Genomic DNA, 57,671 nt, shown 5'->3' on the forward strand with positions numbered 1-57,671 from the left:
AGCCAATACTGATGCTCATCAGCGCTAAAAACCCTACAAATGGCTGCCACCCCACCTGGGCTGACTTTCCAGCCATATCTGCAATGCTTAATGGGCCGCTCAGCTGCTTCAGCGCAGTATCTCCAGTAAATAAACCAATCATCAATCTTAGGGAAACCTTGGTAATTAAATAGACCCTTTCACCAGCAAAAGCAATCGCATCTATAGGGCCTAATTTGAGCTCAATCCAGCCCGATGAAGGCACAATCTGAGGCATAACCCCAAGTGCTTTCAGTGGGTCTGCTTCTGGGTGAATGCGCGGCAAATCCTCACTGTTAAAAACCTTGGTAAACCGATTCCCTTGAGGACTCTCCATCTCGAGAGCAAATCCCCGCTCACCCGTGATGGCATCCAATAAAAGCCAACGTAAGGCATTCCAACTCGGGACAGCATCAAACTCATTCAAGCTTGGGGGACGATTTTCAGAAAGAGATTGCCAGCCAATGACTCGATCACCCTCAAGCACCCCCATTTTTGCAGCGATCGATTGCTCTGGTGGAGCCTGTAAGCGCGCAGGCAATTGCGGCACACCGCTGACATAAATTACCGTAAACAAAACAATCGCCAACAAAAAGTTAGCAAATGGTCCTGCTGCCACGATGGCTGAACGCTGCCATAGTGGCTTGACATCAAAAGAGGCCAAGCGATCTTCTGCGTTGATCGATTGCTGGCTATCTCGGCCATCTAATAATTTGACATATCCGCCCAGCGGAATAGCGGCGAGTACCCACTCGGTGCCATTTTTTGCATGATAGGTAAAGATAGGCTTACCAAACCCCAAAGCAAAACGCAGTACTTTAACGCGACATAAACGAGCCACTAGAAAATGGCCGTACTCATGAAAACTCACTAGTACACCAATCGTGACTAAAAATGCTGCGAGTGTCATCAAGGCTTGCATCGCTAGCGCAATCTAAGGCTTCGTATCGCGAATGATCTTATTGGCGATTTGGCGTGCTTGCTCATCCACCTGCAAAATCAGCTCTAAGGAATTTGCTGGAACAGGCGCTAAGGTATTTAAGGTGCGCTCCACCACGGTAGCGATCTCTAAATAAGGAAGCCCTTCATCTAAGAATGCCGCTACAGCTACCTCGTTGGCTGCGTTCAAAATTGTTGGCGCAGTCCCTCCTGCACGTGCTGCAGAAAATGCTAAATTTAAGCAAGGATATTGAGAGAAATTCGGCTCAAAGAAACTTAAGTTTGCTAATTGGATCAAGCTGAGTGGCGCAACGCCTGCATGGATGCGCTCGGGCCAAGCCAGCCCATAAGCAATAGGCGTCCGCATATCGGGCTGACCCAATTGCGCTAGTACTGAACCATCACGGTAGCGCACCATCGAATGCACTACGCTTTGCGGATGAATCAATACTTTAATTTTTTCCAAGGGCAAGCCAAACAGCCAAAAGGCCTCTATTACCTCAAGACCTTTATTCATCATCGTCGCTGAGTCTACAGAGATCTTTCGGCCCATTACCCAGTTAGGATGCGCGCATGCTTGCTCAGGCGTGATTGTGGATAGTTCTGTAAGTGCCTTATTTCTGAATGGCCCACCTGAAGCAGTCAACCAAAACTCTTCAACGCCCAAGGGCTCTATTTGATCTGGAGATGATTTGGTAAATTGATTGGGTAGACATTGGAAGATGGCATTGTGCTCACTATCTATGGGCAGTAGTTCACCGCCCCCTTCTTTCATAGCCTGCATAAATAAATTGCCCGACATGACGAGCGCCTCTTTATTTGCCAGCAAGACCCGTTTACCCGCTTTCGCTGCAGCCATCGTAGGTACCAAACCAGCTGCTCCTACAATCGCCGCCATCACCGTGTCACAAGCGGAATCAGTCACAGCGGTGACTAAAGCATCAGGACCATACAGCACCTGCGTCTTAATATTGCGTGTGTACAGTAACTGGGTCAAACGACTGGCGCCCTCTGCTGTGGCTACTACCGCAAGCGCAGGCTTGAATTCAACGCATTGCTCTGCCAGGCGCTCAATTTGCTTTCCGGCAGTAAGGGCCACTACTTGAAAACGATCTGGGTGGGCACGAATGACATCGAGTGTATTCATACCAATGGATCCCGTGGATCCTAAGATGGCTATCTTTCTCACTGACATCACACCAATCCAGCTAGTAAGGCAGCAATCGGCATGGTTGGCAGTAAGGCATCGACACGATCTAACACTCCGCCATGACCGGGCAATAAATGGCTACTATCTTTAACACCGGCCAAACGCTTTAGTTGTGACTCAAATAGGTCGCCAAAGACACTCAATGCCACTAAGACTGTCACCATCAAGAACATCGGGACCCAACCAAATCGAATCGCCCACGCACCAAATAAGGTGTCTCCTAGCGGTAAATACAGTACGCACAAAAGTGCATAGAGGTAGCACAATACCAGTCCTCCGAGCGCGCCCTCAATCGATTTCCCAGGGCTAATATTTACTGCAAGCTTGTGCTTTCCAAAAGCCTTACCAATAAAGTAAGCGCCAATATCTGCAACCCACACCAAGGTAATACTGCTCAATAAGAAGATTAGCCCCAGCTCGCGCAAGAAAACTAAAGCAAACCAAGTCGCCGGAAGAATGATGAGGCCTATGATGCTGTAAAAAGGTTTCCATTTTTCAAATGGAAGATTCATCCCTTTTGCCAAAATGAATGGCGCCACAAATAACCAAAAGAGCGCCGCCATCATCAGTACAGAGAATTGCCATGAGACCGCTTTCATACCCAATAAAAATAGAATAATCACTAAGCAAAAAACAGCATAGAGCCAAGCAGCCCATTTAGCCCCTGGAGCAATCATCCGACTCCATTCCCATGAAGCGATGATCATCGCCACCAAAAAGAAGGCGCCTAAATAGAATGTTGGCAATAAGAATAGTGTTGGCAATAGCACCGCCAAGAGGAGTAAAGCCGTTATGACTCGGGTTTTCAGCATATATAAATACTATGCTTCTTATTAAACTGCATCACTCATAGGCTCCGCAGTTACGCCGGCTGCCAATTGGGCACTCGTACGGCCAAAACGGCGTTCACGTTGACCAAACCAATCAAAAGCTTTGCGTAATTCCACTTCATCGAAATCAGGCCAGAGCGTATCTGTGAAATACAACTCGGTATAAGCCAATTGCCACAATAGAAAATTACTGACACGCTGTTCGCCACCAGTACGAATAAAAAGATCAGGCTCTGGGGCATAAGCCATAGATAAATGAGGCTGCAAGAGCGCCTCTGAAACTTGCTCGGGCTTTAGATTGGGATGAAGCGCTACGCACTTTTGCATCGCCTGTAAAATATCCCAACGACCACCGTAATTAGCAGCCACTGTCAACGTTAAGCGCTGACCTCCCGCAGTTTTTTCTTCAGAAAATTTCACCAACTCCTGAATCGCTGGATCAAACCGACTTAAATCCCCAATCATTCGCAAGGTAATCTTATTTTCCGCTAGGGTAGATACTTCACCGCTCAATGATTTCAAAAAGAGCTTCATCAGAAAACCCACTTCTTCTGGTGGACGACGCCAGTTCTCAGAGCTAAATGCAAAAATAGTGAGGTATTCCACTCCTTGTGTGACGCACTCCTGAACCACCTTACGCACAGCACGTAGGCCTTCTGCATGCCCTGCCACACGCGGCATAAAACGCTTACTGGCCCACCGACCATTACCGTCCATGATGATGGCTACATGACGAGGGATAGCGCTAATCTCTGGAACAGTCAGAGTAGAGCTGGTGTGTTTAGTCATGGCTAAGAATCAAAAGCGTCATCATGAGGTCTAAACCGTCATGATCTCTTTTTCTTTTTCTGAAACAATCTTATCAACATCCACAACTGCACGATCTGTCATCTTCTGGATTTCATCGGTAGCACGACGCTCTTCATCTTCAGAGATTTCTTTGTCTTTAGTTAGGCGCTTTAAATGCTCGTTAGCATCACGACGTAAATTGCGTACTGCAATTTTGGTATCTTCACCCTCGTTTTTAACAACCTTGGTTAAATCCCGACGGCGCTCTTCTGTCAGCGCTGGCATAGGCACACGAATTACCGTGCCCTGTGATGCAGGGTTCAAGCCAAGGTCAGAATCACGAATCGCCTTTTCAATAGCAGCAACCATTGTTTTTTCGAAAGGCTGCACATTTATCGTTCTTGCATCAGCCAAACCCAAACTAGCCACCTGGCTCAATGGGGTGGGGTTACCGTAGTAATCGACCTGAATGTGTTCCAAAATTCCGGGGTTGGCACGACCAGAACGAATTTTTGCCAAGTTAGTTTTCAGAGCCTCAAGAGACTTCTGCATCTTTTGATCAGTAGTAGTTTTTATTTCTGTTGCGGACATCAAGCCTCCTATTAAACGTGTACTAAAGTACCTTCAGACTCACCCTGTACAACACGCATCAATGCGCCTGGCTTAAGTATGGAAAATACTTTGATTGGTAATTTACGATCCCGGCATAAGGCAAAAGCCGTGGCATCCATCACTTGCAGATTTTTAATGATAGCTTCGTCAAACGTAATGGTTTTGTATAAAGTAGCGCTAGGCTCTTTGACCGGATCAGCGGTATAAATGCCATCCACCTTAGTAGCTTTCAACATAATCTCCACGCCCATCTCGGCGCCACGCAAAGCCGCTGCAGTATCTGTTGTAAAGAAAGGGTTACCTGTGCCTGCGGCAAAGATCACGACCTTGCCTTCACTTAATGCACGAATTGCTCGTGGACGAATGTAAGGCTCCACCACTTGGTCCATTCTCAAAGCAGATTGAACCCGTGCCTCCACCCCTTTTTGACGCAAGGCATCTTGCAGAGCTAAAGAATTCATCATGGTGGCAAGCATTCCCATGTAATCTGCTGTGGCACGGTCCATGCCAGCAGCACCGCCTGCAACGCCACGAAAAATATTACCGCCGCCGATGACGATGGCTAACTCCACTCCACTATTAACCACCTCAGCAATTTCTTTCACCATCGAATCGATCGTGATCGGGTTGATACCGAAAGCATCGTCGCCCATAAGGGCTTCACCAGAGAGTTTTAAGAGAACGCGTTTGTAGGCTGGCATTGTTTTATTTTCCGTAATTTGCCAAGTAATTTACTTACTTAGCTTATTGATCTTTAAGTACTTTTTAATATTATGCTCAAATTATAAAGGGCTTGGCAGAGATCAAACAAAAGGGCATAGAAACCGAGGTTTCTATGCCCTTTTGAGGATTACTGTCTTCCCAGGTGTATCAGGAAGTCATTGCCATCAGGCGCCCTTAAGCACCCTTTGCAGCAGCCACCTGAGCAGCTACTTCAGCAGCAAAGTCATCTTGACGCTTCTCAATGCCCTCACCTACAACAAACATAGTGAAGCCTTTGATAGTCGTGTTGGCAGCCTTGAGCATTTGCTCTACTGTTTGCTTGTCATTTTTCACAAACGTTTGGTTCAACAGGGAAACTTCTTTCAAGTACTTCTGAATAGAACCTTCCACCATCTTCTCAACGATCTCAGCAGGCTTGCCAGATTCAGCAGCTTTTTGAACAGCAACACTACGCTCAATCGCAATAGATTCAGCAGGCACATCAGCCATCGACAAAGCCACTGGCTTCATCGCAGCAATGTGCATTGCCACATCTTTAGCGGCAGTCTCATCACCCTCATACTCCACCATGACACCAATGCGAGTACCGTGAAGATAAGACACGAGCTTATTAGCGCCAGTAAAGCGCTTGAAGCGACGTGGCATGATGTTCTCGCCGATCTTACCGATCAGTGCGCTGCGTACAGTATCTACCGTTGAATCATTCATAGGCAACGCTAATAGAGCAGCAACATCAGCTGGATTATTTTGCGCAATCAACTTCACACAATTTGCTGTGAATGCCAAGAAGTCATCATTCTTAGAAACGAAATCGGTTTCGCAGTTCACTTCAAGCAAGGCACCGGTAGTTCCGTCGATGAAAGACACAACAATTCCTTCAGCAGTTACTCGGGAAGCGGCTTTACCAGCCTTACTTCCCAGCTTAACGCGCAAAATTTCTTCTGCTCTAGCCATGTCGCCATCAGCCTCAGTCAAGGCCTTTTTACATTCCATCATCGGGGCATCAGTTTTGGCGCGTAACTCGCCAACCATTGCAGCGGTAATAGCAGCCATTATTCAGCTTTCCCTTCTTCTACAAACTCTTCTTCACCTTCTTTAACCGCAATCAAAATTTCTTGAACAGAGTTTGCTTTACCTTCTAGGATGGCATCTGCAATGCCGCGCGTGTAGAGTAATACTGCTTTGCTGGAGTCATCGTTACCTGGGATGATGTAATCCACACCTTCTGGTGAGTGGTTGGTATCTACCACTGCGATCACTGGAATACCGAGCTTGTTTGCTTCAGTAATAGCAATCTTGTGATAGCCAACGTCCACAACGAAAATTGCATCAGGAACACCGTTCAGATCTTGAATACCGCCGAGGGCTTTTTGCAATTTGTCGAGATCACGGTCATTAGTCAAAGCTTCTTTCTTAGAAAGCTTGTCCCAATCACCTGCTTCTTTAGCAACAGCCATATCCTTCAAACGCTTGAGGGAGCCTTTCACTGTTTTGAAATTGGTGAGCGTACCGCCCAACCAGCGACTGTCGATATAAGGCATACCAGCACGCGCAGCTTCTTCAGCAATGATTTCACGTGACTGACGCTTAGTGCCAACGAATAAGATCGTTCCACGGTTTGCAGCAATTTGTTTGACAAATTTCAGGGAGTCCTGAAACATTGGCAATGTTTTTTCCAAATTGATAATGTGGATTTTATTGCGATGGCCGAAAATATAAGGGGCCATTCTTGGTGACCAGAAACGGGTTTGATGACCAAAATGGCAACCGGCTTCTAGCATTTCACGCATAGTGACTGACATAACTTCTCCTAAGGGTTGTGTTCTAAGATTGAGTCCTAGCTGCGCTAAAAAACGCCACCCTGGAAGGCTCAACCCGCGATTTCAAATCAAAAATTGACCTGATACATAAATTATAGCTTAAATATCAATCACCTAGCGATCAGATCGCTATCCAAGAATCAGTAAAGCCTGCTGAAAATAGGCTGTAATGCCCCTACTGCCCATTATTTAGGCAGGAAAGATCTGTCAAAAACTGCCAAGTCGTTGATAATCAAGGCATGAATAGTGTATTTACCGCCGAAAAAGACATCCAAGGGATGCGCGAAGCTGGCCGCTTAGCCAGTGAAGTGCTTGACCACGTAGCGCCTCATGTCAAAGCAGGTGTTAGCACCGCCGAGCTCGATCGTATTTGTCACGCTTACATGCGCGATGTCCAAAAGACGATTCCTGCTCCATTGAACTATCAGCCCCCAGGCTACCCCCCTTTTCCAGCATCTATTTGTACCTCTGTAAATGATGTGATTTGTCATGGCATTCCCGGTGAGAAGATTTTAAAAACAGGAGATGTCGTTAATTTAGATATCACTGTGATTACGCCTCAAGGCTACTATGGTGACACCAGCCGAATGTTTATGGTGGGCGAAGTATCGGTACTCGCCAAGCGCCTCACCCAAATTACGTTTGAATGCATGTGGCTCGGCATTGCCCAGGTCAAACCCGGAGCATCCTTAGGGGACATTGGTCATGTGATTCAAACGCATGCTGAAAAAGCAGGTTACTCGGTAGTGCGTGAGTATTGCGGTCATGGCATTGGTAAAGTGTTTCATCAAGACCCGCAAATTCTTCACTATGGTCGACCTGGCACAGGTGAAAAGTTAGTAGTAGGTATGACATTCACGATTGAGCCCATGATTAATGCTGGTCGTCGTGAGATTCGAACGATGCCAGATCAATGGACTGTCAAAACAAAAGATCGTAGCCTGTCAGCGCAATGGGAGCATACGCTCTTAGTCACCAACACTGGAGTAGAGGTACTCACTTGGTCAGAGGGCAGCAACGCCATACCTGATTGCGTCAAAGGTCTATCCTTTAGACCGCAGCTTGCAAGCGCTTAATTCATAAATGCTTCAAGCGATGATGTATTCGATGGTGCGTTTATAGCAATCAGCCCATGATGAATGTCGCTAACTTAAAAGCAGCTCGAGAATTAGCTTACGCCCAATTTCGTGAACATCAGGAAGTTGGCAAACTCACCAAACAACTGAGTAAGCTCAGTGATGAACTTCTCACTAGTCTCTGGAATCAATGTGGCCTCAAATCTGATGCTGCATTAGTTGCCGTAGGTGGTTTTGGTAGAGGATCACTCTTTCCTTATTCTGATATTGATATTTTAATTTTGCTGCCTGCAGATAAGCAATACTTCGAAACAGTATTGGCAAGCAAGATTGAAGCATTTGTAGCCCAGTGTTGGGATACCGGCTTAGAAATTGGTAGCTCCGTGAGAACTGTCGCGGAATGCATCTCAGAATCAGAGCAAGACATTACGGTACGCACTTCATTATTAGAGTCTCGACTCATTTGTGGCAAGAAGACACTCTTTCACGAATTTGAAACTGTCTACGAAAATGCTTTAGATCCGAAAACTTTTTTTCAAGCAAAACTAGCAGAGCAAATTCAGCGGCATTACAAATACCAAGACACACCCTATTCGCTTGAGCCCAATTGCAAAGAAAGTCCTGGTGGCCTACGTGATCTCCAAGTGATTTCTTGGGTGAGTAAAGCAGCGCACCTAGGTAATACTTTTAAAGATTTGTATCTTGCGGGTCTACTGACTAATCGCGAACTTACTGAGCTGAAACGTAATCAACGCTTTTTAGAAACTCTGCGAGCTAACCTACACTTACTGGCAGGTCGAAGACAAGATGTATTGGCATTCGATTTTCAGGCGTCACTCGCAGCCTCTATGGGGCACTCGGAAGAGTCTCTTCGATTGGCCAGCGAAGCGATTATGCGTCGCTACTATTGGGCTGCTAAGGCGGTCAATCAATTAAATGATGTACTGCTCCAAAATATTGAGGCCCTACTCTTTCCTCAAGAATCTAAGACTACTCACACCATCGCTGGCGAAGGCAATGAGGGGTTTATAGAACGTCAGGGTGTACTTGATATTGTCGATCCCCAGCTCTTTCAGAAGCATCCGGAGCAAATTCTACGAACCTTTCTCGTCTTTGCTCAAACTGCTAACGTCAAAAGCTTATCAGCAACCATTTTTAGAGCGCTCTATAACGCTCGGCAAAAGATGAATGCTCAATGGCGCAAGGATCCAGTAAATCGCGCGCTGTTTATGCAACTACTGCAACAGCCCGATGGAGTCAGTCGCGCTTTTCAACTCATGAATCGCACGAGTGTGCTGGGCCGCTACCTCCCTGCCTTCAGAAACATTGTTGGCCAAATGCAGCATGACTTATTTCATGTATATACCGTTGATCAACATATTTTGATGGTCTTACGTAATGTGCGACGCTTCATGGTGCTCGAAAACACCCATGAGTTTCCGTTCTGTAGCAGCCTCATTGCTCGTTTTGAAAAGCCTTGGCTCCTCATCATTGCAGCACTCTTCCATGACATTGCCAAAGGCCGTGGAGGTGATCACTCTGAGCTTGGTAAAGCCGATGTACGTAGTTTTGCCAAAGATCATGGCTTGGATAAAACAGATACAGAGCTTTTAGTCTGGTTGGTTGCAGAACACCTCAACATGAGCCAAGTAGCGCAGAAACAAGATATCACTGACCCTGATGTCGTCAAAGCTTTTGCCGGCAAAATGGGGGATGAGAGACACCTCACTGCCCTATATCTCCTCACAGTTGCAGATGTACGTGGTACTAGCCCTAAAGTCTGGAATGCGTGGAAAGGCAAGTTACTCGAGGATCTCTATCGCGCTACCCTGCGTGTTCTAGGTGGAGCAAAACCTGATGCTTCTTCTGAGCTTGCTCAACAACAAGAAGAGTCACGTTCGAATCTACGTCTTAATGGTATTGAGGATTCTGCCTATGAAAATCTCTGGCAAAAATTAGATGTCGCTTTTTTCTTACGTCAAGATGCAGGCGATATTGCCTGGCTGACACGACATCTGTTTAATAAAGTAGATAGCCAAATACCTATTGTCCGAGCGCGCCTCTCTCCTGTAGGTGAAGGCTTACAAATTGCGGTGTATGTCAGAGACCAAGAAGATTTATTTTCCAGGATTTGCGCCTATTTTGAACGTCATGGTTTCTCAATCTGGGATGCCCGCATTCACACCACCAGACATGGCTATGCTTTAGATACTTTCCAAATCTCAGGCAGTAATTTAGTGGATGAGGGAGGGAGCTACCGAGATTTGATTCAGCTAGTTGAGTATGAGCTCTCGGCGGCCCTACAAAGCCATGATCCCTTGCCTAACCCCAGTATGGGACGCCTCTCTCGGCAATCCAGAACCTTCCCGATACAGCCGCGGGTACGCGTCACACCCGATGAACGGGGTCACTACTATGCGCTATCTCTGTCAGCGAGTGATCGCACCGGACTTCTATATGTTATCTCTAGGGTACTAGCTAAGCATCAGGTATCTTTGCACACTGCGCGCATCAATACCCTAGGCGAAAGAGTAGAGGATATATTTCTGCTGGATGCGGCTAGACTCAGTAAAAATCCAAAGCTGCAGATTTTGTTAGAGACAGAGTTATTAGAAGCGCTAGGGGCTTAAAGTTTCATTATTGAGTTTTTTAAGCGCTCGCTGGATACGTAAATTAGAAATATCACAACAAGAAATCCAAGCTTTCTGAATGTTTTCACTTGATTCTCGCTCCTCTACTGCCCTGAGTAAAAACAATAAATCAATATGCACATGATCACCCTCACCCTTTTGGGGGTTTGATGGAATCTGATGTATATCAATATCCAATGGTTCGTCATCATTAGCATAGGGATCGCAAACAACTCCCGTCTCTTCAAAAACCTCACGAATGGCAGCATCCATAGGTGTTTCGCCCTCATCAATGTGGCCTCCAGGCTGCAACCATTGCTGAATATGGGGATGAAAAATCAAAAGTACTTTCTCATCTTTTATCATTAGACCACTAGCAGTGATGTGGCCCTCTTTGTTATATCGAGAGTAAGGGTTAGTAGAAGTTAATACTTGAACGGCAGCATCTTTCAATGAAGAAAATTCTGCCGCCTGTAGGATGAGATGGAGATGACTCATAAATAAATTTTAATGATGAAGCTAAATATCTTATGCGGAGAATTGCTACAGACCAAGCTAATCTGAGTGTAAGAAAGATCCTACTTTAATAACTCAAGCATCCCTACCTCATCAATGACTGCCACGCCCAATTCTTCAGCCTTAGTGAGTTTGCTGCCAGCATCTGTACCAGCAACAACGTAGTCAGTTTTTTTGGAGACCGAGCCAGCGACTTTAGCGCCTGCTTTTTCAAGCAAGTCTTTTGCCTCATCACGTGTTAGCGTGGGGAATGTGCCTGTGAGCACAAAGGTTTTTCCTGCTACTGCTGCACTCATCACTTTTTCTTCTACGGAGAGCTGCATGCCTGAAGCAAGTAATTGTTCAATCACTTCTCGATTATGGGCTTCTTGCATAAAGCTGGTAATGGAATCTGCAACTACTGGACCTACATCTTTGACTGTCAAAAGATCTTCAACGTCCGCATCCATTAGGGCATACATGGATCGGTAGTGATTAGCTAAATCCTTAGCCGTTGTCTCGCCCACATGCCGAATACCAAGAGCAAAGATAAAACGGGCTAAGCTAGTATTGCGAGATTGCGCAATGGCTTTTATCAGATTATCGGCAGACTTCTCGCCCATACGTTCTAGGTTAGCCAAAGCAGAAAAACCTAAACGATAGAGATCTGCAGGGGTTCTCACAAGATTGTGATCGACTAATTGATCAACGATCTTCTCACCTAAACCTTCGATATCTAAGGCGCGACGATGGGCAAAGTGAATAAGTGCCTGCTTACGCTGTGCCTGACAAAATAAACCCCCACTACAGCGAGCTATCGCTTCGCCTACTAAGCGCTCAATATGCGAGTCGCATACAGGACATTGGGTTGGCATTACAAACTGTTGTGCATCAGATGGCCTACGCTCTTTAATGACGGATACCACTTCAGGAATCACATCACCAGCACGTCGCACAGAAACCGTATCACCAATACGAACGTCTTTACGCTTCACCTCATCTTCGTTATGCAAAGTGGCATTAGTGACTATGACACCACTTACCTCTACAGGGGATAAGCGCGCAACAGGAGTAATGGCGCCAGTTCTTCCTACCTGCACATCAATCCCCAGTACAGTAGTGAGCGCTTCTTGGGCTGGGAACTTATGAGCTAGCGCAAAACGCGGTGCTCTAGACACAAATCCTAATTTAGCTTGCTCTGTAAAAGAGTTCACCTTATAGACGACACCATCGATATCATAAGGTAACGCCTCTCTTTTGCTGCCAATCTCGTTATAAAAGGAGAGTATGGCTTCCACAGAATGAAGTACCCTTCGCTCGGAGCAGACTGGTAAACCTAATTGCACATACACATTGAGTAAGGCCTCATGGGTAGTAGGCAACCAAGAAGTCGGCTCCAAAGCTCCTAGACCGTAGGCAAAGAACGATAATGGTCGCTTGGCAGTGATCTTTGAATCTAATTGCCGCAAACTACCAGCGGCAGCATTGCGTGGATTGGCAAACTCTTTTTCTCCAGCTTGGGCGGCTAGCGCGTTCATCTTCTGAAAGTCTTCGAGATACATAAATACTTCGCCACGCACCTCAAGCACTGCTGGAATATTAGCGCCAGTTAGCTTTAATGGAATGGCGCGTATGGTTTTAATATTCGCTGTGACATCTTCGCCGCTTGCTCCATCACCACGTGTAGCGGCCCTTACCAGACTGCCATGTTCATAGCGTAATGAAATCGCTAAACCATCAAACTTGAGCTCTCCCGCGTACTCCACCTGATTGAGATGAAGTCCCTCTCGGCAACGTCGATCAAAGGCAATCAGCTCTGCATCTTCAAAAGCGTTATTCAAAGAAAGCATGGGCATTACATGCGTAACAGAATCAAACGCTTTGAGCGCTGCACCCCCTACCCTCTGAGAGAGGGAATCTGCAGTAATCCATTGAGGATGAGCCAATTCAATATCCAGTAACTCACGATATAAGCGATCGTACTCACTATCTGGCACCAAAGGATTATCCAGCACATAGTAAGCATGCTCTAGGCGTGCGAGTTCAGATTGCAAGAATGCATAGCGATCCGCTAGATTTGTCGGATGAGAAGACGACAAAGTAATTCCTTAACTAAAGAGTCTGCTAGCGGTCGAGGAGCCTGCTGGAATGCTACTTTTCTCAAGATTGGCATAAAGACCATCAAGATGCTGACGAATACTTACTACAGCAGCCTCAGTGAGATTGATGCCATTGTCATCGACTAAACGTCCATGCGCCAATTGCCCTATCTCAACACCCTCACCCAACATACGCTCAAATGCGCGCTCATCTTGCTCAACCAGGGGCACCTCAAGCAATAAGGTAATTTGCTTTATAGCTTGATTTGGATTCAGATCAGCGCTATTAAAAATCCGCTTCTGATTACTAAAGAATTCAAAACTTAAGCCATTACGAGAAAGCTTAAATCCACGTTGGTGCATCAAGGACTCAATATTCGCCCAAGAATAAGCATCGTCAAACAGTATGTTGATACTTAGCTGAATATCACTTTCTGCAGCCATAGCATCTAATTCTTTTGCGCTTTCCAGCATCGTATTAACACTAGGCATATCAATTTGCGCGCCCAACACTTCCGCGAGAGCTTGCGCCCGAGAGCAAAAATCTGATAATTCTAAAATGCTAATAGGGCCGCGACGGCTTGCCAGCTGAATCGCCAGCTGAAGTTCGGAATATGTCGCTTCTGCTCGCAATGACTCCCAATCTTCTGCTGCGTCCACATCTGCATTAAGGCCTTCACAGATCCAATGTGCTGCTGGGCTTACTTGACTCTCATGCCAAGAATGTAATTCTGCAAGAATTTCTACACCACTGATGGCTTGGTCAAAGCGCAAAGTAATTACACAGTCAATTCTTGGATCAATCGTAAAGTTTTTTATCTCTGGAATATCTAGGTTAGATTCACCAAAAGTAGGCTCTGCTCTTTCTTCAGACTGAGCATCTGCGAAACCTCCTGCAAAAGAGGGTTCTCGAGTAGATCGATCAGCAGAGGAAAAGTCACTGCCTAATTTGGCCTGACGACGAGCACGGGCATTTTTAAAATTAAATATAGCCACTAATATCAAAATCAGTAGACCAATAACAGCCAAAGCAAATTGCAAGTCAGACAAACCCAGTGCTGTCATGATTTGCTCTAAATCCACTTAAGCCGCCTCTACCATCGATACTGCAGAGGAGATATCCACTGCCACAATCCGCGATACACCCTGCTCTTGCATCGTCACACCAATCAGTTGGTGCGCAATTTCCATGGTGATCTTATTGTGAGAAATGAAGACAAACTGTGTTTTGTCGGACATTTTGGCAACCATCTTGGCATAGCGCAAGGTATTGGCATCATCTAATGGTGCATCTACCTCATCGAGCAAGCAGAATGGGGCTGGATTAAGCAAGAAGAGTGAGAACACCAAGGCAATCGCCGTCAGGGCTTTTTCACCGCCAGACAATAAATAAATCGAGCTCAGCTTTTTGCCAGGTGGCTGGGCCATCACTTGAACGCCCGCATCGAGAATTTCTTCACCTGTCATCACCAGCTCTGCTTGACCACCACCGAACAGTTCTGGGAAGAGCTTACCGAAATGCTGGTTCACCTGATCAAACGTACCTTGTAGTAGATCACGGGTTTCTGCATCTATCTTCGCAATCGCATCTGTCAAAGTCTGCATCGCTTCATTCAAGTCGACAGTTTGTGCATCCAAGAATTGCTTGCGCTCACGGGAGCTAGATAGCTCATCTAAAGCAGCCATGTTGACTGGGCCCAAGGACTGAATTTCAGTATTCAGGCGCGTGACATTTGTTTGCAGAGCACCTACCTTAAGGTCAGAACTAAAGCTAGCTTCAAGCGCAATTAAATCGGCTTCTGCATCAGCAAGGAGTGTTGCAAATTGCTCAAAGTTCAAACGCGCAGCTTGCTCACGCAACTGCAGATCCATGACCTTGTCACGCATCGGCTGAAGGCTACGCTCAATTTGCATACGCACCTCATCAGCTTCACGCAATTGATGTAATAAAGCATCTTGCTCGGTACGGGCATTAGCTAATGCTGCCTCGCGTGCACTGCGGGCTAGTAATAGTCCTTGTAATTTATCTTGCGCCTCTTCATCACTTAAGGTTTCAAGCTCTTGCTCAGATGCCGCCTGCTTATCCTGAATTTCCATGATCTGTACACGCGCAGTACTCTGATCACGCTGTAAATCAGCAATCCGTTGCTGTAATGAGCGTGTTGCAAAAGCTGCTTCTTGGGCAGACATCTCAGAGGAACGTAAAGATTCACGAAGAAGATCACGCTCTTGAGTAGCTAATGCTAATTTTTCTTGGGCACCTAACAAGCCATCTTGCAGGCCTAGCTTAGACTCTTCAGACTGAGCCAGCTCAACAGAAGACTGTTCTTGAGTCATTGCTAGCTGCTCAATGTGCTGACGCAACTCACTCAACTCACCCTGAATTTGTCCGGCACGTTGGCTGTATTTCTCTTCAGCTTGGGTAAGCTGCATTCTTTCCACTTCAAAACCATGAACTTCTTGCACCGCTTGCTCTGCATAAATACGGGTTTGCTCTGCAGCTTGGTGAGCAGCTTGGTAGTTCGCAACACACTGATCTAGCTCGCTTTGCAACTCGCTCTGAATTAACCGCTGCGCCCGTAATTGCTTTTCAAGACTTTCCATCTCTTGAGCACGAGCCAACATGCCAGCTTGCTCAGAATCTGCAGCATACAACTGGACGCTTACTCGGCTTACTAAATGGCCTTGCTGTGTTACGAACGCGCCACCTGCAGGCAACTTCTCGCGACGCTGCAATGCATCTTCAAGACTATCTGCAATATAAATATTGTCCAACCACTCTTGCAATACAGCAGTAAGGCGTGGCGCACCTGCACTCTGAACACGCGTTAATAGAGGAACAAATCCAGCTGGCACGCTAGTGCTCGCTGGAGTAATGTCTTCAGTCAATAAGATAGCCAAACGACTTGGCGGCGCATCATTGGCTAAGACCAAAGTTTCTTGAACGCTTTTTGCGGTTACTGCAGCTAAACGCTCACGTAAAACAGATTCCAGTGCAGCTTCCCAGCCACTCTGTACTTTGAGCTCTTGCCACAGGCGCTTACTTTCTTTTAATCCCTTACTCTCAAGCCAGGGACCAATCTTGCCTTGCGCCTGAACGCTAGCCTGCAAAGCTGTCAAGGCTGTCAATTTAGCTTCAGTTTGTGCTAATTCTTGATTAGCAGCCTGCATCTGTTGTTGGGCGGTATTACGTGCCTCATCTGTAGCAGGCACGCGTTGCTGAGCATCGCCTGCTTTTTGCTTTGCTTCATCTACCTTACGCTGCGCCATAGCATGGCGATCTATTGCCATTTGTAAGGCTTCGGCATCTGGCCTACGCATACCCGCAAGCTCAGACTCAAGGCGAACATCGCGCCCCTTCAACTCCTCTAATTGAGTAACTGTCGCTTTAAGGCGCTCACCCAAACTGGCTAAGCGCTGTTCAATAGCAGCTAGTTGTTCACGCGCATCATCTACATCACGAGCACCGACTTGATATACCTCATCACGACTGGGCATCTGCGTTTGTAAGCCCTCTAAGTCGGCCAATAAAGACTGTTCTTTTTCTGCTGCTAAGCCAAGCTCTTGCTCAGCACTACGTTGTGCTTGGGCAGCATCTGTTTCTTGGACAGTCCAACGTTGCAGTTGCGCTTGCAAATCTTGAGTTTGTTGCTGTAAACGCTGACGCGCTTCTTGCACATAACGAATCTGGGACTCCACTTGACTTACATCGGAGTTTGTTTGATATAAATCACCTTGTGCTTGAGATACCTTATCTTGTAATGCATATTGCTCAGTACGCATCGTCTCGAGCTCAGTCTCAGCATGTCGCATTTTTGCGGTCTGCTCTTCCAGACTCACTTGTGTATCCCGAATACCGCTGGCATGTCGCTCTTGCTCTTTACCTGCTTCGGTCTGGCGTACAAACCAAAGTAACTGCTGTTGCGACTTCATCTCAGTAGAAAGTTCCGCATGGCGTTCAGCTACGGTAGCCTGCTTTTCAAGACGTGTCAGTTGCTGATCAAGCTCACGCACGATATCTCCAACACGCACTAAATTCTCTTTGGTGTCTTCTAAGCGTGATGCTGTTTCTTTGCGACGCTCTTTGTATTTAGAAACCCCTGCAGCCTCTTCTAAGAAAACGCGCAACTCTTCAGGCTTGGCTTCTAAAATACGGTTGATGGTGCCTTGGCCAATGATGGCATAGCCTCTTGGTCCCATACCAGTACCCAAGAAAATATCTTGGATATCTTTGCGACGCACGATCTGGTTATTCACGTAATAACTAGAGTTACCATCACGTGTTAATACGCGCTTCACTGCTAAATCTGTAAATGCACTCCACTGACCATGAGCGCGCCCATCCGCGTTATCAAACAGCAGCTCAACACTGGCACGACCCGAAGGCTTACGTAAACCAGAGCCATTAAAGATCACGTCTTGCATCGATTCACCACGCAATTCACTTGCACGAGATTCACCCAAAACCCAACGCACGGCGTCAATAATGTTCGACTTTCCGCAACCATTAGGACCCACGACACCGATTAATTGACCTGGCATTTCAAAATGGGTTGGATCAACAAATGACTTAAAGCCGGAAAGTTTGATAGATTTCAGTTGCACGGCGTACTTTTTAGGGAGAAAACGGGTTTAAATGGGCGGGTAAAAAATTAATACAAATGTGTCAAGATGATAGCAAGCTTAGGCGTCCTCGCACGGGTTTTTGCCCCACCGATATAATAGAGAATTCATATCCAGGGCCAAAATCCCTTAACAATCTGATAGTTAACTTAAAAGCATGAGCCAAACACCACAAAGTATCATCGAACAAGCCTGGGAAAACCGCGCAAACCTGTCTCCAGAGGCTGTTTCTGGGGAAATCCGCAATGCCGTAAATGCGGTCCTTGAAGGCCTCAATACAGGCAGTATTCGTGTGGCTGAGCGACAAAGCGTCGGTAAATGGGAAGTAAACCAGTGGGTTAAGAAGGCGGTCTTACTCTCTTTCCGCCTGGAAGATAACAAACCGATGAGTGCTGGTGGCTACACCCAGTTCTACGACAAGGTACCTAGTAAGTTCGAACACTACACTGCAGAAGACTTTGCGAATGGCGGTTTTAGAGTTGTGCCTCCTGCCATGGCGCGCAGAGGCTCTTTTATTGGTAAAAATGCCATTTTGATGCCTTCCTACGTCAACATTGGCGCTTATGTGGGCGAAGGCACGATGGTAGATACCTGGGCCACCGTGGGTTCTTGTGCCCAAATCGGTAAGAATGTTCACCTTTCTGGTGGCGTTGGCATTGGTGGTGTTTTAGAGCCCATACAAGCCGGTCCGGTCATTATTGAAGATAACTGCTTTATTGGCGCACGCTCTGAGGTTGTTGAAGGCGTAGTGGTTGAAGAGAATGCGGTGCTCTCCATGGGCGTATACATTGGCCAAAGCACCAAGATTTATGATCGTGAAACTGGTGAAGTCCATTACGGCCGCGTTCCTGCCGGCTCAGTAGTGGTTCCAGGATCTCTTCCTTCCGCTTGCGGAAAATACAGCCTCTATGCGGCCATCATTGTGAAAAAAGTCGATGCGCAAACTAGGGCAAAAACAGCCATTAATGATTTGCTGCGTGATTAATTTGGATTAAAGCGAGATGAGTGCCACCTTAGAACTGACCCAAGATCTTATTGCCTGCCGTTCAGTAACGCCAGCAGATGGTGGCTGCCAAGATCTGATTGCCAAACGTCTTCAAGAAGTTGGCTTTCATACGGAGAGTGTCATCAGTGGCCCGGATAATTTCCAGGTCACTAATCTCTGGGCAATTAAAAAAGGTACCGCTGGGGACAAAGGCGAAGTGCTGATGTTTGCCGGTCACACGGATGTAGTTCCTACTGGCCCTCTTGAAAAATGGACGAGCGATCCATTTACGCCCACTATTCGTGATGGCCTGCTATATGGCCGCGGTGCCGCTGACATGAAAACCTCTCTGGCAAGTTTTGTTGTTGCTGCAGAAGAGTTTGTGATTACCCATCCCAATCACAAAGGCTCGATTGCTTTTTTAATCACCAGCGATGAAGAGGGTCCCGCTCATGATGGCACTGTCATTATGTGCGAGCGCTTACTAAAGCAAGGACAACGTTTAGATTACTGCGTGATTGGCGAACCCACCTCAGTCAATCAGCTGGGTGACATGATTAAGAATGGCCGTCGCGGGTCTCTCTCCGGAAAATTACATGTCAAAGGCATTCAGGCCCACATTGCTTACCCACATTTAGGCAAAAATCCGATCCACGTTTCAGCGCCTGCGATTCAGGCATTAGTTGAAACCGAGTGGGATCAGGGTAATCAGTATTTCCAGCCAACCAGTTTTCAGATTTCTAATATCCACGCTGGTACTGGCGCCAACAATGTCATTCCTGGTGAATTAACGATTGATTTCAACTTCCGCTTCTCCACGGAGAGTAAGCCTGAAGAGTTACGTAGCCGTCTTGAAAAGATTTTAAGCGCTGCTGGTCTTGATTTTGAGGTCGACTGGGTACTAGGTGGTAGCCCATTTATTACCAGCGATGGCGCTCTTGCTGGGGCACTACGAAAAGCTATTCGAGATGAAGTGAATGTAGAGACCGAGCTTTCCACTACAGGTGGTACCAGCGATGGTCGCTTTATCGCAAAGATCTGCAAAGAGGTAGTGGAGTTTGGCCCTATTAATGCTACTAGTCACAAAATTGATGAGTGCGTTAATGTAGATGATGTCCTGCCGCTCAAAAATATCTTCCGCAAGACGCTTGAACAACTCATTGCTTAAGCTGATTTAAATATCCGTCATGGAAGCAGAGCCCGCGCAATCTCTTACGCTTGATCAATTCATTGATCACATAGCCCAACAATTAGAAACTGCTGACTTACATTATGGTCATGGCGCGATAGATGCTCGCAGTGAAGCGCTGTGGATTATAAGTAAGCAATTAGATCTCAGCCCTACCGAAGCACTAGATCATTTAGATCAAATCCTGAGTGCAGAGCAAATAAACAATGCGCTGACGGTGGTTAAAACCCGAATTGAGACTCGCAAGCCACTGGCTTACATCTTGGGTGAAGCCTGGTTAATGGGCGTCCCTTTTTTCTCTAGTGACCAAAGTATTGTTCCCCGCTCCTGGATTGCGGAGTTAATTGTGGATGGCTCACTAGAGCCTTGGCTGCCTGCAGATGGCAAAGCCTTAGACCTCTGCACTGGTAATGGCTCGCTAGCGATCTTATTGGCTCTTGCATGTCCTGACATCCATGTCAGTGCTTGCGATATTAGCCTGCCAGCATTAGCAGTCGCAGCACGTAATCTTGATCGCCATAGCCTTGGTACACAGGTGGAGTTATTTAATGGCGATCTATGGGATGCATTACCCGAGCCCCATGACGACAATCGCTTTGATCTGATTATTTGCAATCCACCTTACGTAAATGCGAGTTCCATGAATGCGCTTCCTGCTGAGTACCATGCAGAACCTGCACTCGCTTTAGCCGGAGGTGATGATGGCATGGATCTCATTCGTAAAATTATTGCGAACGCTCCAGACTATTTGTCAGAACGTGGTGCTATTGTGATTGAAATTGGCAATGAGTATGAGCACTTCAAGAATGCTTTTCCGCAAATCCCCGTGATTTGGATGGAAGTATCTGCAGGCGATGAGCAGGTGCTACTCATACAAGCGGAAGATCTACGCTAAAAATTATCAAAATATTTACATAGAGTAATTAAAGCAATGAAAATATTCTTACTGTTATTTTGTTCGATGATTTCACTTACTCTTTTTGCAAAAGAGCCAGTAGATTCATTTGTAAATACTGCACATTATGATGACGGAGATAAAATTCCTTACATTCTTACCTCGGTCAACTTAAGCTCCCCAAAATATATATTGATTATGATGCCTGGTGGTAATGGCATGATGAGTATTCAAAAGAATATAGATGGGACGATTTACTTTCAAAGTGGTGGTAATTTTTTAATTCGATCAAGGGCAATTTTTACTGATGATGAATTTTCTACTATCAGCATTGATGGAGATCGAAGCATTAAAAGAATGCGTATAGTCGTAAGAGATTTGAAATCTAAATTCCCAAATGCTCAAATTTATATTGTGGGAACAAGTCGCAGCACTCTTGCAACGATCTATCAATCAGAAAATATGGATGGTGAAGTTACCGGATTTATTCACACGGCTTCCATGAGTGCAATTGGTGGACTCGACACACGTAAAAGTAAAAGTAGGCATTTGATTGTTGCTCATAAATATGATGAATGTAGACTTACTCCTCCATCATCCTCTCTTGAAAATAATAGGAGATATGGAACAGATCTTATCCTTATGGAAGGCGGAGTTACTGAGGGTGATCCCTGTCAGGCACTGGGTTACCATGGATTTAATGGTATTGAGACAGAGACTATACCAAAAAATTAAGAATTGGGTAAAAAAATAAGTTAGTAGAGTTTCAGAATTAATCTTCTCAAATTAACTCAACTCTGCAGCTGCTGCTATGGCCTGATCAATTCGCTCAACCGGAATCACGCGCAATCCAGCGATCTTGGTCTTGGGCATATTGGCTTTAGGAATGATTGCTACGGTAAATCCTAGCTTAGCTGCTTCCTTCAAACGCTCTTGACCTCTTGGGCAAGGACGAATCTCTCCCGCTAACCCAACCTCACCAAAAACAATCAGTTCTTTCGGTAATGCTTTATTGCGAATCGATGATTGAATCGCTAACAAGACTGCCAAGTCAGCTGCTGGCTCTGAAATCTTCACGCCACCTACCGCATTTAAGAAAACATCTTGATCAAAACAGGCTACACCCGCATGTCGATGGAGTACTGCCAAGAGCATCGCTAAACGGGCTTGCTCTAATCCCACGGCCAATCGTCGAGGATTGGGAATATGCGCGGTATCTACCAGTGCCTGAATTTCAACTAAGAGCGGACGACTACCCTCTTGGGTCACTAATACACAGGCACCCGGCACCATCTCTGCATGTTGTGACAAGAAAATAGCTGAAGGGTTAGCAACCCCACGTAGACCTTTTTCAGTCATAGCAAAAACGCCCAACTCATTGACAGCGCCAAAGCGGTTTTTAATGGAGCGCACCAATCTAAATGATGAATGCGTATCGCCCTCAAAATACAAAACGGTATCGACAATATGCTCAAGCACTCGGGGACCGGCTAAATGGCCATCTTTAGTGACATGGCCTACCATCAACACACAGATACCACTTGATTTAGCTGCTCTCGTTAATTGCGCAGCGCACTCGCGCACTTGAGCTACCGAACCAGGGGCTGAACTTAATGCATCTGAATATAGCGTCTGAATAGAATCCACCACCAACACTTGTGGCTTGACCGTATCCATAATCGATAACAGCTTTTCTAATTGAATTTCTGCAAGCACTTCTAATTGAGGCGCAACCAGTGCAATCCGTTTTGCACGCAGGGCAATTTGTGCAGCAGATTCTTCACCACTGCTATAGAGCACATTCATACCCGCTGAACTCATTTCAGCTAATGCTTGCAATAGCAAGGTGGACTTCCCAATACCAGGATCACCGCCTAATAGGACTACGCCACCGGGAACTAAACCCCCACCCAGAACGCGATCAAACTCCTCTACGCCAGTACTAAAACGGGGAAGATCTTCTGCACTAATAGCGGATAGCTTTTGCCGCGGGAGTGATGGTGCTAAACCTTGAAAACGGGTATTTGAGCTTACTTCAGGCAAGCCTTCCTCAAGGGTATTCCAAGCTTGGCATGAAGGGCACTGCCCTTGCCATTTTGCAGAGTTTGCGCCACAGGACTGGCAGATGTAGATAGATTTAATTTTGGCCACGGATTTAGTCGAGCTGAGTGCCCGCTTTATTTTCTTGAGCGCGTTTAGGTGCATCTTTACGACGCTGTTCTAAGTCTGCTGCGCGAGCAGCTGCTGCTTTTTGTTTTTCTTCAAACTCTTTTTGATTAGCTGTACGCTCCGCCGCTTTTTCAGCAGAAGCTCGTTCAGCAATTTTCTTTGCATCACGCTGATCTTTAATACTAGAACGTAAGGAACGCTGTACTTCATGCAATTCCACTTCTTGCACCCGAATAGGATCAATTTCCTTACGATACTGAGCCCGTGAATCTCTCAAACAAGAATTGACCCAGTACTTTTGATAACACTCAGAGCTTGTTTTTTCCCAGCGATATTTAGCCCAGTCGCGCTGCAACTCTAAATCTCGCTCAATCTTATCGAGCTGCTCCAGTTGCGCTTCTTCGGCAGGAGTAGCTATTGCGCTAGTACCCACAGAGCCAGCTAATACAAAAATAGCGAGCGCAATAAATGAAGATAAAGAAATGACCTTTCTCAAATCTCTACCTTTGCGCCCAGCTCAACCAAGCGGTTTGCAGGAATCTTAAAGAAATCAGACTGACGACCTGCATTTTGATACATCCAGCAGAATAAGCGCTCGCGCCACAAGGCCATACCAGGAATCGCAGACGGCACAATCGTATCGCGCGACAAGAAGAATGAAGTGTCCATCATCTCGAACTTCATATCAAAGCCCTTCTCAATCAAGCCAATGATGGAGCCCATATCTGGGGTCTCTTTAAAACCAAAAATAGCACGCACAACATAAATATTGCCACCTAAGTCTTTCATGGTGATGCGCTCAGCATCATTTACATAAGGTACATCCCAAATGCTGACTTTTAAGAAAAAGACTCTTTCGTGTAAGACATGGTTATGCTTCAAATTATGTAAGAAAGAAATCGGCAAGTAATCGACGTGTGCCGTTAAAAACACGGCCGTGCCTTCAACACGATGTGGCGGATGCTTGAGCAAGGATTCAATAAAGCTACCCAACTGAATGCCGCCATCCATCGCCAATTTACGTAAAATTTGACGACCACGAAACCAGGTAATTAAACAGGTAAAGCATACCAAGCCTAAGGCTAATGGATACCAACCACCATCTTTAATCTTAATTAAAGTAGCCGTCCAAAAAGCAAAGTCAATGATGAAGAAAGCTACTGCCATCGCACTGACTACGGCGATGTTCATTTTCCACTCACGGAACATGACAACAGCCAATAAGATCGTGGTGATTAACATGGTCGACGTCACTGAAATACCATAGGCCGCCGCTAAATTTACAGACTCTCTAAATTCAATAATGGTGACCACCACCATAAAGAGTAAAGCCCAATTCACCATCGGAATATAAATTTGGCCCTGCTCAGAATCAGATGTATGACGAATATTCATCCGTGGCATAAAGCCAAGCAAGATGGCTTGACTCACTAAAGAGAAGGCGCCGGAGATAACTGCTTGCGAAGCAATCACCGTAGCTGCCGTTGCTAGGCCAACCATAGGCCACAACGCCCAGTCAGGCACCATTAAATAAAAGGGATTCCGAATTGCTTCTGGGTCTGAGAGGACTAAGGCGCCTTGACCTAAATAGTTGATCAATAAACTAGGCAGCACAATCAGCACCCAAGCCAAGCGAATAGGCTTAGGACCAAAATGGCCCATATCGAGATACAGCGCTTCTACGCCAGTAACAACCAACACCACTGCACCCATCACGATATAGGCGGCTACGGGATGATCGATGACAAAATTCAACGCATACAGAGGGCTAAAAGCACCAATGATTTGCGGGGCACTGCCGATGTTGATTGCCCCTAAAACAGCAAGTGCAATAAACCATGCAAAGGTGATGGGGCCAAATAACTTACCTACGGTTGCTGTTCCGTATTTCTGAATCAGAAACAAAGCCACCAGAATTGCTAATGAAATCGGAATAATAAATTTACGCATACCAGGTGCGGCAATTTCAATACCCTCAACTGCTGACAAAACTGAAATGGCTGGAGTAATGACCGACTCGCCCAATAACATGCAAGCGCCTAGCATGCCAATGATCATTAAGAAGTAGTAGCCTTTGGATTGGCTATCAAAAGAACGTAGTGCCAAAGCCATGAGAGAAAGCACGCCGCCCTCGCCCTTATTATCTGCACGCATCACAAAGAGGACATACTTCACCGTTACTACCAGTATCAGTGCCCAGATCATCATCGAGATCACACCAAATAGCGCTTCGGGTGAATAGGTGATGCCATGCACTGGATCAAAGCATTCTTTGAGGGCATACAGTGGACTCGTACCAATGTCGCCAAACACCACGCCAATGGCTGCAAGCATCATCACCCCCAGCCCTTTTTTATGCTCGCCCTCGGGTCCATGAACCTCGACGGGATTTAGCAGAGTTGAACTAGAAAATTCTGGATTACTAATAGACATCTCAAAACCTTAATGTGATGTTGCACGGCAATATGTTACTCCTTATGCTGCATGCCTTTGGGCTCATATTGAGCTATGAAACCCTCTTATTCAAGCTTTATTTGCTGGAATACCTCGACAGAGACCCTCAGAAAATGGTAGAATCTTAGCTTCAGACGCGGGGTGGAGCAGTCTGGCAGCTCGTCGGGCTCATAACCCGAAGGTCGTAGGTTCAAATCCTGCCCCCGCAACCAGTATATATAAGGCTTCTAGGTCAATCGGCTTAGAAGTCTTTTTACTTTATAAATCAAAAATCGTGGCTATATCGTGATGCTAGATCTATATATATCAATTTTGCCCCCTCATCGGTGGCACAAACCAAAAGCTAGATCGCGCCCATCAAAGGCCGGAGATCTTTTTCTGCAATTCAGCCTTCGCCTGGTCAATCTTTTCGGGGTTTGTTTTGGAGGAAAGGTCTGATCTTTGTTTTTTGCCTAAAAAATAAGCAATTCTTTCAGCGTTTGCGCCTGAGGGATGGGGTATGCCATCAAATACACGCGATACATCTATTAGGCCCTGTGAACCTAGCCAACTCATTGCCTCTGAAACTGTTGGGCCGAGCGGTATAAATATCGCATCTCCAAGCATTTTTACCTCTTGAACAAAGTATTCCTTAAGCATTTTTTGAAGCATTGGATGCTTTGTCATATTTGGCGTGCCGTTGTAATTGGCATCATTAATAAAAACTGGAAAGCGCAGTACCGAGGTCGTCTGAACGAGATGACTTGCATTTGCGAATAACTCGTCACAAGTGCTTACCCCTAACCATTGATTGAGTTTTAAATAATCAAGCATCGCCACAAGGTTTGGGCGCAACGATCCAGAGAATGCGCCTACCTGTTTTGCGGCCATGAGAGCGGCGCCGTGAGATTCTCCAGCCTTTAATCCATTTCGCGCCGCTATGAGAGCATTGCGAGCTTGAGTAAAGCCAGGTGTGACCCCAACCAAAACAATCTTGGCCCGGGTATTTACATAATCAAATGGAGGGTAGTAAGCCGTTAGACTCGCATCCCTATCTATTTGAAGGCTAATCGGCAACGAATTAACGTCAACAAGATCGCCCTCTTTTAAATCCCTAATAATGGACGCGTATCGATCAAACAGCTCTGTTGTCATATCTTTCGTTTTCGGCCTAAATTTTGACCGCCATAGATTATTATGATATCTATCATAACCATTAGGGACGACTCAAGTGTGATGAAGCAAACTTCAAAAGCAAAAGGAATGGCGTGAAACAAAATCTAGGTAACTTACTCAAAATTAGTCTTCGCGAAGCATGGAAAAATGAAACAACTGACTTCACACCCTGGCTTGCAGAACAAGAGAATCTTAACTCTCTGGCTGATACGCTGGGATTGGGTGAGCTGGAGCTAGTCCAACGTGAATATCCTATTGGTGATTTTTCCTTAGACATCCTTTGTACAGATGATCAAGGTGAAGTGATTATCGAAAACCAGCTTGAGAAAACCGATCACACCCATCTTGGCCAAATCATTACTTATGCATCTGGGGTTGGTGCCAAGAAAATTATATGGATTGCCGAGTCATTTAGACGAGAACACATCTCCGCCCTAGAGTTTTTAAATCAAAACACAACAGAGGATTTAAACTTTTTTGGTGTCGAGATTGAATTGTGGCAAATCGGTGATTCACCCATGGCACCCAGTTTTAATGTTGTTGTTAAACCGAACGGATGGGCAAAAGCTGGGCGCGAACAAGCTAGAGCCGTATCATCAGCTACACCACTTAAATTACTTCAACTTAAATTCTGGACTGAGTTAGTTGCCTATATTGATCAACACAATATTGATCTTCGGACCTCTGAGCCAAAGCCCAGACATTGGTTTGATAATCGACTTGGTAAAAGTGGATACACCCTATCATTTACAGCAAATTCAAGAGCGAGCCGTTTAGGTGTTGAGCTTTACGTCAACCCCGAAGATTCAAAACAGAAGTTTGCTGCGCTAGAGGCACGAAAAACAGAGATTGAGACTGCTTTAGGACTCGAGGTTGATTGGCAGCCATTACCTGATAGTTACGCATGCCGCATTGCCCTATTTAAGCCAGATTTTGAGCTCGAAGACGAGGCACAATGGCCAAGCTACTTTGAATGGCTTACAAAGAATGGCATCAAATTCCAAGATGTCTTCAAGCCGATCATTAGAACAATTTAACGTTTTGATGGCCTCGCTTCTTGCATATTGAAATCCCAGTGTTTACTGAGGCCTAAAGATTTACTTGGTTTTTTTTAAAGTTTTCAGCCTGCTCGAAGATCTCTACATAGACCTCATCCCTCTCGACCGGCGGATAGCCATACTCATCCAATAAAAGGATCAGACTTACCTTCAGAGCGGACTTAATATCATCTCGCTTATTCCAATCAGGAAATTTGGCTTGTTCCTCGACAAGCTTTTTAACGGCTTTTGCCAATTCAACCAACTTATCTTCAGGATATTTGAAGTCATACTTGCGGCAAAGTTCTTTGAGAATGTCATAAAAGGCTTTCTCAATAAAATCGATGCCTAAACTTTCTCCCGCTGAGAATTCTTGGTGCACTTTCCAAATTAAGTTAGTAAGGCTTTCAGCCATCTCTTCGTAAACTTCACTACGCAAGACATCAGCCTCATCTCGCTCGTTGTATCGATCAACCAGAGCCTGCATCTTTTTAGAGAAATCGACACCTTTTACCTTATTGACCTTCTTAATTTCACCAATAGCCTTAGCTAAAAGCTGTTGGAGCAACTTAATTCGAGTATTTGGAAGCTTTATTTTGTTGATCTTATTTAAATAATCCTCATCAAAAAGGTCTTGATGACTATCTTGATCATTACCAAGCTTGAAGATCTCTTGAACGCCATCGCTTAGGAGAGCCTCCTTAATCATTTGACGAACACGGGCATTCATTTGCTCGGTATCCGGCGCATCACCTTTGGTAAGCTTGAAAATAATAGATCTAACTGCTAAGTAGAAGTGGGTGTGGTCCCGCTCTTCTTGGGTGAGCTTTTCGCTACCGGCGCAAATATCGTAAGCAGCTTTAAGGCGCTTTACTATGTCCATGAACCTAGTTTCAAGCTCTTTGGTCTGTTGGACAAACTCTGCAGACATATTCAAAGTGTTCAATTGATCGATAGTTCCACCATTAAAGTACTTTGAAGTATCAAACTTGTGAAATAGCTTAGCCAATAGATCCAAATGATTTCTGACCACCACTAGTGATGCAGCGATATCCTCAAAATTAGTCTCGTCGCCTTTTCCGTATTGAGCCAAAGCAAGGTTCATCTGCTTCTTGATGCCAATGTAATCAATAACTAAACCCTTATTTTTCCCTTCAAACTTACGATTAACTCGTGAAATAGTTTGGATAAGATTGTGTTGCTTAATTGGCTTATCGATATAAATGCTATCTAGAAATGGGACATCAAATCCTGTAAGCCACATATCAACAACGATTGCGATTTTGAAATTAGACTTTTCATTCTTAAATTCAGCATCTAAAGTCTTACGATAGTCAGAAGTGCCCAATAGGTTATAAAGCGTTTCATCATCATCCTTTCCCCGGGTCATGATCATCTTGATCCGTTCCATCGGCTTAATTTTCTTACGCTCTTCCTCGCTTACTTCTGCACCACCTGCGACGGCTTTAATTTCATTCCATTCTGGACGCAAGGCAATGACATTTTTAAAGAACTGATAGGCCATTTCTCGGCTACTGCAAACAAACATAGCCTTACCCGTGACTGTAGCGCCTTCAGAAACACGGCTCTCATAGTGCTCCACAAAATCTTTGGCAAGAGCAGCGAGGCGTTTTGGATCTCCCAGAATCATATTCATGCTCGATGATTCCTGCTTACTTTTTTCTATCTGATACTCATTGGCACCTTCTGTAGCAACATCTTCGTAATATTTCTCAATTTTCTCTAGCTCTGAATTATTTAAAGCAACTTTAGCGGCACGGCCTTCATAGACAATTCGAACGGTGATCTCATCTTTAACAGACTCAGTCATTGTGTAAGCATCCACTACCTTGCCAAATACATCCAAGGTTGCATCAATTGGAGTGCCAGTAAAGCCAACAAAAGTTGCATTAGGCAGAGAGTCATGCAAGTACTTGGCAAAGCCGTAGCTCTTTGTAACGCCTTCATCAGAAATCTTGATTTTTTGATCTAAATTGATTTGGCTGCGATGTGCTTCATCAGAAATACAAATTACATTAGTTCTATCGGTAAGAAGCTGCGTATCTTCGGTGAATTTATGGATAGTAGTTAAGAAAACGCCGCCACTTTGTCGCCCTTGAAGAAGCTCACGAAGTTCAGACCTGCTTTCTACACTAACAACTGTATTGTCGCCAATAAATTTCTTGGCATTAGTAAATTCACCTGAAAGCTGGTCATCTAGATCAGTGCGGTCAGTAATCAAGACAATAGTAGGGCTTTCAAAATGCTTGCTCTTCATCAGCAATCTAGTGAGATAGAGCATAGTAAAACTCTTACCGCATCCCGTAGCGCCAAAATAAGTGCCACCCTTACCGTCACCATGAGGCTTTTGAACTAGTTTGATATTGTCATATAGACGGTTTGCAGCGTAATACTGTGGATACCTGCAAACGATCTTTTCATTCCTTCTAGAGGTATCAGGTATGTAGATAAAGTTGCGAATTATGTCACGCAATCGATTTCGATTAAGCATACCTTGAACCAAGGTAAACATACTATCAATACCATCCACGTCTTTAGCAAGACCCTCAACCCTACGCCAAGCATAAAAGAAATCATATGGCGCAAAAAATGACCCAGCTTTATTGTTAACACCATCACTAATTACACAAAATGCATTGTATTTAAATAGCTCTGGGATATCTCTGCGATAGCGAATAGTCAATTGGTTATATGCATCGTGTACGGTAGCATCCTCACGAATTGCACTTTTGAATTCAAAGACAACCAAAGGTAGGCCATTTATATATAGAATGCCGTCTGGAATTCTTTTTTCAGAGCCAACAATTTCTAACTGGTTAACGAATTTATAAATATTGCAGTCATCGCTTGAAGAATCCCCAATACCATCAAAGTCAATTAATTCGATCAAAATATCTTTTTGACTTCGATCCTCACGCTTCAACAAAAAGCCATCACTTAACCACCGCATGATGGTTTTATTGCTTTCATATAGATCACTGGCCGGAAGACTTTTAAGCATTAAGATAATCGATTTAGCTTCGGTAAGTGCAAGCTGGTTGCCTTGATACTTAGTCATCAAGTAATCAATTAGATCTTGATCAATAAGAACTTCATCGGGTAAGCGAGGGATGGCATTACCCAGGAAATGTGGGTAGCCCTCAGCATCCAATAATTCTATAAAAGCATTTTCTAGTTTTTCTTCGGTGAATTTGGTCATATCAATTATTGGCAGTTTTTCTGGCAATATCACCACTAACGCCTTTGACTAATATAGGGCAAATTTTATTAATTTGTTCTTTTAAGGTGATATTTAATATTTTTCTGGCCTCTAAAGCGTGAAAAATTTCAACTATCGCCTTTTGCTCTGTCATTGCAGGGATTGGAATATTGATTTCCATAAAGCGATTCCATTCCAAGCTTGCTCGAACGCTGCTATCACTTATGAACCAACCGTACCTATTGAATTCTGGCCTGTAAAACCACAGCATTAGGAATTCGGGGAGTAGTATGGACTCATCTACCACCTTAAAGACGGAGTAGGCTGGCGATATTATTGCGGGATCATTATCTGAGTAAAGAACCACTCGAACAGTTTCATCTCGTCCGACCTGCATAGGACTGAACGCAAACTCTCCTTTTTGAACTATCTTATATTTTGATAAATCAGTTTCATCAACATTTGCCTTTGATGGCATAAATGTCTTATCTACATTGATCCCTCGAAGTTTTGTAACACTTAATAAAGTATTTCTTCGATCAACTAATAGTCTATCCATGTATCCCATATTAGCTGTAAATCGCCAAGACTATTTTTATAAATGGATTGATTTTTTAGTAATTCTTTATATATCGAGACATATTTAATTTGTTGATTAATTTCCGGTACGGAATTTCAATTTCACAAAAACGAGACCATTCAAGGCCGCCACGAATACTTGAGTCACAGTAATACCATGTAAGTCTATCAAACTCCGGCCTAATAAATTGGAGCATTAAGTATTCGGGAAGTAATTCAGATTCATCCACCACTTCAAAGGTAAAGTACGCAGGCGAAACAATTGCGGGCTCATCAGCCAGGTAAAGGCTTATGGGCAATCTCTCATCTCTACCAACGTGCATTACATTTGTTGCAAACTGATTCTTTAATTTTTTTGTATTTTGATAAATCTACCCCATTGGTATTAGCAACAGATGGCATAAAATTTTTTGAAATATTTATGCCCAATAAATTTGTCACCGCTAAATCGGAATTTCTATCATCAATCAACCTAATAAAATCGCCAATTCTTCTATAGCTCATAGCCCAAACCTTTAAATGCTTCTTGCAAGGCTGCTTGAGATTTTTTTCTTCAGAAATCAATTTTTTAAAAGTCGATTGAACCCTCTTCATTTCAACCTCAAAATCTATTTCACTATCTTTATCAACAAATGGAATGTATTTGCTTGGAACTAAAGAAAAGTCGTTTTTTACAATTTCTTCGTAGTTGGCAGAGTAACAGTATTCAGGAATATCTTTGTAATCGTCTTTAAAAGACTCTTGTTGCCAATTGTGATAATTTTCAGTGATTTTGGAGATATCTTCAGGAAGGATTTCTATAAATTGCTTATCGTATTCGGTACCCTGTCTACGTAAATCCATAAACAAAATTTCGCGCTCTCTATTACGATATTTTTTCTCCCTCCCATTCACCTTTACGTTTCGTGACTTTTTATTCTTATTTAATATCCAAAGTGTTACGCTAATGTCGGTTGTATAAAAAGTATCTCTTGGAATAATCAAGATGGCCTCAACCAAATCGTTTTCAATCAGCTTTCGTCTAATCTTGTACTCCTCACCACCTCCACTAAGAGCTCCGTTCGCCAAAATAAATCCTGCAACGCCGTTCTCTGATAGCTTTGAAACTATGTTCAATATCCAGCCGTAGTTAGCATTACTTTTAGGGGGAACATCGTACCCACGCCAACGCGGATCATTCAATAATTCATTCTCACCACGCCAATCCTTTTGATTAAAAGGCGGGTTAGCCATAATGTAATCAGCTTTGAGGTCTTTGTGCTGATCATCCGCAAAAGTATCGGCCGCTTTTTCACCTAATGCGGCATTAATACCTCTAATCGCCAAATTCATCTTAGCTAGCTTATAGGTAGTATTTGTATATTCCTGGCCGTAAATCGAAACCTCTTTTTTATTGCCGTGGTGACTCTCAATAAATTTAATTGATTGCACAAACATACCGCCTGAGCCGCACGCTGGATCATAAATAATGCCCTTGTAAGGCTCAATCATCTCCGCTATTAAATTGACAATTGTTTTTGGCGTATAAAACTCACCCTTGCCCTTACCTTCCGCAATTGCAAATTTTTTAAGAAAGTACTCATACACTCGACCTACAATATCTCGCTCCCTATCTTCTAAGGTATTAATTTCATTAATCGTGTCTAATAAAGAGGCTAATTTTGTAAGATCTAGGCCTAAGCGTGAAAAATAGTTGTCTGGTAAGGCGCCCTTTAAGGCTTTATTAGCTTTCTCGATATTATGTAATGCGGTATCAATTTTCAAAGCAATGTCGTTTTGCTTGGCATTCTTGATTATGTAGCTCCAGCGACTCGCCTCATTTAAGAAAAACACATTATTTTGGTTATAAAACTCGGGCATTTCTATGTATTTTTCCTGGCCCTTAGCGATAAGAGCCTTGCGATGCTCCTCAAACTTATCGCTCGCAAATTTTAAAAATATCAGTCCAAGAACTACATGCTTGTATTCAGCAGACTCAACACTACCCCTTAACTTGTTCGCCGAATCCCAAAGGGTCTCTTCGATACTCTTTACTTTCTTTTCTTTTGCCATTTTTCACTCATTTTTGGTATTTCCTTAGTTTATACTCCCAGCAATAGCCTATTTGATACTTATCAGGATAAGATTAAAGTTATAAAAACTATAGACAGGCCAAAGTCCCATGAAATATCTAATTGCCTTATTGTTAATCGCCCAACTTGGGTTTGTGGGCGCTCAGGCTATTTACGATGCCAATGGCCAGTACAAAGGCTACCAGCAGACTAGTCCCAGCGGCGTAACGAATACCTACAATGCCCAAGGGCAGAACATTGGGTCATCGCAGGTAGACCAGGGACAAACAAGCTTCTATAGCCCTGCGGGCGCTTATCAAGGCACTAATACAGCCACACCAGCTCCAATCCAGCCAAACACAACTATTAATACGCCGAGACAAGTGCCCCAAGCACCATCGGTCAAGGGCTGGTAATTAAACTCAAGTTGTCTCGCAATTAATTCATGAATACGAAATCTGACTTCAGCAGACTTTATGAACAGGTAGTTGAATTAATAGACTCTTGTGAATTTGAAGAGGCACTGGCTATCACCAAGAGAGAGGCGAAACTTGGAAATGATTATTTTGAATATCTTCTGGCTGCCATGTACGCAAATGGTCAAGGAACCGAAAAAAACTTACCACTGGCAAGATTTTGGCTTGAAAAATCAGCAATCAAAGGGTTGGTAGATTCCCAACTTCAATTAGGAATCCTTCTTATAAATGGAGTAGATGGAAAAGTTGAATTTAAAGAGGGGCTCTCCTGGCTATTAAAAGCGGTCGAGCAAAAAAATGTTCAGGCTTACATTAGATTGGCAGAACTATATCTAGAAGGTGCCAGTGATCTCCCTCAGGACTATAAGATTGCAGCGCATTACTTTCAGCTAGCATCAGATTTAGGTGATGCACACGCAAAACAAAGACTTGCATACCAATACTCAAATGGGCTAGGGGTTGATAAAAACGAGGAGAAGTCTTTTCAACTAAATTTAGAGTCAGCTCAAGAAGGTGATCAATTCGCGGCCTATAACCTAGGTGTCGATTATCAATACGGACGAGGTACTGAAATAAATTTCACACAGGCTCATAAGTGGTACCTGGTAAGCTCAAAGGCGGGAGCACCTGCTGCGCAGCATAATTTAGCGGCAGCTTATGCCGAAGGCAGAGGATGTAAACAAGATTTAATTGAGGCGCACTACTGGTACCTCAAGGCAGCCGAACAGGGCAGTCCTCTATCCATGCTAAATATTGGGAAAATGTATGAGCACGACCACGGAGTGGGGACAGATCTAGTTGCAGCATTCTCTTGGTATGTGCTGGCTTCCGAATTTGGAAATGAAGAAGAAAAAACCAAAAGCCTAGAATTACTTCCCAAACTTAATGATGAAGAACTGTCGCAGGCTCTTAAATTAGCAGCTCTCAATAAAAGAAAAATAAATAAAGTTCACTCCAATTTTGAAGAGCTGAAAACAATATCTACAAAAGCATTGGAGATTCAAGATGAAGAGATGCGAGAGAAATTACTCAATCTTCATAAAGAGGCTTTACAAGGATCGGCAGAAGCTCAATTTTCACTAGGCATACACTTCATATCAGGGGAGTTTTTAGAACCCGATTACCCAGCTGCTTTCATTTTACTATCTCAATCTGCCAGTCAATTATTCCCGCCGGCTTTAACCAGCCTTGGAATGCTCTATTACAACGGTCACGGATGCGAAAAGAACGATGAAATTGCAATGAGTCTTTGGGAAGAAGCTGCAAACAAAGGCGATGCTCAAGCCATATTTAACCTGGGCTGGTCATACCAATACGGTGCCGGGACTGAACAAAACATTGATAAAGCCCTTTTCTACTTTGAGAGTGCAGCCGCCCAGAATCATCCCGGCTCTCAGAGAGAGCTAGGTATGCGCTATGAAAGCGGGCAAGGGGTCGAGAAGGATTTGAAAAAGGCGACTGATTTATACATACTGGCCGCAGAAAGTGGTGATACTGTGGGCGAATACAATGCCGGCTGCATGTATCTTCATGGAAACGGAATAGATCAAAACTTTGCTATAGCGGGGCATTATTTTGATAGAGCAGCAGGTAAAGGGCATGTTTCAGCGGCGTTTAACCTAGGAAATGTTTTCCTTCAAGGCATTAATGGTGAGCCAGATTACAAGGCTGCAAATCATTGGTTTTCGATCGCTGCTAGCGATGGTCATCTTCATGCCTCTGCAAATCAAGGACTTTTGTATTTGCAAGGCCTTGGTGTATCCAAGGACGAAAAAAAGGCTGCCGAATTAATGGAAAAGGCAGCCGCTGCTGGCGATGTAATAGCCCAATGCAACCTAGCTAGGATTTATAGGGATTCGGAAGGCGAACTTCAAAATTTTGAGATGTCAGCAAAATGGATGAAGCTTGCATCTGATGCTGGCCTTCCAGAGGCGCAGGCTGACTATGCAATAGCCCTAGTGACTGGCAAAGGTGTAGCTGCTGATTTTAAAGAAGCGTTAAGACTAGCTTCGCTCGCTGAAGAATCCGGCCTTCAGAGAGCTGGCAAAGTACGTGAAATGATAGAACTGCAAATTAAGTAATAAATAATTTGTTAGCCGGGCATGTAATCGCCTATTCTTCAAATAGTCTTTTTTGCGCTCGTAAGAGTCTATGCATTTCCTTGATGAAATTTCTTAACTCGACACTTGCTCCGGTTTTAACGGCGTTTTTTGAGGACCTAGCCTTACCTTTAGGTGTCCTTGCCCCCGTTGATAACTCCCATGGCCTCCACCGCTTGATCAGCTCTCTTTGACGTGCCCTGCGTTCCTCCGTCCATCCGTTCATTTAAATTCTCCAAAAGTTCGTTTTGTGGGATTGCATTTATTTCGTGCAAATTATTGACTTGCTGATGACCCCCAGAAATATTGGCCTGTTTGATGAATTGGGTTGGGCAAGGCTGCTTTAGCTGTATCAGACTGTCGATTGTTGCTCTACTTTGGTTCTGGGCCTTAAGACTTAGATTCATTAGCATCTGAAGGGATGTTCTGTCTGTCTGCCTGGTAGCTCTATTTGCCAAGCTGCTAAAAGCAATATTTAAGGCGATGACCTGCCCAACAAGCATCTGCTCCAGCATAGATAAATCTCCATCCTTTATTTGCTTAAACGATGATTCCAGCATTTCTTTGGCATATTCAGCTGATATTTCGCTATTGGGTATTGATCCGCCAAAGTTCATCACCCTGGCTGTGGCGGCACCAATTGTTGATGGGGATAGAAAGTAGTCAGTCTTAGTCTTCAAATCATCTTGCCCATAAATACGTTTGACGATTAATTTGTTGGGATCAGAAATCTTTTGCTTGGACCTAATCTTGATTGCAGCGCTTTTGATTAAGTCTTTCTTTAGGTCTTTCATCACCCCCCCCCAATCTTTTTGTGAGAGGCATCCATTACCGCCACTGGCCCAGCAGTTTTTGAGCGCATTTAGACAATCTATCGTTAGCTGCGGGGCTGCTAACCAATCATCACGCCATGCTTGGTAATCTAGATAATCCCACCCTTGAAGGGGAGCCAACACCGCATACAAGGACTCAAACTCTGGGGCTTCTAACCCGGTTATAGCCCTAGCCTTGGTTAGCCACCTCATAATTTATTTCCCCCCGCTATGCCAGTGACAAAAGTGCCAAAAGAACTACGCACTCCCTCTCTTGATACTTTTGTCACTTTTGGCACCGAGTGCCTTAGGCCTTTAGCAATTTTCATATCTGCTAAACCATCTTTGGATTGATAAAGTACTGCTCCGAGGATCTGCCGCCAGTAGAAATACCTTGGTACCTTAAATAGTTATGCTCTACGAGCAGATTGAGCGCTTTTTTAACTACTTCCAAGTCATTCAATCCAGACCAATTTTTCCGCGAAAGCTCTCTGGTAGAGAAGCCATCCAGCAACTCCTTGGATTTAATTTTTCTAATAATTGCTTTCGCACTACTGGTCTCTGGAACACTTGCGGACTGATAAATCCGTTCGGCATGGCTCCTTAAATATTCACACCAATCTAAGGCCCTACCAAGTTCGATCGCCCCAACCAGACAGCCCTCACTTGGTGCATCAATAAGCGCAAATATCAAAGCCAGCGCCGGAATTAACTTTCTGTACTTGGATAGATGAGACTCTAGCGCAGGGTGATTATCACCAGCCATTAATTCTTGGCTAAAGGGTATGTACCACTCCAAAAATAAAGATTGGGCTTCTGGGGTGAACTTATAGATGATGGGTTCATCCGCAAATCCTTGGAGCTGAGATAGTCGTATATATATTGCATGCGCCTTATCCTTAGCCTCTGAATCTGGGTTTTTATCAACGTAGCGGAAATGGTCTATAGAGTCTGGATGCACCATCAACCCAAATCTTTGGAGGAGTCCATCGTCACCAGATCCACCCTGAACAGCTCCACGGATATATTCATCCAATCGTGATGGCTGAATGGTTCCCAGCATCGACAAGCAAGCCCTTGAAATTACAACATCATCGCGCCCTATCCTATCAGTTGAGTAAGCCTGATTTCCGTCATAGCTAGTCAGGTAAAACGCTCTTGCGCCCTCCTGGCCTTGCTTATCCATGGACTTTAATAATCCATATATCTCATCTCGAAAGCAAAGTACTCCCCAAGGATTTTGAGACATGATGACCTGCAGACTCTCAACCGAGGAATCATTAACGATATAGCGGCTACAGATAGGCTTGTCCATTTCTTCTGGCTCACCCATAATTGCCCTTGCACCAGTTTTATCCCCTTTATCAAAAAGCTTTTGGGCCTGTTTCTTTTTACTGGTTTTAGTTAACTCGGCAAGCTCTAAATCCATTTTCCAATCATTAAGCTTTGACTCATACTCTTGGCGGCTTGACTTCTCAAGCTCCGATATAGCCCCCATCACCTCCTTAACAGGGGGAGATTTCATAACACCGGCGCGACCAATTATCATCCCCCATAAATTAGGAATCACTTGCCATTTTGTGTCTTTATCTTTAGGTTGAATAGCTGCTTTAGCGCCTATTAGGCTGGATGCGCAGATAATCGCAGCAATAGCCGGGAAGTCTGGCGAACATTGCATCCTATTGGAGATATCTTCAATCCAAGGCCTAAATGCTTCCGGCAATAACGCATAGTCAAATCCTTGCACAGGAAGCTGTGCGGGCAGATCTATAGGGTCGCCCCATAGATCTCTGGCTTCCTTTATTAAGACTGCATCAATCGCCTCCTTAACAGCATTTAAACCGCTTACACGAGCCATGTCATTAAAGTCGGTGTCTTTGTCCATACGCTGACCTTCAAAGATAGGGATAGTTAAATATGCACCGATTGATTTAGCACAGGCCTTCGCCTTAGTTAACCCAACATTACCCTCGGATTTCCAATCATCATCTGCACATACAACTATTCTCAGGGTCGGGAATTTACCTCTAAGGTATTGGCCTACTGGCTCAAGATTTCCAGCATCAAAAGCTACGATAACTGGATAACCAGTAGCCTGATGTATTGATGCCCCCGTAGAAAATCCTTCACATAAACACACAATATCGTCAGTGCCAAAAGTGCCAAAAGAATAAAAGCAACCCTTCTTTTTTCCATCTTTCAGAAATTTCTTCCCTCCATCTGGTTTGATGAACTGAATTGAGCAAATAATCTCATCATCAAATAAAGGAATAATCAAATCACCATTATTTTGACGAGCGCCACAAGGAGGAATTTCCTTTCTGGTGAGATAAGGATGGTCAGTCGCAACTGCAGACTCATTCCATATAGCTTGAGCTCTTGACTGAGCCTCGCGCTGGGACTTGATCCTCTCGATTTCAAAATCTCTTTTTGCCTGCTCAGTGCGCTCTCGGATTCTCTGGACCTCATCACGAGAATATTCGCGCCCTATATTAGCCTTCCAGTTAGATTGAAAGCCTGTACTCCAGTCACCAAAAGACCCGGCGGAGAAATCATTAGTATTGAAAACATACCAGCCATTTTTATTGGAACGTTTTCCATTAACTGAGAAACGGTGAAACTTGCCATCATCAATAATTTGATCTGGTGGGTTGAGGCCCGATTGGACAATAGCTTCTTTGAACTTATATACATCATTGTTCATAAGGATTTCTCCTTAGGTTCTTTTGAAAAAAATAATGCAAATACTTTTAATACCGAAGCTTCTGTATTAAAATTAAGCTTAGAAGTTAGTTTTACTGAGCCAACCTTGTCCGTTGGCTTTTTTATTAGGATTGTCATAATTCACCCTCCCAATAATTTTTGCAAGTCACTTATTTTCCAGGCCAATCGCCCATTTATGCGAATTGGGCGAATACCGTTAGGTGCAGAATCTAGACAAGCCCACTTGCGTAATGTTTGTGGTGAGCGATTTATATAAATTGATGCCTTATCTGTCGATAAGACGATGGGCAAATCATTTTCATTTGGCTGAATCTTCATCATCATTCCTTTTTATAGTTAAGTACTACTAGGAATGGATTCTGAATTCTATCTACCTATTTGAAGGTAGAAAAAATGAAGATAATCTCTGAGGTTTTTCTACCCTTTAAATTTTTTGTAGGACGGCTGAACATCCTCCTTTGAGATGACTTCATTTGCTATCACGCTTGCAAGAGCCGCAACCACACTATGTTTTGGGGCTCCATAGATCGAATCCGTAAATCTATATAAAAGCCATAAAAGATGCTGTCTTGGTTGAGCATAGAATGCCTTATAAGCATGCTCATTTAAACCGTTCCTATACACTTCCAATTGCTCATATAAGCCTGGATTGTCTGCACTAAAGGTATGCCGCATATAAGATTGAAGTTCATTAATATGCTTACGCATGGCCCGTATATCAGCAGCATGCTTGCTTGGGCTATCCAAATCTTTAGTTTGCCAATAAAAAATAGCAGCTGTTTTAAGCTTTGGAACAACATCATCAGGCGTTGGTAAATTCAACCAAATATCCTTCATACACGCCTCATTCCCAAGTCGTAATAGTGCCTGCTGCACGATTGGATCCTGCTCGTCATCGTAAGCCTTAATCAAGGCCATAGGCGCCCATTTAGCGAAGGTCATAATCTAATGCCCTCATGTTCACAACCCCTACTTTAGGTTGGCGGATGCCGGCTTCATTAAGAATAAATTCCTCAATCTTGCTATGCCATTGACGCAGTAAATCAATCGGCCTTCTTCTATAGTGCTTTTCAGCAATTGCCGAAGGCTTATGTCCCATGATCTGCGCTGATATTCCTGCGGGACACTCCACCCATTCGGCCAATGTCCCAAAAGATCTTCTTAGTCCGTGAATAGACATATCAGGCAGATTTGTCTCCTCAAGCGCCTGATTATGCGCAATTCTAGGCTCAGTAATCCTTCCACTCTTAGCTGTTGGGCTTGGGAAAACATATTCATTTACTCTTGGAATCTCAGCGAGAAGCTGCCCGACATAAGGCGTTATTGGTATCTGACGTGTACCTTCAACTTTATCGCGAATAATGGCGGTATTCCATACTAAGTCCACATCAACCCACCTCATCCCAGCAAGCTCATTGCGTCTTGCCCCTGTAAGAAGAAGTATTTGTAAGTAGGACTTAATTACTGGATTTTTAATTTTTTGAATTGCATCGAACCACGTTTTAATCTGCTCTTTTTGCAAGCAGTCATCCTTGGCTTTCTTGGCTGGAAGCTCTTTTGTAAGTCGATCACAAGCATCTAATCGAACAACCTTCTGATACGAGGGATGGTCGCCGCACCAGGTGGTAAATGCCTTAAGCGCCGATAAGGCAATCCGAACTCTGGCAGGTCGTTTAGCAACCTCACTTTTTAGCCAAGACTGAACTCTTTCCCTGCTGATCTCGTTCAAGGGAAGAGATAGTAGGGGGCGCAGTATTCCTACCTCCTTCACCTTGGGTTGGTTCATTTTTAACCCTCGAGTAACCTTTTCACCCCCTTCCCTCACCATATCTAAGTGGTCAGCCAAATGACGATCACCCCAGTTTGGTGAGCGGGCTTTGATGTACTCGTCCCAAGCGACTAGCGCAATAGTTGCCTTGATTCGCTTGGCTTTTGCCTTCTCATCGATTTCAGTTCTTTCATCTCGCGGATCAATGCCCTTATCAGTAAGTACTTTTAAGCGTCTAGCCTCAGCTTGGGCATCCGGGATTGACCAAGAGTCAGTTCTTCCTAGAGTAATTCTTAGATTCTTACCGTTAAACCATGTCTCAAAGATGAATGACTTAGTCTTTTTGGGGGTAACTATGATCCCAAGGTTGGGCGTCTTGGAATCCCAATAGTAAGTATTTTTAGGCAGCCCCTTGACATCAAGGTCGTACTCCAGGGATGCTATTCGGCCCACAGTGAGACTTAACTTAGAGCTGGCCATAACAGCCTTTAAAATATAAAATCGTGGTCATGTCGTGATTTTATTTCAATTTAAGGGAATTTAGGGGAATTTAGAGGAATCCATTAAACCCCTGTATTTATTGAGTTTATACTGTAAATATAGGAGCTTAGGAATGAAAATCAACATAAAGTAATATCCACCCTTTCTTACTCATAACCCGAAGGTCGTAGGTTCAAATCCTGCCCCCGCAACCAGCATTACAGCTCTAAGCCCTTATTTATAAGGGCTTTTTGCTTTTCTGGGGTTTGCTCTCTCGAATTTCACCTTAATGGTGACTCAGGCTCCCGATGCCACAGACGCTTTGACTGCTCTCTCCAAAAATGGGGTTTAGCGCTTCCCTTAATTGATTGCCTAAACGTCCAGGTTTGAGCACCACTGCTAGGGGTCTGATAAAAAGGAATATTGAGCTCTTGGTATCGTGCACTGACAGTTGGGTGCGGATGCCCATATCGATTGCGATATCCGTTTTGTGCAAATGCTTGGTTAGGACTGAGTTTCGTCAGTAGCTCGACAGATGAAGAAGTTTTACTGCCGTGATGTGGCGCCATGAAGATAAGCTCTTTATCTTTAAGGTCTCTTAGCATTACCTCATCTAGGCGTTCTGTAATTTCTGCTTCACCTTGTTTTTCTACATCTCCAGTCAACCAAAAAGAAGTATTGTGGTTACGGACTTCTAGCACGCAACTGAGCTCATTGGGTTTTCTTGTTTGCTGCTCTTCGAAAAGACTCTGCTCATGCGGATGCCAAATATGAAATTCCACATCATCCCAAATCCATTGCTGACCAAAGCGACAAGGAATACTCTGAATCTTACGGTCTTGAAGATTTTTTAATAAGGGGTTATTACTTGGCAATGATCCCATCATTGAATCAAAACGAATCTCTTTCAATAAGCTTGCGGCTCCGCCAATGTGATCGCTATCGCTATGACTAATGACCATCCGATCAAGCTGATGAATACCGCGCCCTCTCAAAAAAGGCAGGATGATGCGGTTGCCAGCGTTATCTTTTCCCTGAATAGGCCCCGTGTCATATAAGAGCCTTTTATTTTGAGTCTCAATCAGCACCGCAGTGCCTTGTCCAATATCTAATACTGTTGCCCTAAATTCTCCAAGCTGTAAGTGATCATTGCTTACAGGCTGAATAAATAGAGTTGCAGATAATGCTATCCCCATTACTCTCGATAAGCTTGTACTGGCTATAGACCCTGGACGAATCGCGATGATGATGCCAATAGTCGATAGCAGTAGCGCCCACCAAGTAGGCTGGTTTGACCAAGCCACTGCCCATTTCCAATTGGCCATCCAGCTTAAGAGCATCGCTAAATACTCCATAGTGAGATGCGCGGGTATTAGAAGCCACTTACCAATAAAGTCTGGTAATAATGCTCCAGCAATAGCTAAAGGCGTCACGATGTAACTGACTATCGGAATAGCAAATGCATTGGCAAAAGGTGAAGCTAGCGATACTTGGTAAAACCAATAGAGAGTCAATGGCAATAAGGCGATAGTGACCACTGCTTGCACACGGCATGCTTCACGTAATGCCTGAGTCAGTCGTTTTGACCAATGCACCTCTAACTCTTTGCCAGTAGGCACTCCAAGTAATCCATCAGAGTCTTGCATCGCATAAAGAATGGCAGCAACCGCACCAAAGGATAACCAAAACCCGGGGGTATACGGCGCCATCGGATCAATCAATAGGACAAACGCCAGCGCCCACCACCAAATGTCAAATGATCTGGGGTTTCTGCCGGACCATAGTGCAAAAGCAACTACACCCACCATGTACATCGTTCTTTGTGCTGGAATTTGAAAGCCAGCCAACCAAGCATAGACAAACGCGGTTAAGAATCCAACTGCTGCAGAAACCTTGGTAACCGGAATGCGTAACGGCAATGTCCGACGACGCCAAATATATCCAGCAAGCATGGCCCCAAATCCCGCTAACATCGTGACATGGAGGCCTGAGATAGAGATGAGGTGTCCAATGCCTGTAGCGTTAAATACGCGCCAGTCATCCTGATCAATTGCATTCTGATCCCCCATCACCAAGGCAGAGATCACTCCGCCATAGCGAGCATCCTTCGGTAATAAGTATTTGATTTTTTCTCGCAACTTCCAACGCTGATACTCCATAGCTAAGGAAAATTCCATAAAACTAATATCTTTTGCGATCAGTAAGTCGCCAGAACGCACTGAGCCACTAGCACCAAAATCTTGATGAAAAGACCAGCGTTCAAAGTCAAAGGTATAGGGATTTAAGCTGCCATAGGGTCGCTTGATCTTGACTTTGAATTTCCAGCGCTGTCCCGGGATGACTGCGGGAATATTTTGTGGGTTACGCCAAGCAGGCTGCCAACTGAGATACACCTGTCGAGGAAAGGATTCGATCACTTTCTGACCCAATATTGCCTTATCCACTTCAAATGAGAACTTTGCACCACTAGTGCTACTTTGGGGTAAAGCATTCACTCTCCCCTCAATAGTTAAATCCTTGCCCTCAAGCTCAGCAGATAAAATATGGCCTAAGCGGGTTTGCGCATAATGGGCATTCCAAGCAAAGCCTAGAGATGCAAACATCATCGCAATACAAGCGCTTTTGATTTGAGCAGGCTTTGCGACAAATGAGATGAGCAAAGTAAAGCTACTGATACATCCACACAATATCAGCGTATTTTCAGGGACTGCAGGTAAAAATAGCAGTAGCGATCCCCCGACGATGAACGCCGTAATATAAATACGCAATTGCTTATGAAACTATTTGGAAATTAGGAAAGTTGCTGTCGCCGAACTGATTGCGCATGAGTTGTGACCAACGCGGTAATGCCTGCATCGCATTTTGCCAAACTGCTGCTGAAAACTCATCATTAGTGATGCCCCGAATCGCTGCTAATTCTTGAGCGATTCTAGGCAGTAATGCGGGTTCATTAAAGAGGCCGTCCTCCTCTCTAAGCCAAGCAGGCGGAATATCCGGTGCATCTGTTTCAGTCACAATACTGGAGAGTGGAAGTTCTTTTAAGAGTCTTCTAATTTGCAAAGCACGTTCAAAGGTTGCAGCGCCTCCAAAACCCAACTTAAAGCCCAGCTCAATAAATTGCTCAGCCTGTTGATGGCTGCCATTAAAAGCATGCGCAATGCCACTGGGTATCTTTCGTTTGCGTAAGGCTTTAAGAATGGCATCTTGTGAACGGCGCACATGCAAAATCACCGGTAACTCAAATTCTTGCGCTAAATCTAATTGCTTATGAAAAAAATATTCTTGGCGCTGGGGCTCAAGCCCTTCAACAAAGTAGTCTAGCCCGATCTCACCAATACCCACAAACCTTGGGTCATTTAATGACTGCTCAATATGTCCTCTAAGAAGGCCAATATCCGATTCCTTTGCTTGCTTGATATACAGCGGATGAATGCCTAAGGTATAGACCAAACCCGGAATACGAGCCCCATAGAGTTTGGCTAGCTCTCTCGTCTGATCGCAATCAGCGGCTTGTACAGTCGGGAACAAAATTGCTTGTACACCTTCCTGTGCTGCCCTAGCAATGATCTTCGGAAGAATAGCCTTGAACTCGGGAGCATCAATATGACAATGGGTGTCAATCCAATGAAGAGCTTCGCTCATTGCGAAAATATCTTTAATACTCCACGCTCTAAATGCAAAATACGATCACACCGTTTAGCGCGTACGGGATCATGGGTCACAATCACAAATGCTGTGCCTTGCTCGCGAGCAATATCTAACATCAGATCAAATACACCATCGGCAGTTTCGGTATCCAGATTACCCGTTGGCTCATCGGCCAATACACAAGAGGGGCTACCTACCAATGCTCTTGCTACTGCAACGCGTTGACGCTCACCCCCAGAAAGCTCTCCAGGAGTATGTTGTACCCGCTTCGCCAGGCCTACAGCTTGAAGCATCTGATGAGCGCGCTCCATAGACTCCTCATTACTCAGGCCGCGAATGCGTAAAGGTAATGCCACGTTCTCAATGGCACTAAATTCATCTAAGAGATGATGAAATTGATAGATAAAACCCAAGCTGCGATTACGTAGTTGATCTAACTTGCTAACGGATAAGTTGTGAAGATTTTGTCCGGCTAGCATGACGGTTCCAGCACTAGGAGAATCTAAGCCCCCCAGCAAATGTAATAGGGTGCTCTTACCGGATCCAGAAGATCCCACAATAGCCACTTTTTCAGAGGCATTCACCTCTAAATCAATATCCTTAAGAACTTCAATCGCAGTTGGCCCTTTGCCATACGTTTTGGCAAGACCCTGCGCACTGAGTACGAGCGGATTGGATGTTTGGATCACATTACTCATAGCGTAATGCCTCCGCAGGCTGGACTTGGGCTGCTCGGCGACTAGGATATAAGGTAGCTAGTACTGACAAACCAAAAGCCATCAATCCCACTGTGACGACATCCGATAGGCGCACGTCAGAGGGTAGCTCGCTAATGAAATACACATCCCGTGGCAAAAAGCGGACTCTGAAAATAGCTTCAATAGCGGGAACAATCACATCAATATTGAGGGCAATCAGCAAACCGAGGCCCACACCCGCTAAAGAGCCTAATAAACCAATCGCTAAACCTTGTACTAAAAAGATGCGCTGAATGAGTCCAGGGCTAGCTCCCATGGTTCTTAAGATCGCAATGTCTGCTTGTTTTTCATTGACCGTCATGACTAAAGTCGAGACCAGGTTAAATGCAGCAACGGCAATAATTAGAGTCAAGATGATGAACATCATTTTTCTTTCGGTCTGCACCGCTGCAAACCAATTGCGATTAGAGCGTGACCAGTCCGTTACCCAAAGTGCTTGTGGCACTACTTGTGCCAGTTGAGAGGCTACCTCTGGTGCGCGCTGCATATTGTCGACCTTGACACGCAATCCAGAGGGATCTTGCAAGCGTAATAAAGCAGCAGCATCCTTCCAATGCATGATCGCTAATGAACTATCGTATTCGTAATGGCCACTATCGATAATTCCGACTACTTGTAGAGTGCGCATTCTGGGCATTGCACCTGCTGGCGTGAGATCACTCTCAGGAACGATCAAATTAATACGATCACCGACACCCGCACCAACGATGCTTGCTAATTGTGCGCCTAGCGCTACGCCAAAACCACCTGGCTTAAGATCCTCAATACTGCCAGAGGTAAATTGCTTAGGCAGATCAGATACCTTTCCTTCTTCACTAGGCAATACTCCACGAATCGACACACCGCGCATCACATTCTCGCGACTGAGTAGACCCTGCGAGCTCACCATCGGAGCTACCCCGATGACATGAGGCTGAGCTGCTACTTTGAGAGCTATAGGCTCCCAATTGGCTAAACCATCTGGGGCAGTAATTTCTACATGAGAGAGCACGGAGAGCATGCGATCACGTACTTCTTTTTGAAAGCCGTTCATCACGGAGAGCACCACAATCAGGGCAGCTACCCCCAATGCAATCCCTGCGGTGGAGATTCCCGAGATAAAGGATAAGAAGCCATCACGCTTACCCACGGTCTTGCGACGCTTGGATCGGGTATAGCGTAGGCCTATTTCTAGCTCAATGGGGAGTCTCAACATAGCCATAGTTTAGACAATTGGAGGCGCCAATGGATGGATTCTATAAATGCCACCTAAAATCAGGGGAATGACTGCAAATCTTCGACCCATCCCGCGCTTCACCCTGATGCTTTCAGGAGAAGATACTGCCGATCTAAGCACTGGTCCTCAGCATACTCAGGACGCCCCACCTACAGGACTGCCACAAGAGCGGTTTTTACTGGGAGAGAAGCTGGCTATTGCACCCATCTGGCTATTAGGGCAAAGTGACTTGCCAGTAGATCCCCATCAGGTCATTGCCTGTTTGCAACCAGTGCACCTGCATGCGACTCGGGATCATTTGATCCTCATGGCTCAAAGTCAGATTGATCTGACTGCAAAAGAATCCACTCAACTGTGCAATCTTGTCCTGCCTTATATCGAAGAAGACTTTAAACACACACTATTATTTCAAGGACAGCATGCCTGGTTTATTCCTGCGGGTCCTTTCGCCAGCCTAGCGACTCATTCAATTGATCAGGCCCATGGCCGCAATATAGATTGGTGGATGCCACGTGATACTCATGAAGAAGGCATTGCTAAGCTGTGGCGCAAACTCCAAAACGAAATTCAGATGCTATGGCACATTGATGCAGTAAACGAAGCTCGTGCGCAATCTGGATTGCCTAGTATTAATTCTCTTTGGATTAGCGGTATTGGAAAACTACAGGATGTACAGACACCAGACTGCTTGCAGAATACAAGCTGCCTCTACGGTAACCATCCCTTATTAAAGGGATTGGCAAAATATCTTAGCATTGCTCATCAAGCTGAAATCGCTTTTCCTGAGTTAATACATGCTGAGCATCGAGGAAACATATTTGCCTGGTTAGATAAGCCTCAAGACATTTGGCAGGACTTGAGCCAAGCCCTCATCAATCAAGCCATATCTGAATTGGAGATCATTGACTTTCCAGCAGGCAAAGCACGTCATCGACTCATCACAGCAAGAGACCTTCATCGCAAGTCATGGGCCTTCTGGAAAAAACCTGAGCGATTAAGTTGGAAAGAAATCATTTCAGAATCATGAGTACATTTTCACAGCGTCCCTTCTCTGAGCGCACGGCTACTTGGCTAGAGCAAAGTGGCTTGCATCCCTTACTCGCAAGATTATTTGCAGCCCGCGGGGTTGATAAGCCCGATGAGCTATCCCTTGACCTCAAGCAACTCCTCTCACCACTAGAGTTAAAAAATTGCATTAGCACTGCCGCTCTATTAGCCGATATTCTGGAACGTCAAGAACCCATGTTAGTCGTCGCAGACTACGACTGTGATGGGGCTACAGCCTGTGCAGTAGCGGTACGTGGCATGAAAATGTTAGGCGGCACGAATACTCCAATTCAATTCTTAGTGCCAAACCGTTTTACGATGGGCTATGGACTGACTCCTGAGGTAGTTAATTTGGCTGCGCAGCAAATTCCTAAACCCAAATACCTCATTACAGTAGATAACGGTATTGCTAGTGAAGCAGGCGTTGATCGCGCACATGAATTAGGTATGCAAGTGATTGTGACTGATCATCATTTACCAGGAGATCGACTCCCCAAAGCTGTAGCGATTGTGAATCCCAATCAACCAGGATGCCCCTTTCCTAGTAAAGCATTAGCTGGCGTTGGTGTGATGTTTTATTTACTGGTAGCGCTGCGGGCTGAGTTGCGTCGACGAGGTCAATTTACTACCGAGAATCAACCTAAGGTTGAAAATCTACTCGATCTTGTAGCGCTAGGAACCGTCGCAGACGTTGCCCAACTCGATCGCAATAACCGCATCCTGGTTTCTAATGGATTAAAACGGATTCGAGCAGGAACTGCACAAGCAGGAATGGCCGCACTCTTTCAGGTAGCGGTCCGTGACCCCCGCAAAGCGAGTGCCTTTGATTTAGGCTTTGCCATTGGACCCCGCCTCAATGCAGCTGGTCGCCTTGCCGATATGACTTTGGGTATTCGCTTGCTACTCAGTGATAGTCCCGATGAAGCCATAGTCCTTGCACAAGAGTTAGATCGCATCAATCGTGAACGTAGGGGTATTGAATCGGGTATGCAGGAAGCAGCATTAGCGCATCTAGCAGAAGATGAATTAGCGGGCACGATGATGGAGCGTAATAGCATCTGCCTTTGGAACCCAGAATGGCATCAGGGTGTTGTGGGTATAGTGGCCTCCCGCCTCAAAGAACGATTTAATCGTCCTGCTATTGTGTTTGCACCTGCGGATGGGGTTGCTAGTGAAGAATTGCGCGGCTCCGGACGATCTATTAGTGGATTTCATTTGCGGGATGCCTTAGATATCGTTTCCAAACGAGAGCCAGGTTTAATTCTGAAATTTGGTGGCCATGCTATGGCAGCAGGTCTGAGTATCCGTAAATCTGACTTTGAAAAGTTCGATCAGGTCTTTCAAAAAGCAGCTGATGAATTACTCAATGATGAGCTGCTAGAGCGCCGTCATATTCACGATGGTGTGTTGGCGCCATCAGAATTTAATACGGACACTGGGGATCTGCTAGCAGAAGAAATCTGGGGGCAAGGCTTTCCTCAGCCCATTTTTTATGGCGAATTTGAGATTGCTCAGCAAAGCCTCATGAAAGAGAAGCACCTGCGGCTCCAGCTCCGCCCTATAGGGGATGGTCACCTTGCCAGCAAACCATTAACTGGCGTCTGGTTTAACCGCACCCAAACTTTGCCCGCTAAGGCAAAACTAGCCTACCGCCTCGTGACAGACCGCTTTCAGGGGCAGGCTCGGGTACAACTCATGATTGAGGCACATGATGAGGGATAGGCTGCAATAACCCCATTATAATTGGGGAATGGAAGCCGAACAACTCAACACTATCTCAAATACCCTCTCCGATCTGCTCACCCGTGAGCAAGCACTTCGGGGGTATCTTTGACTTCGAAGTAAAGTCACGCCGCCTTACTGAAGTCAATTCTATTTTAGAAGATCCCACGATTTGGGATGATCAAAAAAAAGCCCAAGCCCTTGGCAAAGAAAAGAAGTTATTAGATGGTGTAGTTGCCACCCTGACCTCTTTAAACAGCAATATCACTGGCGCCATCGAATTATTCGATATGGCTAAAGAAGAAAGTGATTTTGAAACGATTGGCGCTATCGAGACAGATGTCGGCAGCTACAGCAAAATTATTGGTGATCTTGAGTTCCGTCGCATGTTTCATAATGAAATGGATCCTTGCAGCTGCTTTATTGATATTCAAGCAGGCGCCGGTGGCACAGAAGCGTGTGACTGGGCCAGTATGTTGTTTCGTCAATACCTTAAGTATTGCGAACGCAAAGGCTACAAAACAGAAATCCTAGAAGAGTCTGATGGTGACGTCGCTGGTATTAAGAGCGCCACCATCAAAGTAGATGGTGAATATGCTTACGGGCACCTGCGTTCCGAAACTGGGGTGCACCGCTTAGTCCGTAAATCTCCATTTGATTCCTCAAATGGTCGCCATACTTCCTTTGCCAGTATTTATGTCTATCCGGAAGTCGATGATTCGATTGAGATTGATGTCAATCCAGCGGATATCCGGACGGACACCTATCGCGCTTCTGGTGCGGGCGGTCAGCATATTAATAAAACAGACTCCGCAGTACGCTTAACGCATATTCCAACCGGTATCGTGGTGCAATGTCAAAACGATCGTAGCCAGCATCGCAATCGAGCGGAAGCCATGACAATGCTGAAGTCACGACTTTACGAACATGAAATGCAAAAGCGGCGTGTTGAGCAAGACAAACTTGAGGCCAGTAAAACCGATGTGGGCTGGGGTCATCAGATCCGTTCCTATGTATTAGATCAAAGCCGCATTAAAGACTTACGTACAAACCTTGAGATCTCTAATACCCAAAAAGTCTTAGATGGCGATCTGGATGCCTTTATTGAAGCGAGCCTAAAACAAGGCGTCTGATCGTCTGATGCATTCCCACTATTTTAGTAATCAATGAATCCTATGAACGATAAAACAGCCCAACCCGTAATCACTGAAGCCCTTGATGAAAATCACATCATTGCTGAGCGCCGTGAAAAATTAGCCAAGCTTCGTAAAGGTGGGGTTGCCTTTCCGAATGATTTTGTTCCAACGCATTTAGCAGTAGATCTACACACCCACTATGACAGCCTCAACAAAGAGGATATGGCTGCGAAGAAAGTGCACGTCAAGGTTGCAGGACGCATGGTGCTCAAGCGCGTGATGGGTAAAGCGAGCTTTGCAACGATTCAAGATCGTAGTGGTCAGATTCAGTTCTATATTAGCGATGAAATCAGTGGTGAAGATATTCATGCTGCCTTTAAGCACTGGGATATGGGTGATTTCATTGCGGCGGAAGGACATTTATTCAAAACCAATAAGGGGGAGCTATCGGTAGAGTGTAGTAAGTTACGCCTACTCAGTAAATCACTGCGTCCCTTACCTGATAAGTTTCACGGCCTTTCTGATTTAGAGACCAAATACCGTCAACGCTATGTAGACTTGATTGTGAACCCCGAGAGTCGCAACACGTTTAGAGTGCGAAGTAATACGATTGCTTCTTTACGTCGTCATATGCTCGATGCGGATTTTATGGAAGTAGAAACGCCGATGTTGCACCCTATTCCAGGTGGAGCCACAGCGAAACCATTTATGACGCATCACAATGCCCTAGACATGCAGATGTTCTTGCGCATCGCGCCTGAGCTCTATCTCAAGCGTTTAGTTGTGGGTGGTTTTGAGCGCGTCTTTGAAATTAATCGCAACTTCCGCAATGAAGGGGTAAGCCCACGCCATAACCCAGAATTCACGATGATGGAATTCTATGCGGCCTATACTGATTACCGTTGGCTGATGGATTTCACTGAAGGCTTGATTCGCTCAGCTGCAATGGATGCCCAAGGTACTGCTGTACTAACGCATCAAGGTCGTGAATTAGATCTGAGTAAGCCTTTCCAACGCTTAACGATTACTGAAGCCATCCTCAAGTACTGCGGCCTCTCCAATAAAACGTACGAAGCAGCCCAATTAGAAGATATTGCTTTTATTCGTACTGAGTTAAAAAAGGGTGGTGAGAACCCCGATAGCCCTAACCTGAAAAACGCTGGTATTGGCGCGCTGCAATTAGCCTTATTTGAGTTGGTCGCTGAATCCCATCTATGGGAGCCAACATACATCATTGACTATCCTATCGAAGTGAGTCCCCTCGCACGTGAATCGGATACTCGTCCTGGTGTCACTGAGCGCTTTGAGTTATTCATTACAGGTCGCGAAATTGCCAATGGCTTCTCTGAGCTCAATGATGCTGAAGATCAAGCAAACCGTTTCCGTAAACAAGTAGAACAAAAGGAAGCCGGTGACGAGGAAGCGATGTATTTTGACCATGACTTCATTCGCGCCTTGGAATACGGCATGCCCCCAACTGGCGGGTGCGGTATTGGGATTGATCGTCTGGTAATGCTATTGACCGATGTACCCAACATTCGGGATGTTATTTTGTTCCCGCATCTACGGCGCGAAGAAGAATAATGACTTGTTTTGAGTTGCATTAAAAAAGCCGCAGATTCTGCGGCTTTTTTTCTTACTTTATTGTCCAATGCATGCCACCACATTAGGGGCTTGGATATAGCTGCTTCAACTCACTATCAATCACCGTCACATTCACTGGAATCCCTAAGCTAACACTGGAAGACACGGTGCAGAAGTCTTGAAACTGGGCTAGCACCCGATCTAGATTTTCCATAGTAGAGCCTGGAACTCCGATCTGAATGTCTACATGGATTGCTAAGATACGCAAACGGTTTTGATCGTTTCTGCCAATCTGGCAACTTGCCCGAGTTTCAATAGGCTCAGGATTTTGCTTAAATTTTCTTAAAGCAAATAGTAGAGAGTCTGATAAACAATTGGCAACGCCAGCTAATAGAAATTGAGAGGGAGTAGCGCCTTGAGATTGTCCTAAGGGAGGAGGTTCATCTCCAAAAATAGGGTCTTGGTCTTTATTGTAATAAATAGCAAAGCGATAATCTGCTTGCTGGACTAGTCTGACTGATGGCTCGCTGCTCATAAAGACTCCAATGACTTAAAAGATCATATTAGCAAATGTACTAATAGATTCCAGGGATTAATTTTTTTACTTTTAGCTGATAATCTTGATATTGTGGAAAGCGTATGATCAGCCATTTCTCCTCCCGCCGAGTTTTTACATCAAAAAATAAGACGAGCGCGAAGACTTCAAGCAAAATCCAGATGTGTGGGTATATCAATAAAAAACCCAAGGCAACTAGCAGTACTCCAAAATAAATTGGGTGGCGCACAAGGCGATATAAACCACTCTGCACTAACTGAGCATTCTCTTTAGGACAAGGCAAAGGGGTTAAATTTTTCCCCAAATGATAGGCTGCCACCACCGTAAAAATCAGCCCTGCACTAGCTATCAATATCCCGAATATCTCAAAATAAGGGGCTAAAAACTCTTTTGAGCTGGGTATTAATAACATTCCCTTAGGGCCGAATAAAAGGAGGCCAATTAATAGTGCCTGGATCAGTACGTACCCAAGGCCCCTATCAAGCAGAGATAAGTGCTTCATAAACTGTTTACCTTGTTTTGATCATCGTTGAGTGGATAGGATATTTTGATATAAGCCCAGAACCTTAATGTCTGAAGGAAATGGTGAGATTGAGGATAATAGTAATACTTCATTATTAATAGACTCATTATGGCTGCATACAACACCGAAACCGTTTTATCCGTTCACCACTGGAATGACACCCTGTTTAGCTTCACAACTACCAGAAATAAAGGCTTGCGCTTTCGTAGTGGTCATTTTTTGATGATTGGCCTTGAAGTTGAGGGCAAGCCCTTAGTCAGAGCTTACAGCGTTGCCAGTCCCCATTACGAAGAACATTTAGAGTTTTTGAGTATTAAGGTTCAGGAAGGGCCCCTCACCTCACGACTCCAAAAAATTCAGGTTGGTGATCCCGTTTTGGTAAGCGAAAAGTCTGTTGGCACACTCGTAATTGACGACTTGAATCCAGGAAAACATCTTTATTTGTTTAGCACTGGTACTGGCCTTGCGCCATTTATGAGCATCATTCGAGATCCTGATACCTATGATAAGTTCGAGAAGGTGGTTCTTATTCATGGCGTACGCCTGGTGAGTGAGCTGGCCTATGGAGAGTACATCAAAAACGAACTTACACAAGATGAGTACCTAGGTGAACTCATCCGTGAAAAATTAATCTATTACCCAACTGTCACCCGAGAGGCCTTCAAGCACACTGGTCGCTTAACCACAGCGATTGAATCTGGCCAACTTTTCCAAGATATTGGTTTACCGCCTTTAGATCCAGCAGTAGATCGCGCGATGATATGTGGCAGCCCCTCGATGCTGAAAGAAACTGCTGCCATGTTAGATGCAAAGGGCTTTACGGTATCGCCCAGCCTGGGTCAATTAGGTGACTATGTCTTTGAACGTGCTTTTGTAGAGAAGTAGTCTTATCGAAAGAAAAAAATTAGGCTTCTATTTTTTTACGATAAAAAGTTGGAGAACTAAAAGCCTGTTGCACAGGCATGACCTCTAAAGTATTGACATTGACATGTGCAGGCAAGGTGGCCGCCCAAAAAATAGTTTCAGCCATATCATCTGGCGTCAGAGCTTCAATACCCTCGTATACTTTTTTTGCTCTGTCATCATCTTTTAATCTGACATTAGAGAATTCTGTACCTGAAATCATGCCAGGCTCAATAGAGCTCACTCGCAAACCAGTATTAGCTAATGAAGTGCGTAGATCCGCAGTGTATTGATGGACAAATGCTTTAGTGCTGCCATAAACATTACTGCCAGGATACGGATAGGTACCAGCAACAGAGCCGACGTTAAATATATGTCCATGCTGGCGCTCAATCATCCCTGGCAAGACGGCAGTGGTCATATTCATTAAACCCTTGATATTGGTATCAATCATCTGGAACCACTCTAAGAGTTCTGCCTTATAAGCTGGCTCTAAGCCCAATGCAAGGCCCGCATTATTCACAAGAACATGGATATTTTTGAAATCAGCTGGAATGCTGCTTATAAAATTTCCTATTTCAACGTGGTCAGTAACATCGAGCTGGGCAATATACAGTTGATCATGCTGGTCTTGAGGGATAGAGTGATAGAGGCTATCGAGTCGTTCAGTACGACGCCCAGTAGCAATGACCTTGTAACCCTCGGCGAGAAAGCGAGTAGCGATTGCCCGACCAATACCTGCAGTGGCGCCTGTTACTAGTACTACTGAATCTCTATTCATTTTTGCGAGGTCTATGGATTTAAGTCAACGTCTCTTTATAGAATATAAAGCAAATTTCATATAAATTAACATCAGTCTTCAATCTGAAAATATACCTCAGGATTCACTTGGACTCTAATTTGGGGAGTAACTACAGTATTTTCACCTTTAATTGCGGTACAAATTATCTCAGCGGTAAATGTCAATAAATCCTCAATGGAGGTCTGCCGATTTTCATCAATACATCTCATGCTTCTTTCCTCTGCCAAACTCATTTAATAGAGTTACAGCATAGGCTCTCATTCGACACCTGAAAAGAATAAATAAATTATTTACTTATAGTGATTTTGATATAAGCAAAAGTAGCAAGTTAAAGCCTGAATTTCCTATTAATAGGATCAAACAAAGGCGCCTGATAGCCTCGTGTGACAAATCATGCCTTTTGAGTAGGTAAGAAGCCATCTCCATGCCAACCCAATAAGCTGGAATAGCAGCGAACAGATAGGTAAGCCATCCCACGCTACCGCCTATCAAACTCGCTGCCACGATTGCGCATACAGAGATGCCAGAGATAAACTGGGACAACAATGCTCGCGTTCTTTCGAATGGGTGATCGGTAGCGTTAAGATAAAGGGCTGCTGGTGGGCCGCCTATTCCACAAGAACCTAGCAAGAGGCCCGATAAGCCTCCCGCAAAACCATCGAACAGCTTAGAGATGGCTATTCTAAAATGAGGTCTCAGCAATAAATAAGATGCAAACAGAAGCACTAGTACGCTGGTAAACGCTTTTATTAGCCAAATTGGTGCAAAGCTTCCAAGCCAAAGCCCGAGTGGTAGCAAGACACCAGCAAAAAATAACATTCTCCAAAGTCGTGGGCGATCATCTGAATGCACTTTCCAATGGCGCGATAATAAAATGCCACCAAAAATTTCAGCACTCATGACAATCGGAATGAGAAAGGGGAGTGGGAAAACCCACATCAAGAGGGGCGACATAATCAGCGCACCTCCAAAACCACTTAAACGCCTTATCCAACCTCCAAATACTGACGCAAAAATCAGTAGTAGGAGGGGATACAGGCTTTCAGAAATTAGCGGACCTCACTGTCATCATGCTCCCCAGCAATAAGGTCACGAATTTGACGGCGAATGGCGAGATACGCTGGGGTATCCTCAACCATTTTTCGCGGCTCGGGCACCCGAATGATTTCTTTTACTTTACCTGGTCTGCGTGTCATCACAACAATCACATCTGAGAGATTTATAGCTTCCTCGATGCTGTGCGTCACCAACACTACAGTTTTACTTTCTTCATTCAAGATGCGGATCATTTCAGCCTGCATCAGTGCGCGATTTTGTGCATCCAAAGCTGCAAATGGCTCATCCATTAAAAGCACAGTGGGGTCTACGACAAGAGCTCTAGCAATTGAAACCCGTTGACGCATACCACCAGATAGTTGATGGGGATAGTGAGTCGTAAACTGACTTAAACCAACGAGTGCTGCAAATCTCATCACTATTTGATTGATTTCACTAGAGCTAATTCCCTTAATCTTTAAGCCAAAAGCAATATTGTCAAAGACGGTTAACCAAGGAAATAAAGCATAGTCTTGAAATACCATCGAGCGATCAGCCCCTGGACCCTTAACCTCTTTTCCAGCACATTCAATTCTGCCTGCGCTTGGAACTTCAAATCCAGCAATCAGATTAAGTAAGGTAGTTTTTCCGCAACCACTATGGCCTAAGATTGAACAAAATTCATTTTTATTTACATTCATAGACACATCCTCGATGGCAAGAACTTCTTGCCCTTTGGAATGCATCGATGGATATATTTTTCTTACGTGCTCTACTTTAAGTG

Annotated in this window: 45 protein-coding genes, 1 tRNA gene and 1 pseudogene (2 of these 47 cut by a window edge); 15 read left to right on the top strand and 32 right to left on the bottom strand. The window is 44.7% G+C overall.

The features are described from left to right. The 8 genes from DCO16_RS07535 to rpsB form a co-directional block, all read right to left on the bottom strand. Positions 1 to 940, bottom strand: partial view of a M50 family metallopeptidase gene (locus DCO16_RS07535; protein ID WP_173943076.1) — the 5' portion only. 188 nt of this gene lie to the left of the window's left edge; 940 of the gene's 1,128 nt are visible here — the first part of the coding sequence; its start codon is at positions 938 to 940; the stop codon falls past the left edge of the window. A 12-nt stretch (positions 941 to 952) separates the two neighbouring features. Further along, complete coding sequence (gene ispC, locus DCO16_RS07540) at positions 953 to 2,146, bottom strand: 1-deoxy-D-xylulose-5-phosphate reductoisomerase (RefSeq protein ID WP_217426733.1); 1,194 nt, start codon at positions 2,144 to 2,146, stop codon at positions 953 to 955. Positions 2,147 to 2,151: 5 nt separating this feature from the next. Then, complete coding sequence (locus DCO16_RS07545; RefSeq protein WP_173943078.1) at positions 2,152 to 2,979, bottom strand: phosphatidate cytidylyltransferase; 828 nt, start codon at positions 2,977 to 2,979, stop codon at positions 2,152 to 2,154. Positions 2,980 to 3,000: 21 nt separating this feature from the next. Next, complete coding sequence (uppS, locus tag DCO16_RS07550; protein ID WP_173943079.1) at positions 3,001 to 3,786, bottom strand: polyprenyl diphosphate synthase; 786 nt, start codon at positions 3,784 to 3,786, stop codon at positions 3,001 to 3,003. A gap of 30 nt (positions 3,787 to 3,816) precedes the next feature. Beyond that, positions 3,817 to 4,377, bottom strand: coding sequence for a ribosome recycling factor (frr, locus tag DCO16_RS07555; protein ID WP_173943080.1), 561 nt, complete (start codon positions 4,375 to 4,377; stop codon positions 3,817 to 3,819). 11 nt (positions 4,378 to 4,388) lie between these two features. Beyond that, on the bottom strand, positions 4,389 to 5,099 hold the full coding sequence (gene pyrH / locus DCO16_RS07560; RefSeq protein WP_173943081.1) for a UMP kinase: 711 nt from the start codon (positions 5,097 to 5,099) through the stop codon (positions 4,389 to 4,391). A 196-nt stretch (positions 5,100 to 5,295) separates the two neighbouring features. Next, positions 5,296 to 6,174 carry a translation elongation factor Ts gene (gene tsf, locus DCO16_RS07565; RefSeq protein ID WP_173943082.1) on the bottom strand — a complete coding sequence of 293 codons (879 nt, stop codon included), beginning with the start codon at positions 6,172 to 6,174 and terminating at the stop codon, positions 5,296 to 5,298. Further along, positions 6,174 to 6,923 carry a 30S ribosomal protein S2 gene (gene rpsB, locus DCO16_RS07570; protein WP_173943083.1) on the bottom strand — a complete coding sequence of 250 codons (750 nt, stop codon included), beginning with the start codon at positions 6,921 to 6,923 and terminating at the stop codon, positions 6,174 to 6,176. Before rpsB ends, tsf begins: the two co-directional genes overlap by 1 nt. Before the next feature lie 224 nt (positions 6,924 to 7,147). On the opposite strand from rpsB, the pseudogene map reads away from it, so the two are divergent. Both map and DCO16_RS07580 read left to right on the top strand, forming a co-directional pair. Further along, positions 7,148 to 8,017 (top strand): annotated as a pseudogene (map, locus tag DCO16_RS07575) (type I methionyl aminopeptidase); the annotation flags it as partial. A 56-nt stretch (positions 8,018 to 8,073) separates the two neighbouring features. Next, positions 8,074 to 10,647, top strand: coding sequence for a [protein-PII] uridylyltransferase (locus DCO16_RS07580; protein WP_173943085.1), 2,574 nt, complete (start codon positions 8,074 to 8,076; stop codon positions 10,645 to 10,647). Here the strand turns inward: DCO16_RS07580 and DCO16_RS07585 are convergent. The 4 genes from DCO16_RS07585 to smc form a co-directional block, all read right to left on the bottom strand. Then, positions 10,636 to 11,145: an NUDIX hydrolase gene (locus DCO16_RS07585; RefSeq protein WP_173943086.1), complete on the bottom strand. Its 510-nt coding sequence runs from the start codon at positions 11,143 to 11,145 to the stop codon at positions 10,636 to 10,638. The genes DCO16_RS07580 and DCO16_RS07585 overlap by 12 nt on opposite strands. 80 nt (positions 11,146 to 11,225) lie before the next feature. Beyond that, positions 11,226 to 13,241 carry an NAD-dependent DNA ligase LigA gene (gene ligA / locus DCO16_RS07590; RefSeq protein WP_173943087.1) on the bottom strand — a complete coding sequence of 672 codons (2,016 nt, stop codon included), beginning with the start codon at positions 13,239 to 13,241 and terminating at the stop codon, positions 11,226 to 11,228. Positions 13,242 to 13,250: 9 nt separating this feature from the next. Further along, positions 13,251 to 14,324: a cell division protein ZipA C-terminal FtsZ-binding domain-containing protein gene (locus DCO16_RS07595; RefSeq protein WP_254598016.1), complete on the bottom strand. Its 1,074-nt coding sequence runs from the start codon at positions 14,322 to 14,324 to the stop codon at positions 13,251 to 13,253. Continuing rightward, positions 14,325 to 17,846: a chromosome segregation protein SMC gene (gene smc / locus DCO16_RS07600; protein ID WP_173943088.1), complete on the bottom strand. Its 3,522-nt coding sequence runs from the start codon at positions 17,844 to 17,846 to the stop codon at positions 14,325 to 14,327. A 175-nt stretch (positions 17,847 to 18,021) separates the two neighbouring features. On the opposite strand from smc, the gene dapD reads away from it, so the two are divergent. From dapD to DCO16_RS07620, 4 genes are read left to right on the top strand one after another with little or no spacing between them, the layout of a single operon-like run. Then, entirely contained in the window at positions 18,022 to 18,849 is an 828-nt protein-coding gene (dapD, locus tag DCO16_RS07605) for a 2,3,4,5-tetrahydropyridine-2,6-dicarboxylate N-succinyltransferase (RefSeq protein WP_173943089.1), read from the top strand. A gap of 16 nt (positions 18,850 to 18,865) precedes the next feature. Next, a complete protein-coding gene (dapE, locus tag DCO16_RS07610) occupies positions 18,866 to 20,017 on the top strand; it encodes a succinyl-diaminopimelate desuccinylase (RefSeq protein WP_173943090.1) in 1,152 nt (383 codons plus the stop codon). A gap of 19 nt (positions 20,018 to 20,036) precedes the next feature. Further along, complete coding sequence (gene prmB / locus DCO16_RS07615) at positions 20,037 to 20,933, top strand: 50S ribosomal protein L3 N(5)-glutamine methyltransferase (RefSeq protein WP_173943091.1); 897 nt, start codon at positions 20,037 to 20,039, stop codon at positions 20,931 to 20,933. Positions 20,934 to 20,969: 36 nt separating this feature from the next. After that, positions 20,970 to 21,668: a hypothetical protein gene (locus DCO16_RS07620; protein ID WP_173943092.1), complete on the top strand. Its 699-nt coding sequence runs from the start codon at positions 20,970 to 20,972 to the stop codon at positions 21,666 to 21,668. A 51-nt stretch (positions 21,669 to 21,719) separates the two neighbouring features. On the opposite strand, the gene radA is transcribed toward DCO16_RS07620, so the two are convergent. From radA to DCO16_RS07635, 3 genes are read right to left on the bottom strand one after another with little or no spacing between them, the layout of a single operon-like run. Continuing rightward, positions 21,720 to 23,084 (bottom strand): DNA repair protein RadA, encoded by a 1,365-nt coding sequence (gene radA, locus DCO16_RS07625; protein ID WP_173943093.1) that lies wholly within the window; start codon positions 23,082 to 23,084, stop codon positions 21,720 to 21,722. 4 nt (positions 23,085 to 23,088) lie between these two features. Further along, a complete protein-coding gene (locus tag DCO16_RS07630) occupies positions 23,089 to 23,598 on the bottom strand; it encodes a hypothetical protein (protein WP_173943094.1) in 510 nt (169 codons plus the stop codon). Beyond that, positions 23,595 to 25,439: a potassium transporter Kup gene (locus tag DCO16_RS07635; protein WP_254598126.1), complete on the bottom strand. Its 1,845-nt coding sequence runs from the start codon at positions 25,437 to 25,439 to the stop codon at positions 23,595 to 23,597. The genes DCO16_RS07630 and DCO16_RS07635 overlap by 4 nt, the downstream gene beginning before the upstream one ends. A 252-nt stretch (positions 25,440 to 25,691) precedes the next feature. On the opposite strand from DCO16_RS07635, the gene DCO16_RS07640 reads away from it, so the two are divergent. Beyond that, a tRNA-Met gene (locus DCO16_RS07640) sits at positions 25,692 to 25,768 on the top strand. Positions 25,769 to 25,913: 145 nt separating this feature from the next. On the opposite strand, the gene DCO16_RS07645 is transcribed toward DCO16_RS07640, so the two are convergent. Further along, on the bottom strand, positions 25,914 to 26,690 hold the full coding sequence (locus DCO16_RS07645) for a hypothetical protein (protein WP_173943096.1): 777 nt from the start codon (positions 26,688 to 26,690) through the stop codon (positions 25,914 to 25,916). A gap of 113 nt (positions 26,691 to 26,803) precedes the next feature. Here DCO16_RS07645 and DCO16_RS07650 point away from each other — a divergent pair, with 113 nt between their 5' ends. Further along, positions 26,804 to 27,748: a DUF4268 domain-containing protein gene (locus DCO16_RS07650; RefSeq protein ID WP_173943097.1), complete on the top strand. Its 945-nt coding sequence runs from the start codon at positions 26,804 to 26,806 to the stop codon at positions 27,746 to 27,748. 52 nt (positions 27,749 to 27,800) lie between these two features. On the opposite strand, the gene DCO16_RS07655 is transcribed toward DCO16_RS07650, so the two are convergent. The 3 genes from DCO16_RS07655 to DCO16_RS07665 form a co-directional block, all read right to left on the bottom strand. Continuing rightward, the gene (locus DCO16_RS07655; protein ID WP_173943098.1) at positions 27,801 to 30,968 is read right to left on the bottom strand and encodes a type I restriction endonuclease subunit R; all 3,168 of its coding nucleotides are present in this window, start codon (positions 30,966 to 30,968) and stop codon (positions 27,801 to 27,803) included. A gap of 1 nt (position 30,969) precedes the next feature. Continuing rightward, positions 30,970 to 31,527 (bottom strand): restriction endonuclease subunit S, encoded by a 558-nt coding sequence (locus tag DCO16_RS07660; RefSeq protein WP_217426646.1) that lies wholly within the window; start codon positions 31,525 to 31,527, stop codon positions 30,970 to 30,972. 329 nt (positions 31,528 to 31,856) lie between these two features. Continuing rightward, complete coding sequence (locus DCO16_RS07665) at positions 31,857 to 33,599, bottom strand: type I restriction-modification system subunit M (RefSeq protein WP_173943100.1); 1,743 nt, start codon at positions 33,597 to 33,599, stop codon at positions 31,857 to 31,859. Between the two features lie 109 nt (positions 33,600 to 33,708). Here DCO16_RS07665 and DCO16_RS07670 point away from each other — a divergent pair, with 109 nt between their 5' ends. Both DCO16_RS07670 and DCO16_RS07675 read left to right on the top strand, forming a co-directional pair. Then, positions 33,709 to 34,014, top strand: a complete 306-nt coding sequence (locus DCO16_RS07670) for a hypothetical protein (protein WP_173943101.1) — start codon at positions 33,709 to 33,711, stop codon at positions 34,012 to 34,014. Positions 34,015 to 34,043: 29 nt separating this feature from the next. Next, positions 34,044 to 36,155 carry a tetratricopeptide repeat protein gene (locus DCO16_RS07675; RefSeq protein WP_173943102.1) on the top strand — a complete coding sequence of 704 codons (2,112 nt, stop codon included), beginning with the start codon at positions 34,044 to 34,046 and terminating at the stop codon, positions 36,153 to 36,155. A gap of 149 nt (positions 36,156 to 36,304) precedes the next feature. On the opposite strand, the gene DCO16_RS07680 is transcribed toward DCO16_RS07675, so the two are convergent. The 8 genes from DCO16_RS07680 to DCO16_RS07715 all read right to left on the bottom strand — a co-directional run bounded on the left by DCO16_RS07680 (position 36,305) and on the right by DCO16_RS07715 (position 47,555). Beyond that, a complete protein-coding gene (locus tag DCO16_RS07680) occupies positions 36,305 to 37,129 on the bottom strand; it encodes a hypothetical protein (RefSeq protein ID WP_173943103.1) in 825 nt (274 codons plus the stop codon). Between the two features lie 190 nt (positions 37,130 to 37,319). Further along, a complete protein-coding gene (locus tag DCO16_RS07685) occupies positions 37,320 to 39,689 on the bottom strand; it encodes a DUF3987 domain-containing protein (RefSeq protein WP_173943104.1) in 2,370 nt (789 codons plus the stop codon). Positions 39,690 to 40,126: 437 nt separating this feature from the next. Beyond that, a complete protein-coding gene (locus DCO16_RS07690; protein WP_173943105.1) occupies positions 40,127 to 40,651 on the bottom strand; it encodes a hypothetical protein in 525 nt (174 codons plus the stop codon). Then, positions 40,638 to 41,957 (bottom strand): tyrosine-type recombinase/integrase, encoded by a 1,320-nt coding sequence (locus tag DCO16_RS07695; protein WP_173943106.1) that lies wholly within the window; start codon positions 41,955 to 41,957, stop codon positions 40,638 to 40,640. Before DCO16_RS07695 ends, DCO16_RS07690 begins: the two co-directional genes overlap by 14 nt. A gap of 281 nt (positions 41,958 to 42,238) precedes the next feature. After that, entirely contained in the window at positions 42,239 to 44,725 is a 2,487-nt protein-coding gene (locus tag DCO16_RS07700; RefSeq protein ID WP_254598017.1) for a DNA internalization-related competence protein ComEC/Rec2, read from the bottom strand. 4 nt (positions 44,726 to 44,729) lie between these two features. Continuing rightward, positions 44,730 to 45,599: a TatD family hydrolase gene (locus DCO16_RS07705; protein ID WP_173943107.1), complete on the bottom strand. Its 870-nt coding sequence runs from the start codon at positions 45,597 to 45,599 to the stop codon at positions 44,730 to 44,732. After that, the gene (lolD, locus tag DCO16_RS07710; protein WP_173943108.1) at positions 45,596 to 46,303 is read right to left on the bottom strand and encodes a lipoprotein-releasing ABC transporter ATP-binding protein LolD; all 708 of its coding nucleotides are present in this window, start codon (positions 46,301 to 46,303) and stop codon (positions 45,596 to 45,598) included. Before lolD ends, DCO16_RS07705 begins: the two co-directional genes overlap by 4 nt. Further along, positions 46,296 to 47,555 (bottom strand): lipoprotein-releasing ABC transporter permease subunit, encoded by a 1,260-nt coding sequence (locus tag DCO16_RS07715; protein WP_173943824.1) that lies wholly within the window; start codon positions 47,553 to 47,555, stop codon positions 46,296 to 46,298. Before DCO16_RS07715 ends, lolD begins: the two co-directional genes overlap by 8 nt. A 70-nt stretch (positions 47,556 to 47,625) precedes the next feature. Between DCO16_RS07715 and DCO16_RS07720 the strand changes: the two genes are divergently transcribed. From DCO16_RS07720 to lysS, 4 genes are all read left to right on the top strand, one after another. Continuing rightward, positions 47,626 to 48,606: a hypothetical protein gene (locus DCO16_RS07720; protein WP_254598018.1), complete on the top strand. Its 981-nt coding sequence runs from the start codon at positions 47,626 to 47,628 to the stop codon at positions 48,604 to 48,606. Continuing rightward, the gene (gene recJ, locus DCO16_RS07725) at positions 48,603 to 50,348 is read left to right on the top strand and encodes a single-stranded-DNA-specific exonuclease RecJ (RefSeq protein WP_173943110.1); all 1,746 of its coding nucleotides are present in this window, start codon (positions 48,603 to 48,605) and stop codon (positions 50,346 to 50,348) included. Before DCO16_RS07720 ends, recJ begins: the two co-directional genes overlap by 4 nt. A 28-nt stretch (positions 50,349 to 50,376) precedes the next feature. Then, positions 50,377 to 51,481, top strand: a protein-coding gene (prfB, locus tag DCO16_RS07730) for a peptide chain release factor 2 (protein WP_173943111.1) whose coding sequence is annotated in 2 segments (ribosomal slippage) — positions 50,377 to 50,457 and positions 50,459 to 51,481 — 1,104 coding nt in all. Because the reading frame shifts where the segments join, the coding sequence is not laid out codon by codon here. 42 nt (positions 51,482 to 51,523) lie between these two features. Further along, on the top strand, positions 51,524 to 53,068 hold the full coding sequence (lysS, locus tag DCO16_RS07735) for a lysine--tRNA ligase (RefSeq protein WP_173943112.1): 1,545 nt from the start codon (positions 51,524 to 51,526) through the stop codon (positions 53,066 to 53,068). An 82-nt stretch (positions 53,069 to 53,150) separates the two neighbouring features. Here lysS and DCO16_RS07740 read toward each other — a convergent pair whose 3' ends face one another. Together DCO16_RS07740 and DCO16_RS07745 are read right to left on the bottom strand one after the other, a co-directional pair. Continuing rightward, entirely contained in the window at positions 53,151 to 53,603 is a 453-nt protein-coding gene (locus DCO16_RS07740; RefSeq protein WP_173943113.1) for an OsmC family protein, read from the bottom strand. Positions 53,604 to 53,643: 40 nt separating this feature from the next. Continuing rightward, positions 53,644 to 54,126 (bottom strand): methyltransferase family protein, encoded by a 483-nt coding sequence (locus tag DCO16_RS07745; RefSeq protein WP_173943114.1) that lies wholly within the window; start codon positions 54,124 to 54,126, stop codon positions 53,644 to 53,646. Positions 54,127 to 54,255: 129 nt separating this feature from the next. Here DCO16_RS07745 and DCO16_RS07750 point away from each other — a divergent pair, with 129 nt between their 5' ends. Continuing rightward, complete coding sequence (locus DCO16_RS07750; RefSeq protein WP_173943115.1) at positions 54,256 to 55,032, top strand: ferredoxin--NADP reductase; 777 nt, start codon at positions 54,256 to 54,258, stop codon at positions 55,030 to 55,032. Between the two features lie 19 nt (positions 55,033 to 55,051). Here the strand turns inward: DCO16_RS07750 and DCO16_RS07755 are convergent, their stop codons facing one another. The 3 genes from DCO16_RS07755 to DCO16_RS07765 form a co-directional block, all read right to left on the bottom strand. Next, entirely contained in the window at positions 55,052 to 55,831 is a 780-nt protein-coding gene (locus DCO16_RS07755; RefSeq protein ID WP_173943116.1) for an SDR family NAD(P)-dependent oxidoreductase, read from the bottom strand. 315 nt (positions 55,832 to 56,146) lie between these two features. Continuing rightward, complete coding sequence (locus DCO16_RS07760; RefSeq protein WP_173943825.1) at positions 56,147 to 56,902, bottom strand: sulfite exporter TauE/SafE family protein; 756 nt, start codon at positions 56,900 to 56,902, stop codon at positions 56,147 to 56,149. Beyond that, a protein-coding gene (locus DCO16_RS07765) for an ABC transporter ATP-binding protein (RefSeq protein WP_173943117.1) crosses the window boundary here: on the bottom strand, positions 56,902 to 57,671 show its 3' portion. 7 nt of this gene lie beyond the right edge of the window; 770 of the gene's 777 nt are visible here — the last part of the coding sequence; its start codon lies beyond the right edge, outside the window; it ends in the stop codon at positions 56,902 to 56,904. The genes DCO16_RS07760 and DCO16_RS07765 overlap by 1 nt, the downstream gene beginning before the upstream one ends.

It is taken from the genome of Polynucleobacter antarcticus (genome assembly GCF_013307245.1).
Classification (GTDB): domain Bacteria; phylum Pseudomonadota; class Gammaproteobacteria; order Burkholderiales; family Burkholderiaceae; genus Polynucleobacter; species Polynucleobacter antarcticus.

Bases quoted from the DNA above. Each gene is read 5' to 3' on its own strand.
- DCO16_RS07545 (WP_173943078.1), bottom strand. From the start codon at position 2,979: ATGCTGAAAACCCGAGTCATAACGGCTTTACTCCTCTTGGCGGTGCTA.
- uppS (WP_173943079.1), bottom strand. From the start codon at position 3,786: ATGACTAAACACACCAGCTCTACTCTGACTGTTCCAGAGATTAGCGCT.
- frr (WP_173943080.1), bottom strand. From the start codon at position 4,377: ATGTCCGCAACAGAAATAAAAACTACTACTGATCAAAAGATGCAGAAG.
- pyrH (WP_173943081.1), bottom strand. From the start codon at position 5,099: ATGCCAGCCTACAAACGCGTTCTCTTAAAACTCTCTGGTGAAGCCCTT.
- tsf (WP_173943082.1), bottom strand. From the start codon at position 6,174: ATGGCTGCTATTACCGCTGCAATGGTTGGCGAGTTACGCGCCAAAACT.
- rpsB (WP_173943083.1), bottom strand. From the start codon at position 6,923: ATGTCAGTCACTATGCGTGAAATGCTAGAAGCCGGTTGCCATTTTGGT.
- DCO16_RS07580 (WP_173943085.1), top strand. From the start codon at position 8,074: ATGATGAATGTCGCTAACTTAAAAGCAGCTCGAGAATTAGCTTACGCC.
- DCO16_RS07585 (WP_173943086.1), bottom strand. From the start codon at position 11,145: ATGAGTCATCTCCATCTCATCCTACAGGCGGCAGAATTTTCTTCATTG.
- dapD (WP_173943089.1), top strand. From the start codon at position 18,022: ATGAGCCAAACACCACAAAGTATCATCGAACAAGCCTGGGAAAACCGC.
- dapE (WP_173943090.1), top strand. From the start codon at position 18,866: ATGAGTGCCACCTTAGAACTGACCCAAGATCTTATTGCCTGCCGTTCA.
- prmB (WP_173943091.1), top strand. From the start codon at position 20,037: ATGGAAGCAGAGCCCGCGCAATCTCTTACGCTTGATCAATTCATTGAT.
- DCO16_RS07620 (WP_173943092.1), top strand. From the start codon at position 20,970: ATGAAAATATTCTTACTGTTATTTTGTTCGATGATTTCACTTACTCTT.
- DCO16_RS07635 (WP_254598126.1), bottom strand. From the start codon at position 25,439: ATGATGCTTGCAGCCATTGGCGTGGTGTTTGGCGACATTGGTACGAGT.
- DCO16_RS07645 (WP_173943096.1), bottom strand. From the start codon at position 26,690: ATGACAACAGAGCTGTTTGATCGATACGCGTCCATTATTAGGGATTTA.
- DCO16_RS07655 (WP_173943098.1), bottom strand. From the start codon at position 30,968: ATGACCAAATTCACCGAAGAAAAACTAGAAAATGCTTTTATAGAATTA.
- DCO16_RS07660 (WP_217426646.1), bottom strand. From the start codon at position 31,527: ATGGATAGACTATTAGTTGATCGAAGAAATACTTTATTAAGTGTTACA.
- DCO16_RS07665 (WP_173943100.1), bottom strand. From the start codon at position 33,599: ATGGCAAAAGAAAAGAAAGTAAAGAGTATCGAAGAGACCCTTTGGGAT.
- DCO16_RS07670 (WP_173943101.1), top strand. From the start codon at position 33,709: ATGAAATATCTAATTGCCTTATTGTTAATCGCCCAACTTGGGTTTGTG.
- DCO16_RS07675 (WP_173943102.1), top strand. From the start codon at position 34,044: ATGAATACGAAATCTGACTTCAGCAGACTTTATGAACAGGTAGTTGAA.
- DCO16_RS07685 (WP_173943104.1), bottom strand. From the start codon at position 39,689: ATGAACAATGATGTATATAAGTTCAAAGAAGCTATTGTCCAATCGGGC.
- DCO16_RS07690 (WP_173943105.1), bottom strand. From the start codon at position 40,651: ATGACCTTCGCTAAATGGGCGCCTATGGCCTTGATTAAGGCTTACGAT.
- DCO16_RS07695 (WP_173943106.1), bottom strand. From the start codon at position 41,957: ATGGCCAGCTCTAAGTTAAGTCTCACTGTGGGCCGAATAGCATCCCTG.
- DCO16_RS07705 (WP_173943107.1), bottom strand. From the start codon at position 45,599: ATGAGCGAAGCTCTTCATTGGATTGACACCCATTGTCATATTGATGCT.
- lolD (WP_173943108.1), bottom strand. From the start codon at position 46,303: ATGAGTAATGTGATCCAAACATCCAATCCGCTCGTACTCAGTGCGCAG.
- DCO16_RS07720 (WP_254598018.1), top strand. From the start codon at position 47,626: ATGACTGCAAATCTTCGACCCATCCCGCGCTTCACCCTGATGCTTTCA.
- recJ (WP_173943110.1), top strand. From the start codon at position 48,603: ATGAGTACATTTTCACAGCGTCCCTTCTCTGAGCGCACGGCTACTTGG.
- lysS (WP_173943112.1), top strand. From the start codon at position 51,524: ATGAACGATAAAACAGCCCAACCCGTAATCACTGAAGCCCTTGATGAA.
- DCO16_RS07740 (WP_173943113.1), bottom strand. From the start codon at position 53,603: ATGAGCAGCGAGCCATCAGTCAGACTAGTCCAGCAAGCAGATTATCGC.
- DCO16_RS07745 (WP_173943114.1), bottom strand. From the start codon at position 54,126: ATGAAGCACTTATCTCTGCTTGATAGGGGCCTTGGGTACGTACTGATC.
- DCO16_RS07750 (WP_173943115.1), top strand. From the start codon at position 54,256: ATGGCTGCATACAACACCGAAACCGTTTTATCCGTTCACCACTGGAAT.
- DCO16_RS07755 (WP_173943116.1), bottom strand. From the start codon at position 55,831: ATGAATAGAGATTCAGTAGTACTAGTAACAGGCGCCACTGCAGGTATT.